The following is a 57,234-nucleotide window of genomic DNA, read 5'->3' as shown; positions in this document are numbered from 1 at the left end:
CCTCCGCCAGCACCTCGTCCGCGTCCATGATCCGGTAGGCGTAGCCCTGCTCCGCCAGGAAGCGCTGGCGGTGGGCGGCGAAGTCCTGGTCGAGGGTGTCGCGGGCCACGACCGAGTAGAAGTGCGCCTGGTGGCCGTCGGCCTTCGGCCGCAGCACCCGGCCCAGGCGCTGGGCCTCCTCCTGCCGCGACCCGAACGTGCCCGACACCTGGATGGCCACCGTCGCCTCCGGCAGGTCGATCGAGAAGTTCGCGACCTTGGACACCACCAGGACGCTGATCTCGCCCTGCCGGAAGGAGTCGAAGAGCTTCTCCCGCTGGGCGTTGGACGTCTCGCCCTTGATGACCGGCGCCCCCAGGTGCTCGCCCAGCTCGTCGAGCTGGTCGATGTACTGGCCGATGACGAGGATCTGCTGCCCGGCGAACCGCCGCACGATCGCCTCCGTCACCTTCCGCTTGGTGTCGGTCGTCGCGCAGAAGCGGTACTTCTCCTCCGTCTCGGCGGTGGCGTACGCGAGCCGCTCCGAGTCGGTGAGGTTGACCCGGACCTCCACGCAGTCGGCGGGCGCGATGTAGCCCTGCGCCTCGATCTCCTTCCACGGCGCGTCGAACCGCTTCGGCCCGATGAGGGAGAACACGTCCGACTCGCGGCCGTCCTCGCGGACGAGGGTGGCGGTCAGGCCGAGGCGGCGCCGGGCCTGGAGGTCGGCGGTGAACTTGAACACCGGCGCCGGCAGCAGATGCACCTCGTCGTAGACGATCAGCCCCCAGTCCCGGGAGTCGAACAGCTCCAGGTGCGGGTAGACGCCCTTCCGCCGGGTCGTCAGCACCTGGTACGTGGCGATGGTGACCGGCCGGATCTCCTTGCGGGTACCGCTGTACTCGCCGATCTCGTCCTCGGTCAGCGACGTCCGCTTCACCAGCTCGTGCTTCCACTGCCGGGCCGAGACGGTGTTGGTGACCAGGATCAGCGTCGTCGACCTGGCCTGCGCCATCGCGCCCGCCCCGACCAGCGTCTTGCCCGCGCCGCACGGCAGCACGACGACACCGCTGCCGCCGTGCCAGAAGTTCTCCACCGCCTGCTTCTGGTACGGGCGCAGCGCCCAGCCGTCCTCGGCCAGGTCGATCGGGTGCGCCTCGCCGTCGACGTACCCGGCGAGGTCCTCGGCGGGCCAGCCCAGCTTCAGCAGCGTCTGCTTGATCTGCCCGCGCTCGGAGGGGTGCACGGCCACCGTGTCGGCGTCGATGCGGGTGCCGACCAGCGGCGCGATCCGCTTCGACTTCAGGACCTCCTCGAGGACCGGCCGGTCGGTGGTCGTCAGGACCAGCCCGTGCGCCGGGTGCTTGGAGAGGGTGAGGCGGCCGTAGCGGTCCATGGTCTCGGCGATGTCGACCAGCAGCGCGTGCGGCACCGGGTAGCGGCTGTACTCGACGAGGGCGTCCACGACCTGCTCGGCGTCGTGGCCCGCGGCACGCGCGTTCCACAGGCCCAGCGGGGTCACCCGGTAGGTGTGGATGTGCTCCGGCGCCCGCTCCAGTTCGGCGAACGGCGCGATGGCCCGACGGCATGCGCCGGCCTGCTCGTGGTCGACTTCGAGGAGCAGGGTCTTGTCGGACTGGACGATCAGCGGACCATTCACGGGCGGCACCCTTTCGCGTGCGTACGGCCGGACGACGGCTCGGCCAATCCTCAAGTGTGCCTGATCGCGGGGCCCGGCCACCGCGGAGCGGGCCGGACCCCGCAAGGAACGGGGCCCGGCCCGCCGAAGGCCGCCGAAGGGCGGCGGATGCCGCAGGGGTCAGAGGGTGAGGCCCCCGCCGAGGTCGATGCCGACCGCGGCGGCCTCGGCGGCGAACGCCGCGACCAGTGCCGCGGTGGAGGTCAGGACGGTGACGGCACGGCGAACGGCAGTACGCATCGGGTTCTTCCTTTCGGTTCGTCTGCAGGGCACCCGGTGGCTGCCCGACCGCCGGCGCCCCGATGCGGAAGATGAGAAAACCTCCCCCGCAGGTGCGAATCACCCGGCGTGGCGCGCATGAACCACCGCGTACACCCGAACGTGCGCCTCGGGCCGCGCGCCGGGTTCAGCCCGCGTCGTCGGCCAGTTCGGCCACGCCCGTGACCCGGTGCAGCGGATAGGTCCGCACCTCGTCCGCCGTGTGGTCGTACGCCGTGACGAAGCCGCCCTCGACCCGGATCGGCGCGATCACGCGCTGGCTGGCGGCGCCCTCCGCGTTCACGTAGCCGATCCACAGCGCCTCCCCGGTCAGCACCGCCGCCTGCATCGTGGCCAGTGTCTCCGCGGCGCCCGTGCGGGGCAGTTCGCCGCCCCGGGCACCGTCCTCGCCACCGTCCCCGGCACCGCCACCGCCGTCTCCGGGGCCCGGCTTGCGCGGGGTGGTGGAGGCCAGGTCACCGGCCCGGACGGCACGGATCGCCGCCGTCAGCAGCGTGTCGTCGGGGGCCGGCGGCCCGTCCGGCACCGGGACCGGCGCCGTCCGAGGCGGGGTGCGGTGGGAGTCCGCGCGGGCGATCAGCACGTCGCCCGCGGCGGACTCGGCGGCCGGCGCGAACCCCAGCGCGCGCAGCCCTCCAGCAGCGCCGCCGGATCGGCCTGCGCGGCCAGCACGGTGGGCGCCAGACGGCGCAGGCCCAGCCCCGCGGCCCGCTTGTCGGCGAGGATCTCGTCCAGCGTCGCGTCGTCGTCGCACCGCACGTACGCCGAGGCCGCACCCACCCGCAGCCGCCCGTGCCGCCGGGCCACGTCGTCGATCAGGTACGTCAGCGGCTGCGGCACCGGCGTACGGGAGTGCCGGGCCAGGAACGCGTGCAGGTCGGCGGCGCTGCGCCCGGCGTCCAGCGCCCGACGCACCGAACCCGGCGTGAACCGGTAGACGGTCGCCCCGCCCTTGGACTCCACGTCCGCGAGCACCCCCAGCACGTCGGCCAGACCGCGCTCCAGCGGACCCGGCGCCACCGCCGTCAGGTCGGCCTGGAGCAGCACGTGGTCCAGCGGCTCGGGGAAGAGCGGTTCCAGCAGCCGGGCGGCGGTCGCCGTGGCCGCGGCCCGCTCGGCCGAGGCCGGGGGAGCGGCCACCGGGGGCGTGTGATGGTGGACGGGCAGCTTGTCGCCCGGGCCCTCGGGCTCCGCCCGGGCCGCCGGGCGGGGTGCCTCCGGAGCCCCGATCAGGGCCCGCCCCGGCGCCGCCAGCGCGCCGCGCCCGGTGACACCCAGCAGTTCGGCCTCGGACAGCGTCCACCGGGCGACCCGGCTGCGCAGATCGTCGTCGCGCGCGGGCCCCATGTCCCGCTGCTCCCGCTGCGGGCCGCGCAGGGGCCGCTCCCAGCGCAGCCGGGCCAGCACCGACTCCTCGACGGGCGAGGCGCCCTCGGGCAGCCCCGCCAGCAGCGCCAGCACCCGGTGCCGCACCTCCGGCGCCGCCGAACGGTCCAGGTTCGGGCCCAGCGCCGACAGCGTACGGTCCTTCGCGTCCCGCCCCCCGACCACGCCCGGCGTCCGGGTGGCCGTCAGCCACGCCCCCGCGAGGTGCGTCCAGCGCTCGGCGGGGGGCAGCTCGCGCCACTCGTCGTACGCCGGGGTCGCCGCGTACCGTTCGTCGGCCTCCCCGTCCGAGGCGATCAGCCCCGCCCCGTAGGCCAGTTCCACCCAGAACGCGGCGACCGGCTCCGGCACGTCCAGGGCGACGGCGGTCCGCTTCAGGTCGCGCACGCTCAGCCCGCCCGCCCGCAGCACCGCAGGGCCGCCCTCGTCCCACTCCTTCAGCAGCTCGTCGACGACTCCCAGCGCCGCCAGCGCCTGCCCGGCCGCGGTGGCGTCCACCATCTGTGGACGGTGGGTGGCGGCGGCCTCCACCGGCGGCGGCACCGGCTCGGGCAGGCGGTGCGCCCGGCCGGCGCGCAGATGCAGGGCCACCTCGCGGGGCAGCACGACCGTGCCGGGCGCGGTCGGCAGCAGCAGGCCGCGGTCGAGGAGCGCCCGCAGGTGCGCCGCCGGATCGTGGGTGACCTGCCCGTACGGCGGCCCCCACACCAGCCGGTCCAGCACCTGGCGGGACTCCTCGGGCAGCCCGGACAGCAGCGCGGCCATCCGCCGCCGGTCGGCGAACAGATCGCCCAGCGCGGACACGGCGGAGACCGAGTCGTGCGTCGAGGACAGGCCGACGGCGGCGAGGATCTCCTGGATCCGGCCCGGCGACATCCCCGCCGTCGCCTCCCGAACGGTCGGCCCCAGCCCCGTCGGGGACGGGTGCTGCGGGGACGGCGCGAGCAGCTCACGGGCGGTGCGCACCAGCCGCAGCCGGTCGTCGGCACCCCACACCAGGGCCTGTTCGCGCAGGAGTGCCGCGGCCCGGGGCAGCGCGGCCGAGACGACCGGGTCCTCCTCGTCGCCGCCCATCAGGGCGCGCAACTCCCCGTACGACGCCGGGTCCGGCGCCACGGCCAGCGCCTCCGCGGTCTGCAGCGCGAACCGGTCCAGCCGCTCCAGCGCCCGCACGACCGAGGCACGGGTGCCGGCGCGGGTCGCGAGCTGGGTGAGGTCGGTCGGCACGGGGGTGATGAGATCGGGGCGGCTGCGCAGGAGGGCGGCCAGCGAGACGTCGTCCCTGGCACGGAGCGCCTCCGCCAGGGACCGGGGGGCCGCGGACTTCTCCTCGGTGCTCATCCGGCCCACGTTAGCGGGTGGTTACGACGGCGGGGTGTGCGTGCGACGGCGCGGTGCCGTCTCCCGCACGCGGGAGGATTCGGTACCTTCGTGCGACGGGGTACCACAACACACCGCCCCGGAGGGGTTCGTGGGGATCGAGAGCGACCAGGTCGTCTTCGAGTATCTGAGCCGCGTCGGCGACGTGGCCCAGCAGCGGCAACTGCCGTCGGCCACCCGCATGCGGCTGGTCTCGGAGCTGCGCGACGAGATCGACCGGCACCGGGCGAAGACCACCGTGGACAGCCCCGCCGCCGTCCGCCGCATCCTGGACCGGCTCGGCGACCCGGACGAGATCGTCACCCAGGCCGGCGGCACGAGCGGGGCGGGGCAGCGGACGCCGCCGCCCACCGCCGTGCCCGAGCAGCGGGACGCCGGGCCCCGCGACGCCGACCGGCGCAAGGGCCGGCGGCGCCCCACGCCCGAACCCCCGGTCGGGCCTCCGGCCGCCGCACCCCCGCACCTGGCGAGCGCGTCGGAACTGGGGGACGGCGGCGGCGACGGCCGGCCGGACTGGTGGCGGGTCGACGACGGCCCGTTCGCCGGCGCGGGCCTCGGCGACAGCGTGCCCGGGTTCGTCGGCGGCGTCGAGATCCCCGAGCTGCTCAAGCCGCCGCCGAGGGCGGAGGACGAGGCCGGGAAGAAGGACGCGACCGGGCCGGCCGCCCCCGTGGAGGAGGCCCCGGAGCCGACAGTCGTCGCCGTCGGCAGGCGGGAGGGCCGCCGCCTGCCCCGCCTGTGGCCCGAGGGCGGCTGGAACAACCCCCTCCTCCTGCTCGCCGCGGCCCTCCTGATCGCCGGCGCCGTGCTCGGCAACCTCGTCCCCCTCGGCCTGGGCTGGCTGATCGCCTACCTCTCCCGCCGCCTGACCCCGGCCCAGTCCAAGTGGGCGGTACTCGGCCTGCCCGGCACGGTCGCCGTCGCGGGCGCGGTCTGGCTGTGGGGCCGCGCCGACGGCCGCTGGGGCGACCCGGTCACCGAGGGCCACATGAGCGACGCCGTCGCCGACACCTGGCCCTGGGTCCTGCGCACCGCCGCCGTCGCCACGGCCCTCTACCTCCTGTGGCGAGCCCGCCGCCTACGAGGCTGACCTCCCGGGCGCATGCGGCCCGCCCGCGTGCTGCGCCTGCCCCGCGTGCTGTACCCGGCCCGCGTGCTGCGCTTGCCCGGTGTGCTGCGCCCGGCCCGCGTGCTGCGCTTGCCCCGCGTGCTGCGCCCGGCCTGTGCGCTGCGCCCGGCCCGCCTGCCGCACCCGACCCGTCTGCCGCACCCGGCCCGCGCGCGGCGGCATCACCGCACGCGGCACCACCGGAGCGCGGCGGGACGACCGGCGGACACCCGACGGGTCGCCTGCCGAAGGCGTGAGCGCGCGGCGGCGCACGCCCGCGCGCGGGGGCTCGGGTCGTGGCCGGTTCGTCGTGCGGGTTGGGCCCGGGGGCGGCAGGTGCTGGCGGGGGGCCGAGGGTGCGGTGGTGCGTGGCCGTGTGCGGGGGTTCGGGGCGTGGCCGGTTCGTCGTGCGGGTTGGGCCTGGGGGGCGGCAGGTGCTGGCGGGGGGCCGAGGGTGCGGTGGTGCGTGGCCGTGTGCGGGGGTTCGGGGTGCGGCCGGTTCGTCGTGCGGGTTGGGCCGGGGGCGGCAGGCGCTCACCGAGGACTCGCGGGTCCTCACAGGGGATCGGTCCGCAGGCCCTCACCGGGGCCCTGCGGGCACGCGCCGCGGGCCCGGCACAATGGGGGGCATGCCCTCCTCGACCCGCCCCGCGCCCACCGTCGGATTCGATCTCGACATGACGCTGATCGACTCGCGGCCCGGCATCCGCGCCTGCTACCTCGAACTGAGCGCGCGGACGGGGACGCACGTCGACGCCGACCTGGCCGTCACCCGGCTCGGGCCGCCGCTGGCCGACGAGCTGGCCCACTGGTTCCCGGCCGAGGAGATCCCCGCCGTCGCCGACCTGTACCGGGAGATCTACCCCGCCCACGCGATCGAGCCCACGCGCGCCCTGACCGGCGCCCGCGAGGCCGTCGCCGCCGTGCGCGAGAGCGGCGGCCGGGCCATCGTCGTGACCGCCAAGTACGAACCCAACGCCAAGCTGCACCTGGCGCACCTCGGCATCGAGCCGGACGCCGTGATCGGCGACCTGTGGGCCGAGCAGAAGGCGGTGGCGCTGCGCGAGCACGGCGCGGACGTCTACGTCGGCGACCACGTCGGCGACGTCCGCGGGGCCCACGCCGCCGGCGCCCGCTCGGTGGCCGTCACCAGCGGGCCCTGCGACGCGGACGAGCTGCGCGCGGCGGGCGCGGACGTGATCCTCGCCGACCTCACCCGCTTCCCGGAGTGGCTCGCGGCCTACCGGGACGGCGAGGGCGACGCCGAGGGACTCGCCACGGCCCGCGCCTGACGCCGCCCCGCCGCGATCGACCGGAGCACCCCCGCCCCGGCGATCAGGAAGCCCACACCCATCAGCATGCTCAGGCCGAACATGTAGGTGGGGAAGGGCGTCGTCCCCAGCAGCATCGGGGCCACCGTGACCAGAGTGGCCACGGTTCCGACGAAGAAGACGATCGCACCGGCGCGGATCAGCCGGTCGCCGGGAGCGGTGGAATTCGTTCGGGTTTTGTCACGCACCCGACCAGGGTAGTTCCCAGCCCGAGGGAACGACCCGGGGACGCCTTGTCACCGGCCCAAAGACCATTAGCCTTGGTACCGGCGGGTCCGGACGACCCGCCCAAGTGCTATCCAGAGCCGTTTCCGAGCATGTTTCCGAGCAGTTTTCCGACGAGTACGAGGACGAGGACAGACGTGCCTACCGGCAAGGTCAAGTGGTTCAACAGTGAGAAGGGCTTCGGCTTCCTCTCCCGCGACGACGGCGGCGACGTCTTCGTGCACTCCTCGGTCCTGCCTGCCGGAGTCGAGGCGCTGAAGCCCGGCCAGCGCGTCGAGTTCGGTGTCGTCGCCGGTCAGCGCGGTGACCAGGCCCTGTCGCTCGCCCTCCTCGACCCGGCCCCGTCGGTCGCGGCCGCGCAGCGCAAGAAGCCGGACGAGCTGGCCTCCATCGTGCAGGACCTGACGACCCTCCTGGAGAACATCACCCCGATGCTGGAGCGCGGCCGCTACCCCGAGAAGACGGCCGGCAAGAAGATCGCCGGACTGCTCCGCGCGGTCGCCGACCAACTCGACGTCTGACCCGCCGCCCCCGCTACGGGAACGTCAGCGCGTCCGGGCCGAGGGCCGGTACGAGTCCCTCGGCCGCCGCGCGGGTCAGCAGGCCCCGGACCGCCGCGTAGCCGTCCTCGCCGAGGTCGGCGGTGAACTCGTTGACGTACAGCCCGATGTGCTGGTCGGCGACGGCCGGGTCCATCTCCTGGGCGTGCTCCATGACGTACGGCCGGGACACCTCCGGGTCGTCCCAGGCCGCGCGGACCGAGGCGCGGACCGACTCCGCCAGGCGGTTCAGCGTCTCCTCGCCCAGGGACCGCCTGGCGATGATCGCGCCGAGCGGGATCGGCAGGCCGGTGGTGCGCTCCCAGTGCTCACCCATGTCGGCGAGCTTGTGCAGCCCGTAGTTCTGGTACGTGAAGCGCGCCTCGTGGATGACGAGGCCCGCGTCGACCTTCCCGTCCCGCACGGCCGGCATGATCTCGTGGAACGGCATGACGACGATCTCGCCGACGCCGCCGGGCACGGTGTCCGCCGCCCACAGGCGGAAGAGCAGGTACGCCGTGGACGTCTCGCTCGGCACCGCCACCGTGCGCCCCCGCAGGTCCGCGCCCGCCTCCCGGGTCAGCACCAGCGGCCCGCAGCCCCGGCCCAGCGCACCCCCGCAGGGCAGCAGGGCGTAGTCGCCGAGGACGTAGGGCAGGACGGCGTACGACACCTTCAGCACGTCCCCCTCGCCGCGCTCGGCCATGCCGTTGGTAATGTCGATGTCCGCGAACGTCACGTCGAGCGCGGGGGCGCCCGGGACCCGGCCGTGGGCGAGGGCGTCGAAGACGAAGGTGTCGTTCGGGCAGGGGGAGTAGGCGATCCGCAGGGGCCCGGCGGTCGCGTCGGTCGTGTCAGTGGTGTCCGTCATGGGGGTTCCAACTCCTGAGGGCGGGGGCGAGCTTCCCGAAGGCGTCCGTCAGCGCCGCGAGGGCCTCGCCGATGCGCCAGGCGGCCCGGTCGCGCGGGCCGACCGGATTGGAGACCGCGCGCAGCTCCAGCACCGGCACGCCGTGCGCGGCGGCGGCCTCGGCGACGCCGAAGCCCTCCATCGCCTCGGCCAGGGCACGCGGGTGGCGCTCGCGCAGCAGCGCGGCGCGCGCGGCGGTGCCGGTGACGGTGGAGCCGGTGAGGACCGTGCCGGGGCGGGCGCCGGTCGCGTCGGCCACGGCGGCGACGAGGCCGGCGGGCGGATGGTGGGTGACGGTGCCGAAGCCGAGTTCGGTGACGGGCAGGAACCCGTCGGCGGTCTCGGCGCCCAGGTCGGCCGCGGTGACCGCGTCGGCGACGACGAGCGAGCCGACGGGCGCGTCCGGTACGAAGCCGCCGCCGATACCGGTCGAGACGACCAGGTCGTAGGGCGCACCGTCGAGGGCCGCCGCGGTCAGGGCGGCGGCCGCGGAGGCGGCGGCGAGGGCGGGGCCGACCCCGGCGGCGAGCAGGTCCCAGCCGTCCGGCAGGCGGTGCAGGACGACCCCGGGACGGGGCACCTGCGCGCCCGGCGCGGGGAACGCCCGAGCCACCGCGTCCCGTTCGACGGGGACCGCGGTGGCCACGAGGATGCGCGCGGGGGACGTGGCGGTCAGTCCTTCTTCAGCTCGAAGACCCACACACCGGTGATGTTCTGGCTGCCGTCCTTGCCGTCACGGGCGGCGACGGCGACGTTCGTCGAGTTGCCCTCCGCGCCGTACTGCGCGTTGAAGAACACGCTGCCCGGCACGGTGCGGTAGGTCTTGTCGCTGTCCTCGACCAGCTGCTGACCGTTCATCAGGATCGTCCAGTGCTTGTCGGCGACGTCCGGGTCGACGCCGAAGCGGACGGTCTCGTCCTGGTCGACCTTGATGGACTTCGCGTCCTTGTCCTGCAGGCACTTGGTGATCTCGTCGGCGGAGAGGGTCTTGCCCTCACCGCCGCAGGTCGCCTCGGAGGTGACGGAGTCACTGCCGACCGTGATCGTCGAGATCGGGGTCGGCTCGTCACAGGCGGACAGCAGGAGCAGTCCGGCGGACACGGCGCCTACGGCGGCGACGGCGCGGCGGCGTCGCACAACGCGGTGTCCGATAGCGGCGGTGCCGCGGGGCAACGTGGTCATGGCGGAAGGCTATACGGCGCCCCCGCCCCGCCCCCCACCTGGGTACGGCGTGGCGTGGTCACGCCACCCTCGGCCGCGCGGGTCCTCCGTGCCGTGCCGAGTCGACCAACCCCCGTACGGTCGTCAGCCACCCGGCGGCGATGATCGCGGCGGCCACCGACAGGCCCAGCGTGCCGTTGAGCGGCAGGACGATGCCGACCGCGCCGCCGAACACCCAGGAGACCTGGAGCAGCGTCTCCGAGCGCGCGAACGCCGACGTGCGCACCAGTTCCGGCACGTCCCGCTGGATCAGCGCGTCCAGGGACAGCTTGGCCAGCGCCTGCGCGAACCCGGCGACCGCCGCCAGGCACGCCACCAGGAACGCGCTGAAGAACACGGCGGACACCACGGCGACGCCCAGCACGATCGCGACGACCGTCACGATGATGATCTCCGGCGCCCGGGAGCGCAGCCACGCGCCGACCGCCGTGCCCAGCGCGTTGCCCGCACCGGCCGCGACGCCCACTATGCCCAGCGACACGGCCGCGCTCTGGCCGGTCATCGGGTGCACGCGCAGCAGGAAGGCCAGGAAGAAGATCAGGAAGCCGGTCAGGCAGCGGATGCCGGCGTTGGCGGCCAGCGCGTGCGTCACCGCCGGGCCCACCGTGCGCAGCCCCGGGCGCTTGCCCCGCCCCCGCAGGGGCCCCGGCAGGTGCTCCTCGTCCGCCGCGAGCAGGGCCCGGTCCTCGCCGCGCGCCGAGTCCACCTTGCGCGGCAGCGTGAACGACAGGACCGTCCCCGCGACGAAGATCAGGAAGGCGCCGTACAGCGGCCACCGCGGCCCGACCTGCTGGAGTCCCGCACCGATCGGCGCGGCGACGCCGGTGGCCAGCAGCCCGCCCAGCGTGACCCGCGAGTTCGCCTTCACCAGGGACACCCGGGGCGGCAGCAGCCGCGGCACCACCGCGCTTCTGACCACGCCGTACGCCTTCGAGGCGACCAGCACGCCCAACGCGGCCGGGTACAGCTCGATGCCGCCGGTGACGACCGCCCCCGACAGCACCAGCGCGAGCAGGGCCCGCGCCGCCATCGCGCACGCCATCGCGGCGCGGCGGCCGTGCGGCAGCCGGTCCAGGAGCGGGCCGATCACCGGCGCGAGGAGCGTGAACGGCGCCATGGTGATGGCGAGGTACAGCGCGACCCGGCCGCGGGCCTCGTCGGTGGGGACGGAGAAGAAGACGGTGGAGGCCAGGGCGACGGTGATCATCACGTCGCCCGCGCCGTTCACCGCGTGCAGTTCGATCAGCTTGCCGAGGCCCGACTCGCCCGCGCCGTGCGCGTGTGTCGCCCGGCGGATGCCGCGCGCGGTACCGGTCACCGGCAGGCGCAGTGCCCGGCCGAGCGCACGCAACCGGGGGCCGGGGCCGCGCCGCCGGCTCCCGCTCTTGAACTCCGTCCGTGCGGCTGCCACCCCGTCATAGTGCCCCGAGAGTGGCGGCTGTAGCGTCGATACGGCACGTATGGCGGTGATCGAGTCGGGTGACACCGCCCGGGAACACCGGACCGTACCCCGCCGAAACTCCCGTCGGTGTAGGCCCAGCGCACCTGAGCAGGTAGCGTGCCTAGCGCGCCGTGGCGAACGTTCTCGGCCGCGCGCCGTACGGCCATCCCGCAGAATGGATGACGTAGGTGCGCCCGAGCGCGATCGGGCGCGGACGTCGACGCGGTCCACAGGTCCGCTCCGTCCGCCCCTCGCACACAGCGGCGCACTCGAGAGACGGCGTATGGAGAGAAGCGATACCTGTGAGCGCAGCGACAACGCGAAGCCGCACCCCTGACCGCCTGTGCGCCGAGGCCCTCGACCTCGCCCGCGCCGCAGCCGAGGAGGCCGCCGCACCCGGCGTCGTCGGCGAGCACGAGGGCATGGTGTCGGAGGGCGACCGGGTCGTCACGCACTACTTCGCCTGCAAGGAGATGGGCTACCGGGGCTGGCGCTGGGCCGTCACGGTGGCCCGCGCCTCCCGGGCCAAGCTCGTCACGGTGGACGAGGCGGTGCTGCTGCCCGGCCCCGACGCGCTGCTGGCCCCCGAGTGGGTGCCGTGGAGCGAGCGGCTGCGCCCCGGCGACATGGGCCCCGGCGATCTGCTGCCCACCGACGCGGAGGATCTGCGGCTCGAGCCCGGCTGGACCGGTGAGGACGAGCCGCCGCCCAACTCCGCCGTCTCCCACGAGATGGCCGACCTGGTCGAGGCCGAGGACGCCGAGGTCACGGCCGGGCCGCCCGCCGAGCTGTCCACCGTCCCGGCCCGCGGCACGATCTCGGCGGTCGCCGAGGAGCTGGGGCTGCGCCGCACGCGGGTGCTGTCCCGGTACGGGCTGCACGTCGCCGCGGACCGCTGGGAGGACGGCTACGGCCCGAAGACCGCGATGGCCCAGGCGGCCCCGGCCTCCTGCGTCAGCTGCGGCTTCCTCGCCCGGATCGGCGGCTCGCTCGGGCAGGCCTTCGGGGTGTGCGCCAACGAGTTCTCCCCGGCCGACGGGCACGTGGTGTCGCTGGCCTACGGGTGCGGGGGGCACTCCGAGGCGGCGGTGATGCCGAAGCCGCCGCGGGTGGCTCCGCCGGTGATCGACGAGACGCGGGTGGATCCGTTTCCGTTGCGGCCGGCCGCGGATTCCGGGTCGGTGGCGGTGAGTGAGGACCAGGCGTCGGCGGAGCTGGGGCATTCGTAGGGCCGGTGCGATCTTCGGCGCGGGTGCGTGTGGCTGGGGTCGGTCCCTGGGGGCTGCGCCCCCAGACCCCCGTCGGCCTTGACGGCCTCGCCCTCAAACGCCGGACGGGCTGATTGATGCCGGCCTCGTCCTCAAGCGCCGGTCGGGGCGTCGGGGAGGGGCGGCGGGTGCCGGTCGGCGTTCCTGGGGGCGGTACCTTCGTGGTCCGTCGATGAGGAGAGTCACCGTGAGCATGTTCGTACGGCCTGCCGCCGAGGGTGCCGATCCGTTCGGTACGGCACGGCTGCGGCGCGGGGTGCTGGACGCGTGGGCGACGAGCCCGGCCCGGTTCCGTGAGGACGCCAACGCGGAGGAGGACCTCGTCCTCGGCGGCTACCGCGACCGGCTGGTCGTCGAGCTGGCGCAGAACGCCGCCGACGCCGCCGCACGGGCCGGCGTGCCCGGCCGGCTCCGGCTGACCCTGCGCGACGGCGTCCTCGTCGCCGCCAACACCGGCGCCCCGCTGGACGCGACCGGCGTCGAGTCGCTGTCCACGCTGCGCGCCTCCGCCAAGCGGGACGCGGGGGACGGCTCGGTCGGCCGGTTCGGCGTGGGCTTCGCCGCCGTCCTGGCCGTCACCGACGAGCCCGCCGTGGTCGGACGGCACGGCGGGGTGCGCTGGTCCCTGGCCGAGGCCCGCGACCTGGCCGCCGACACCGCCCGGCACAGCCCCGGCCTCGGGGACGAGATCCGGCGCCGCGACGGGCACGTACCGCTGCTGCGGCTGCCGTTGCCCGCCGAGGGCAGCGCCCCCGCGCCGTACGACACGGCCGTCATCCTGCCGCTGCGCGACACGGCCGCCGCCGACCTCGCCGAGCGGCTCCTGCACGCCGTGGACGACGCCCTGCTCCTCGCCCTGCCGGGCCTGGCGGAGGTGGTGATCGAGGCCGGGGACGAGGCGCGCACCCTCTCCCGTCGCGTCGAGGACTCGCTGACCGTCGTGGAGGACTCCCGGGAAGGCGTCACCCGGTGGCGCACCGCCGCCGCGCACGGCCCGCTCACCCCCGGCCTCCTGGCCGACCGGCCGGTCGAGGAGCGGCTGCGCCCGCACTGGTCCGTGACCTGGGCGGTGCCCGTCGACGCCGACGGCGCCCCCGAACGCCCCCGCACCAGCCCCGTGGTCCACGCGCCCACCCCCAGCGACGAACCGCTCGGCGTGCCCGCGCTGCTCATCGCTTCCTTCCCGCTGGACGCCACCCGCCGGCACACCGCGCCGGGGCCGCTCACCGACTTCCTGACGGAACGGGCCGCCGACGCCTACGCCGGGCTCCTCGCCGACTGGCGGCCCGTCTCCACCGGCCTCATCGACCTGGTGCCCGGCGCGCTGGGCCGGGGCGAACTGGACGGCGCGCTGCGGCAGGCGATCCTCGACCGGCTGCCGCGCACCTCCTTCCTGCCGCCCGCCCTCCCCTCCGGGGGCCGGGACGCGGAGGACGACCTTCCGGAGTCGCTGCGGCCGCGCGACGCCGAGGTGGTGGAGGGCGCGGGCGCCGACACGGTGCGGGTGCTGGCCGAGGTGCTGCCGACGCTGCTGCCCGCCGGCCTGGAGCGCCGTGCCGAGCTGCGCACGCTGGGCGTGGCCCGGGTGCCGCTGACGGACGCGATCGACCGGCTGGCGGGGCTGGAGAAGGCCCCCGGCTGGTGGCGGCGCCTGTACGACAGCCTCGCCGGGGTCGACCCCGACCGGCTGTCCGGGCTGCCGGTGCCGCTCGCCGACCGCCGTACGACCATCGGCCCCCGGCAGGTGCTGCTGCCCTCCCCGGAGGCCGCCTCGCTCGACCCGGAGGTCCTCACCCGGCTCGGCCTGAAGGTCGCCCACCCGGACGCCGCGCACCCGCTCCTCGAGAAGCTCGGTGCCCTCCCGGCCACCCCGCGCGCCGTGCTCACCACCCCGCAGGTCAGGGCCGCCGTCGCCGCCTCCCTGGACGACGAGGGCGCCGCGAACTGGGAGGAGGACGCCCTCGATGCCGAGGAACTGGCCGACACCGTCCTCGGCCTGGTCCGCGACGCCGGACTCGAGCCCGGGGACGAACCCTGGCTGGGCGCCCTCGCCCTGCCGGACGAGGACGGCGAACTCTCCCCGGCGGGTGAACTGGTCCTCCCGGGCAGCCCGTTCGCCCAGGTCATGCGCGAGGACGAACTCGCCGCCGTGGACGCGGAACTCGCCGAGAGGTGGGGCGCCGAACCGCTGGCCGCCTGCGGTGTCCTCGTCACCTTCGCCCTCGTCCGCGCCACCGACGTCGTCCTGGACCCCGACGAACTGGAGCCCCGCGAGGGCGACTTCGCCGAGCCCGACGACGCGGGACTCCTCGATGCCGTGGACGTGTGGAGCGAGGACGTCCTGGACCGCTTCCCGGACAGTCCCGTTCCGCCGGTCGCCACCGAGATCGTCGCCGTGCGCGACCTCGACCTCGTCGACGACGACCGCTGGCCCGAGGCCCTCGCCCTGCTGTCCCGGCCGCCGCTGCGCGACGCGCTCGTCCAGCCCGTGCGCGTCCTGCTGCCCGACGGCACCCACGAGGTCGTACGGCCCTACACCGCGTGGTGGCTGCGGGATCACCCGGTGCTCGGCGGGCGCCGCCCGGCCGGTCTGCGCGCGGCGGGCGGCGACCCGTTGCTGCGGGGCCTGTACGACGAGGCCGACGCGACCGGCTTCGAAGACGAGCAGGTACTGCGGGCGCTGGGCGTGCGTACGTCGGTCGCCGCGCTCCTCGACGAGCCCGGCGGCGCGGCCGAGCTCCTGGACCGCCTCGCCGACCCGGACCGCCCGGTCACGGCCGCGCAACTGCACGCCCTGTACGGGGCGCTGGCCGAACTGGACCCGGAGCAGGTGACCCTGCCGGACGAGGTACGCGCCGTGGTCGACGGCCGGGTGGCGGTGGTGGACGCCGCCGACGCCGTGGTGGTCGACTCGCCCGACCTGCTGCCCTTCACCTCCGGTGTGCCGCTGCTGCCGGTCCGCCCGGCCCGGGCCGCCGAGCTGGCCGAGCTGTTCCAGGTGCGGCGGCTGAGCGAGTCCGTCACCGGCCGCGTCGACTCCGAGGGCGCCGAGCACGACGTACCGGAGCCGGTGCGGGGGCTGCTCGGGGCGCGGACCCCGGCGTCGTACGTGGAGCACGAGGAACTGGTCGTCGACGGCGTGGAGATCGACTGGCGTCTCGCCGACGACGGGGCGCTGCACGCCGCCACGCTGGAAGGGGTGGCCGCGGGCCTCGCCTGGGCGGCGGGGCAGTGGCCGCGGCGGTTCGAGGTGGCGGCGCTGCTGGAGGACGAGTCGCGGACGCGGGAGCTGGCGAGGGACCGCTGGTTCGACTGACAGTTCCTGGTAAGCGACGGGAGTACAGCGCGCCCCTTTTCAGAGGCGCGGGGAACTGCGCGACCAGCCACGACGGCGCCGCAGCCAACAAAGAACCGTCACACGGGAAGGCGCCGATCCACCCACCTCCAGGTGAACTCCAGAACGCCGGCCCCGACAACCGCAATGCCGACGGCAGTCCACGGCATGGTCACGCCCACCAGCTTCAGCGCGAAGAAGTCCTGCAGCCACGGCACCGCCAGCACGATCACGAAGCCCAGCCCCATCGCCGCGACCAGCAGCACCCGCCACCAGGTGTAGGGCCGGGCGATGATCGCCAGCACCCACATCGAGATCAGGAACAGTGTCAGCGTCGCCGCGCTGGTCTCCGCGCTCAGCGCGTCCGGACCGGAGTAGTGCTGCCGGGCGACCAGGTAGGTCGCGAAGGTCGCCGCGCCGGCCACCACCCCGCCCGGGATCGCGTACCGCATCACGCGCCGTACGAAGTGGGGCCTGGCCCGTTCCTTGTTCGGGGCGAGGGCCAGGAAGAAGGCGGGGACGCCGATGGTGAGCGTGGACAGCAGGGTGAGGTGGCGGGGCAGGAACGGGTACTCGACCTGTGAGCAGACCACCAGGATCGCCAGCAGCACCGAGTAGACGGTCTTCACCAGGAAGAGGGTCGCCACGCGCGTGATGTTGCCGATGACCCGGCGGCCCTCGGCCACCACCGAGGGCAGCGTGGCGAAGCTGTTGTTGAGCAGCACGATCTGCGCGACCGCCCGGGTCGCCTCCGAGCCGGAGCCCATCGCCACGCCGATGTCGGCGTCCTTGAGCGCGAGGACGTCGTTGACGCCGTCGCCGGTCATGGCGACCGTGTGCCCGCTCGACTGCAGGGCGCCCACCATGTCCCGCTTCTGCTGCGGGGTGACCCGCCCGAACACCGTGCCCCGGTCCAGGGCGTCCGCCATCTCCTCCCGCTCGGCGGGCAGCCCGCGCGCGTCGACGGTGGCGCCGGACAGTCCGAGCTTCGCGGCCACCGCGCCGACCGACACCGCGTTGTCGCCGGAGATGACCTTGGCGCGTACGTCCTGGTCGGCGAAGTAGCGCAGGGTGTCGGCGGCGTCCGGGCGCAGCCGCTGCTCCAGGACGACCAGGGCGGTGGGCGTGACGCCCTCGGCGACCCGGGGGTCGTCCAGGGCTTGGCCGGCGCGGGCCAGCAGCAGCACCCGCAGGCCCTGCTCGTTGAGCCGCACGGTCTCGGCGAGCGCCGGGTCGTCCTCGGCGAGCAGCACGTCCGGGGCGCCCAGCAGCCAGGTGCGCGAGGCGCCGTCGCCCTCGTCGAACGCGGCGCCGCTGTACTTGCGGGCGGAGGAGAAGGGCAGCGAGCCCGTGCACCGCCACGCCCCGGCGGGTCCGTCGGCCGGGTAGGTGTCGATGATCGCCTGGAGGGAGGCGTTGGGGCGCGGGTCGGACCCGCCGAGGGCGCCGAGCACGGTACGGACGTACGCCTCGTCGGCGCCGTCGAGGACGCGCAGGCCGGTGACGTCCATGCCGCCCTCGGTGAGGGTGCCGGTCTTGTCCAGGCAGACGGTGTCGACGCGGGCCAGGCCCTCGATGGCGGGCAGTTCCTGGACCAGGCACTGCTTGCGGCCGAGCCGGACGACGCCGATCGCGAACGCCACGGAGGTGAGCAGGACCAGGCCCTCGGGGACCATGGGCACGATGCCGCCGACGGTGCGCGCGACCGAGTCGTCCAGCGCGTTGTCCTTGGCGAGCAGCTGGCTGAGGATCAGGCCGATCGCGGTCGGGACCATCATCCACGTGACGTACTTGAGGATCGTGGAGATGCCGGAGCGCAGCTCGGACTGGACCAGCGTGAAGCGGGAGGCCTCCTCGGCGAGCTGCGCGGCGTACGCCTCGCGCCCCACCTTGGTGGCCCGGAAGGCGCCGCCGCCCGCGACCACGAAACTGCCGGACATGACCTGGTCGCCGGGCTGTTTGACGACCGGGTCGGCCTCGCCGGTCAGCAGCGACTCGTCGATCTCCAGGCCGTCGGCCTCGACGCACACCCCGTCGACGGCGGCCTTGTCGCCCGGGCCGATCTCGATGACGTCGTCCAGCACGATCTCGGACGTACCGATCTCGGCGGCCTTCCCGTCCCGGCGGACCGTCGGGCGGGCCTCGCCGATCACGGCCAGCGAGTCGAGGGTCTTCTTCGCCCGCCACTCCTGGATGATCCCGATGCCGGTGTTGGCGAGGATCACGAATCCGAACAGGCTGTCCTGGATCGGCGCGACGAACAGCATGATCACCCAGAGCACGCCGATGATCGCGTTGAACCGGGTGAAGACGTTGGCGCGGACGATGTCGGCCAGCGAGCGGCTGCTGCGCACCGGCACGTCGTTGACCTGACCGCGCGCGATCCGTTCGGCGACCCCGGCCGAGGTCAGTCCGGCCGCGGGCGAGGAGGCGTCAACGGGGTGCGCGGGGTCGAGTCTGCCCGCGTCGAGATGCGTCATGCAGTCGACGGTACGTGCGGTTTTACGGCTTCACCCACCGAGTGCGGCGAAGATCCGACCTGGGTACGAGAGGTACCGGCGGCGCGTGCTGCCCTGGTACTACTCCGGGCCCGCGCCCTGGGCGGCGGCGTCCCGCTTGATGGCCGCGTCGCGTCCCCGGACGTACCAGATGCCGATCAGTCCGAGGCCGGCGCCGGCCAGGCAGGTCCACACCCACCAGGTGTGGCCGTGGTCGTCGAACCAGCCGTAGAAGGGCAGCTGCACCAGGAAGAGGACGAACCAGAGGATGGTGCCGCCGACGATGGTCGGAACCACGGGGCCCTCCAGGGGCTCCGGCGCCTCGTGCGTGGGTGTCCACTTCGTCATGCGTACAGCTTACGAGGAGCCCGCGCACGGGTGGACGGCGCGGCCCCGCCGGGGTCTACGCGCGGAGATAGCGATCAGCGGGCTCATACGTTCATACTGAACCCGTTTGTCTCTGACTGCTTTCATTCGTAGAAAACTCCAACAGGAACACCGACAAGGCCGTGGGGGAACCTGTTGGTGATGAGGTCCACGCATGCCCACCTCGGCCTCCGCCAAGGTCCCACCGTCCCCCGAGTCGCCGGAGGACCGGCGGCCCCCGCAGAACGGTCTCGACCGCTACTTCAAGATCTCCGAGCGCGGCAGCACCTTGCCCCGTGAGGTCCGCGGCGGCTTCGCCACCTTCTTCGCGATGGCCTACATCATCGTGCTGAACCCGATCATCCTGGGCAGCGCGAAGGACATGTACGGCCACCAGCTCGACAACGGTCAGCTGGTCACCGCGACCGCCCTGACGGCGGCGTTCACCACCCTGCTGATGGGCGTCATCGGCAACGTCCCGATCGCGCTCGCCGCCGGACTCGGCGTGAACTCCGTCGTCGCCCTCCAGCTGGCCCCCCGGATGTCCTGGCCGGACGCCATGGGCATGGTGGTGCTGGCCGGTTTCATCGTCATGCTGCTGGTCGCCACCGGTCTGCGGGAGCGCGTGATGAACGCGGTGCCCTACGGCCTGCGCAAGGCCATCTCCATCGGTATCGGCCTGTTCGTCATGATCGTCGGCCTGGTCGACTCCGGGTTCGTCACCCGGATGCCGGACGCCGCGCAGACCACCGTCCCGCTCCAGCTGGGCACGGGCGGCCACCTGCACGGCTGGCCGGTGCTGATCTTCGTCCTCGGTGTGCTGCTGACCCTCGCGCTGATCGTCCGCAAGACCCCGGGCGCCATCCTGATCTCCATCGTCGTGATGACGGGCGTCGCGATGATCGTCAACGCGGTCACCGACATCCCGTCCTGGGGCCTGACCACCCCCGAGTGGCCCGGCAACCCGGTCGCCACGCCCGACTTCGGGCTGATCGGCGAGGTCAGCCTGTTCGGCGGGTTCGACAAGGTCGGTGTGCTGACCGGTGTGCTGTTCGTCTTCACCGTGCTGCTGTCGTGCTTCTTCGACGCGATGGGCACGATCATGGGGGTCGGCGACGAGGCGAAGCTGACCGACGGCGAGGGCCAGATGCCGGGCATCAACAAGGTCCTCTTCGTCGACGGCATCGCGGTCGCCGCGGGCGGTGCCAGCTCCGCCTCGGCCACGACCTGCTTCGTGGAGTCCACGGCCGGCGTCGGCGAGGGCGCCCGCACCGGCTTCGCCAACGTCGTCACCGGCGCGCTGTTCGCGGTGGCGCTGTTCCTCACGCCGGTCGCCACGATGGTCCCGTCCCAGGCGGCCACCCCGGCGCTGATCGCGGTCGGCTTCCTCATCCTGGCCGGTTCGATCAGGGAGATCGACTGGTCCGACTTCACGATCGCCATCCCGGCCTTCGTGACGATGCTGATGATGCCGTTCACCTACTCGATCACCAACGGCATCGGCATGGGCTTCATCACCTTCTCGGTGCTGCGCCTGGCGGCCGGGCGGGGCCGGGAGGTCCCCGCGGCGATGCACGCGGTGTCGGTGGTCTTCGCCTTCTACTACCTGATGCCGGCGCTGGGACTCACGTGATCCCCGGGGGTCCGCACTGAGCCTCCCGGCTCACGGCACCCCGTAGAACCGTTCCGTCTCCTCCACGGCGGACTGGAACCGCTCGTCGAAGTCATCGCGAATGAGCGTCCGGACGACATAGTCCTGGACGCTCATTCCTCTTTTGGCCGCATGGTCCCGGAGCCGGTCGAGCAGCTCCCCGTCCATCCGCAGGCTGAGCACGCTGGTCCCCATGGACACGAGGGTCGCCCCGGCCCGCCGGGTGGTGCGCCGATTTCCGGAAACGACTCACTCGTACGGGTGAACTGTGGGTTTCAGTGGCGGGCGTCACGGGCAAGCGGGCGGTGGAGCGGTGGTATTTCGCGAGACTAATGAGTTACGCTAAGGAACATGCCGGACCTCAAGCATGGCGACGACGCCGCCGCCGTGAACTCCCTGCGCTCCGCCGTGATGCGGTTGTCCCGTCGGCTCAAGCACCAGCGGGTCGACGAGTCGCTGAGCCCCACCGAGATGTCGGTGCTCGGCACCCTCTCCAACTGCGGCAGCGCGACCCCGGGCGAGCTGGCCCGCAAGGAACACGTCCAGCCGCCGTCGATGACCCGCATCGTGGCGCTGCTGGAGGCCAAGGGCCTGGTCCGGCTGAAGCCGCATCCCGAGGACCGGCGCCAGAAGGTCGTGACGCAGACCGAGCAGGCCGTGGTGATGCTCGAGGAGAGCCGCCGCAAACGGAACGCGTTCCTGGCCACGCTGGTCGAGGGACTCGACGAGGACGAGTGGGCGAAACTGCGCGCCGCCGCCCCCGTGCTGGAGAAGCTCGCACACCGGTAAGCAGTTTTCGCGAGGAGGCGAACCCTTTTGAGTACGGGATCCGGAGCAGCTTCCGCCCCCGCACCTGACGGCCACGACGATCCGACCGCCCGCACTCCCGAAGCCCCCCGCAAGACGTCGATGTTCGCCTCCCTGAAGGTCAGGAACTACCGCCTGTTCTTCCTGGGCCAGGTCGTCTCCAACGTCGGCACCTGGATGCAGCGCATCGCCCAGGACTGGCTGGTGCTCAGCCTCACCGGTTCCTCGGCCGCCGTCGGCATCACCACCGCCCTGCAGTTCCTGCCGATGCTGCTCTTCGGCCTCTACGGCGGCGTCCTCGTCGACCGCCTGCCCAAGCGGCCCACGCTGCTGGTCACCCAGTCCGCGATGGCCCTGACCGCCCTCGCTCTCGCCGTCCTCACCCTGAGCGGCCAGGTGCAGGTCTGGCACGTCTACGTCGCCGCCTTCGCGATGGGCCTGGCCACGGTCATGGACAACCCGGCCCGCCAGACCTTCGTCTCCGAGCTGGTCGGCCGCGACCAGTTGCAGAACGCGGTCAGCATGAACTCGGCCAACTTCCAGTCCGCCCGCCTGGTCGGCCCCGCCGTCGCCGGTCTGATGATCACGGGGGTGGGCACCGGCTGGGCGTTCCTCGCCAACGGCCTGTCCTTCGTCGCTCCGCTCAGCTGCCTGCTGCTGATGCGCGCCCGCGAACTGCACGCCGGCCGGCCCACCCCGCGCGGCAAGGGCCAGCTCCGGGAGGGGCTGCGCTACGTCGCCGGCCGCCCCGAGCTGATCTGGACGATCACGCTGGTCGGTTTCATCGGCACCTTCGGCTTCAACTTCCCGGTCTTCCTGTCCGCCTTCGCCGACGACGTCTTCGACGCGGGCGCCGGGGCGTACAGCCTCTTCAACACCCTCATGGCCGTCGGCTCGCTGGCCGGCGCCCTGCTCGCCGCCCGGCGCGGCACGGCCCGGCTGCGCGTCCTGATCGCGGCGGCGCTCGGCTTCGGCGCCCTGGAGATCGTGGCGTCGACGGCCCCCGGGCTGTGGCTCTTCGCGCTGCTGATGGTCCCGATCGGCGTCTTCAGCATGACGGTCAACGTCACCGCCAACACCAGCATCCAGATGTCCACCGACCCGGCCATGCGGGGCCGGGTGATGGCCCTGTACATGATGGTCTTCCTCGGCGGCTCCCCGATCGGCGCCCCGATCGTCGGCTGGGTCACCGACACCTACGGCGCCCGGGTGGGCTTCGCCGCGGGCGGCGCGGTGGCGGCGACCGCCGCCCTCGTCATCGGCCTGGTCCTGGCCCGCGTCGGCAACCTGCGCCTGTCCGTCGGCTGGCACCGCGGCCACCCCCAGGTCCGCTTCGTGCCGAGGGAGCGCCGGGAGGCGCTGGCGCCGGCGGCGTAGGGAGTCCGACGCAGGAAGTTCAGGGACGGGACGGGGGGGCTCTGCGAGGCTGGCGGCATGAGACTGTTCGCCGCCGTGCTGCCGCCCGAGGACGTCACCGCCGCCCTCGCCGAGGAGGTGGCCGCCCTGCGCCGGCTGCCCGGTGCGGACGGGCTGCGCTGGACCGGGCGCCCCGGCTGGCACCTCACGCTCGCCTTCTACGGCGAGGTCGACGGCGCCCTCGTCCCCGACCTGTCGGCCCGCCTGGAACGGGCGGCGCACCGCACCGCGCCCTTCGAGCTGGCGCTGCGCGGCGGCGGCCGGTTCGGGGGCGGGCGGGCGTTGTGGGCGGGCGCGGAGGGCGGCCTCGCGACCCTGCGGCTGCTGGCCGGCCGCGCCGAGTCGGCGGGGCGCAGGGCGGGCGTCCCCATGGCGGAGCACCGGCGCTACCGACCCCACCTGACGCTGGCCCGCGGCAGGCAGCCGCTCGACGTACGGCCGTACCTCGCGGTGCTGGACGGCTTCACCGGGCCGACCTGGACCGTGACGGACCTGGCGCTGGTCCGCAGCCGCCTGCCGGACTCGGGGGTGCCCGGCGAGCAGCCCCGTTACGAGGCGGTCGCCCGCATGCCGCTCGGCGCCTCCGGTTAGGCTCGGGGGCGTGGACCCGAAGACCCGTAACCGGATCATGGCCGGTGTGCTCGTGCTGATGCTCGTGGTGGTGGCGGTGGCGGCGGCCCTCGGCTGACCGGCCGCGCGGCGGCCGCCGCCCCGCGGCCGCCGCCACCGCGCATCACCTCACCCCGCTACCAGGCGAAGGCCTCCGGAGAGGGGCCGGGGCCCGGGAAGATCTCGTCGAGCCCGGTCAGCAGCTCCTCGGACAGCTCCAGCTCCACGGCCCGCAGCGCCGACGCGAGCTGTTCGGCGGTGCGCGGACCCACGATGGGGCCGGTCACGCCGGGCCGGGTCAGCAGCCAGGCCAGCGCGGCCTCGCCCGGCTCCAGGCCGTGCTTGTCGAGCAGGTCCTCGTACGCCTGGATCTGCGCCCGCTTCGCCGGGTCGGCCAGGGTGTCGGCCGCGCGTCCCGAGGCCCGGCGTCCGCCCTGGACCTCCTTCCTGATGACCCCGCCGAGCAGCCCGCCGTGCAGCGGCGACCACGGGATGACGCCGAGGCCGTACTCCCGCGCGGCCGGGATCACCTCCATCTCGGCGCGGCGCTCGGCCAGGTTGTACAGGCACTGCTCGCTGACCAGCCCGATGGTCCCGCCGCGCCGGGCGGCGGTCTCGTTGGCCTGCGCGATCTTGTACCCGGGGAAGTTCGAGGAACCGGCGTAGAGCACCTTGCCCTGCTGGACCAGGGTGTCGATGGCCTGCCAGATCTCGTCGAACCCGGTGGCGCGGTCGATGTGGTGGAACTGGTACAGGTCGATGTGGTCCGTCCGCAGCCGCTTGAGGCTGGCGTCGACCGCGCGCCGGATGTTCACGGCGGACAGCTTGTCGTGGTTGGGCCACGCCTCGCCGTCGGCGCCCATGTTGCCGTACACCTTGGTGGCGAGGATGGTCTTGTCGCGCCGGTCGCCGCCCTGGGCGAACCAGTTGCCGATGATCTCCTCGGTGCGGCCCTTGTTCTCGCCCCAGCCGTACACGTTGGCGGTGTCGAAGAGGTTGATGCCGGCGTCCAGCGCCGCGTCCATGATCGCGTGGCTGTCGGCCTCGTCGGTCTGCGGACCGAAGTTCATGGTCCCGAGGACGAGTCGGCCGACCTTGAGTCCTGTGCGTCCCAGCTGCGTGTACTTCATGGTCCCCAAGCCAACGACTTGGAGTGCGCTCCAGGCAAGCGGGCGTGCTCAGTCGCGGGGGAAGTCGGCTGTTCCGAGAGTGAGGCCCAGGTGTGTGCTTGTCATGTCTACGACTCCGCCGTACTCGATGGAGGTGTCGGTCACGTAGCTGCCGTCCTTGGGCTTGGTGAACAAGCGGCACCTGCGTGCATAGGGGTCAGCGATGAGATAGACCGGTACCTCCGCGAGCGCATAGGCGGCCTTCTTGGCTTCGTAGTCGTTCCGCGCCGTGCCTCTGGAAATGACTTCGGCGACGAACTCGACATCCTCGTAGCGCCACTTGCCGTTGTCGTCCTTCTTCGCCCCGGTTTTGATCTTGGCGACGTCCGGACAGAACCCGTTCTCATGGCCGGGGAAGTCGATGCGGACGTCCGAGAAGATTCTCGCCTGCCGCCGTCCGAAGTGATCTTCCAGAGCCCAAAGGATCTCGAGGATGGTTTCCCAGTGGATGTCCCGCTGCGGTGCCATGTAGACAACCCCCCCGACGATCTCGACCTTGTAACCCTCGGGGACGGGCATCCTCTCGAGTCGCTCGAACATCTCGTCGAGTCGACGCGTGTTGTCGCTCTCGGCCATCGCGATCCTGTCGTCAAGGACGGTCATCGTGGCGCTCCTCCCCGGCTGACCCAACGACGAGTACAGCCGCGCGGTACAACGATACGCACGGTGACCTGGTCACGGGAGGGCCGAGCGCGCGGCGTACGGCCCGCCCAGCCCCCACCCCTCGTGCAGCGCCCGCGCGAACGCCTCCGCGATCCGGTGCTCGCCGCTCTCGTTGGGATGCGTGCCGTCGTAGGTGTCCGTGTGGAAGTCGTACGCCGGCGGGGGCGGGACGAGCAGCAGTGGGGAGCGCGGGTCGTCGAGGTCGGTGACGGTCTTCGCGAGGAGTTCGTTGAAGTGGGCGACCTGCTCGGCGAAGGTCTCGTCGGCGTCCGCCCGGATGTTGTGCAGCACCGGCATCACGGCCACGCGCACGCGGGGGTCCGCCGAGCGCGCGTCGGCCACGAAGACGCGGACGTTGGCGTCGGTCTGCTCGGCGTTGGTGTAGAAGCCGAGGTCGATCAGGCCCAGGGAGACCAGGAGCACGTCCGCGCGGCAGGACCGCACCGTCTCGCCGATCAGCGGGGTCATGTGGTGCCAGCCCTCGCCCCAGCCGGCCAGGTGGGCGCGGGGGAAGCCGGGTTCGGCGTAGGCGTACGAGGTGGGGGCGTCCGTCACCCGGTCGTGCAGGGTCTCGCGCGGGCCGACGAAGGTGAAGGGGCGGCCGTGGGAGTCGCGCAGGTGCTGCCACAGCCGGTAGCGCCACGTGTGTTCGCCGGCGCTCCCGATCGTCATGGAGTCACCGACGAACATGAACCTGAGCATCCGCTCATCATGGACGATCGGCCTGGACGCCGCGATGTGAGCCCGACCACGCAGGGTGACCGAGGGGGTGACCGGCGACGTGAACGCCCGCGCGGGATGGCAGGCTTGGCGCATGCGCCGACCCTTCGCCCTCCTCGCCTCGGCCCTTCTCGTGGGCGCCTTCGCCGTGCCCGCCGCAGCGGCGGACGGCGGCGACGGGCCCGCCGGGAGCGACGGGTTCACGATCAAGGACCCGCGGATCACCGAGTCCAGCGGCCTCGCCGCCTCCCGCCTGCACCCCGGCGTCTACTGGACGCACAACGACCAGGACACCGGGCCGTACCTCTACGCCGTGGACGGCTCGACCGGCGAGACCGTCGCCCGGGTGGCGCTCTCCGGCGTCGGCACCCCGCGCGACGTCGAGGCGATCGCCATCGGCCCGGACAACCGCATCTTCGTCGCCGACATCGGGGACAACCTCGGCGGCACCTGGCCCCACGTGTGGATCTACGAACTGCCCGAGCCGAAGGCACTGAAGGATCAGACGGTGGAGGCCACCCAGTACGTCGTGAAGTACGCGGACGGCGCCCGCGACGCGGAGTCGATGGTGGTCCACCCGAAGACCGGGCGGGTCTACATCATCGACAAGAACGAGGACGGCGGGCATCTGTACGAGGGCCCCGCGAAGCTGTCGCCCTCCGGCACCAACGTCTTCAGGCGCACCGTCCCCGTCGACCTGTGGGCCACGGACGCCGCCTTCTCCCCGGACGGCGAGCAGCTCGCCGTGCGCGGGTACCTCGGGGGCATCTGGTACGACTGGAACGGCGGGAAGATCCAGCGCAAGGGGCGGATCAGCGTGCCCCTGGGGCAGGGCGAGTCCGCCACCTACACGATCGACGGCAAGAAGCTGCTGCTCGGCATGGAGGGGGCCAACAGCCCGGTGAAGGCCGAGGATGTGCCCGGAAAGGGCGGTGGTTCCGGCGGCGGATCCGACTCCTCGGGCGGGGACTCCGGCGGGTCCGACGGGCCGGGCGGCAACACGCTCAAGGTCGGAGCGGTCGGTCTGCTCGTCGCGCTCGCCGCGCTGTTCGGCCTACGCCGGGTCTTCCGGCGCCGCTGAGCCGTCCGCGGCGGCCGGTTCGTCCACCGCCGCCCGGCGCGCGGTCACCAGCACGTCAAGACCGTCCAGGATGCGCTGGAGCCCGAACTCGAAGTGGTCGAAGCCGGTGCCGAAGGCGTCCTCGGAGAGCGAGGACAGCACGGGATAGCGCCCGCTGGTCATGGCCTTCACCAGCACCGGCTCCTGGGCCGCCCAGAACTGCGCGTCCGTCAGCCCCGACCTGCGCTCGGCCTCCCGCTCGTACACCTGCGTGCGGGCGGCCCCGACGACGTACCCGTCGATCATGACGATCGCCGAGACCAGCTCGGGATCGGTCAGACCCATCGGCTTGATGCGGGCGAGCACCTTCTCCATGCCGTCCAGGGCGGACGGGCCGAGGACCGGCCGGGACTGGTTGACCTCCAGCAGCCAGGTGTGGCGGCGGTAGAGGGCGAGCGTGGCGTGGCCGAGGGCCTGGAGCGCCGAACGCCAGTCGCCGGGGACGCCGAGGTCGGCGGGGTCCTCGGACGGGCGCTGCACACGGTCCAGCATCAGGTCGATCAGCTCGCCCTTGCCGGGGACGTAGCGGTACAGGGACATCGTGCCGGTGCCCAGCTCGGTGGCGATCCGGCGCATGGAGACCGCGCCCAGACCGTCCCGGTCGGCGACCTCGACGGCGACCTCGACGATCCGCTCCAGCGTCAGGCCCGGCCTCGGGCCCCGGCTGGGGCGTCGGCCGGTGTCCCACAACAGGTCGAGGGTGCGACCGATGTCGCCGCTGCCACTGGTCTCCGTACCGCTTGCCATGGGGTCAGTTTAAGTCCGCGCCCAAAAACTGAGTACGGTGTACGCGCAATCGGGTACGGTGTACTCAGTTTGGTGTCAGGACGTCGGGACATCGGGAAGGGGGACTGGACCCATGAGTGAGAAACACGCGGTGCGGGCCGAGGGCCTGGAGAAGCGGTACGGCGACAAGCGCGCCCTGGACGGCTTCGACCTGGCCGTCCGGGAGGGCACCGTGCACGGCCTGCTCGGGCCGAACGGCGCGGGGAAGACCACCGCCGTGCGCATCCTGTCCACGCTGGTCCGGCTGGACGGGGGACGCGCCGAGGTGGCCGGTCTGGACGTCGCCCGGCGGGCCCGGGACGTACGGGCCCGGATCGGCCTGACCGGCCAGTACGCGGCGGTGGACGAGGTGCTCACCGGCCGGCAGAACCTGGAGATGTTCGGGCGCCTGTTCCACCTGGGCGGCAGGCGGGCCCGCGCGCGGGTCGTCGAGCTGCTGGAGCGGTTCGACCTGACCGACGCCGCCGACCTGGGCGTGGGCAAGTACAGCGGCGGCATGAGGCGGCGCCTCGACCTGGCCGCGTCGATGATCCTCGCGCCGTCCGTCCTGTTCCTGGACGAGCCGACGACGGGCCTGGACCCGCGCAGCCGCGGCGAGGTCTGGGAGTCGGTCCGCGCGCTGGTGGCGGACGGCACGACGGTCCTGCTGACCACGCAGTACCTGGAGGAGGCCGACCGGCTCGCCTCCCGCATCACCGTCATCGACCAGGGCCGGACCATCGCCGACGACACCCCGGACGGGCTGAAGAACCTGGTCGGCGGCGACCGGATCGAGGTCGTGGTCGCGGACCGGGCCGAGCTGCCGAGCGTGGTGAAGACGGTCGCCCGGGTCTGCGAGGGCGAACCCGAGACCGACGAGGAGGGGCTGCGGGTGCACGCCCCGGTCACCGACCGGGTGCCGGCCCTGACCGAGGTGGCGCGCACCCTCCAGGACGAGGGCGTCGCCGTGGAGGACATCGGCCTGCGCCGACCGAGCCTCGACGACGTGTTCCTGCGCCTGACCGGCCACCGCACGAGCGCGCGGGCCGCGGATCCCTCGGAGCCCTCGGAGCCCACGGAGCCCGCTGAGAAGGAGGAGGTGGTGGCGGCGTGAGCGTCCTCGACGTCGACAGCGCGGCCGGTCCGGTGACGGCCCCGCGCGAGCACGGGCGGCTGTACTGGCTGTTCGCCGACTGCGGCAACATCGTCCGCCGCGGCCTGACCCACTACCAGCGCCAGCCCGTCAACATCGCCTGGCAACTGGGCTTCCCGATCCTTTCCGTCCTCCTCTACGGCTACGTCTTCGGCAGCGCGATGACGGTGCCGGGCGGTGGGGACTACAAGGACTTCCTGATGCCGGGCATGTTCGTGATGACCATGGCGTTCGGCTTCATCAACACCGCGACCGTGGTCGTCTACGACTCCACCAAGGGCGTCATCGACCGGTTCCGCTCCATGCCGATGGCCTCCTCCGCGGTGGTGGCGGGGCGCGGCGTCACCGACCTCGTCGTCGCCTGCGCCGAGTTGACGATCCTGATGCTGACGGCGCTGGCCATGGGCTGGCGTCCGGAGGGCGGTTGGGCGTTCCTGGCCGCGTTCGGGCTGCTGCTGTGGCTGCGGTTCGCGCTGATCTGGCTCGGGGTGTGGCTGGGCCTGCTGGTCCCCAACCCGGAGGCGGCGGGCGGCCTGTTCGCGGTGGCGTTCCCGCTGACGATGATCTCCAGTATCTTCGTCGCCCCGCAGCTCATGCCCGACTGGCTGGGCTGGGTGGCCGCCTGGAACCCCATCTCCTCCACGGCGGCGGCGGCCCGCGACCTGTTCGGCACACCGGTCGGCGGCGGCGACTCGTGGGTCGAGCAGCACGCGCTGCTGATGGCGGCCGTGTGGCCGGCGGTCCTGACGGCGATCTTCCTGCCGCTGGCGGTACGGAGGTTCCAGCGGCTGAGCCGATAGGGCCGGACGGGGCGCCGGGCCGGGGGCGTCGGGCCGGGGGGGGCGTCGGGCCGGGGTGGAGACCGCGGGAGCGGTGGATCTCCACCCCCGGCTCCACCCATGGGTCCAGGTGTCGCGGCCCTGGTCGGAGGAGCCTTGAGGGCATGACAGCAACTGAGTGGATCACCGACATCGCCCTGGTTCTCATCGTCTTCCGGCAGCTGCGGGAAGGCCGGCTCGACCACAGGACCTTCCTGATCCCGCTGGGGATCGTGGCCGTCGTGGCGTACTCGTACCTGGACTCCGTCCCGACCGGGGGCAACGACCTGGTGCTGGTCGCGACCCTGATGGCCGTGGGTGCCGCGCTCGGCATCGCGGGTGGCGTCTACACCCGGATCCGGCCCCTGGACGGGCACCTCGTGATCAAGGCGGGCGCGGTGTCGGCGATCCTGTGGGTGCTGGGCATGGGCGCCCGCATGGGCTTCCAGGTCTGGGTCGAGCACGGCGGCGGCGCCGACGACGTCGCCCGGTTCAGCATCGACCACCACATCACGAGCGACCAGGCCTGGGTGGCGGCGTTCGTCCTGATGGCGGTCACCGAGGTGGTCACGCGGGTGGGCACGATCTACCTGCGCAGCCGCAGCGGCGCCCGGGCCGTGGCCACCGCCGCCGCTCCCGCCGTCCCCGCCGCGCCCGTCCTCGACCGTACGGTCTGACCGTGCGCTATGTTCTGCCGGTGGCCGCCACCGAGAACCCTCCGCCCCCGCGCCCGGGGGCGGACCCGCGTCCGGTCCCCGGTCAGGACCCGCGGGTGCAGTGGGGCCTGTCGCTGGCGGTCGTCGCCGTGGGGGCCCTGACGATCCGGCCCATGGGATTCGGCGGCCAGGGCCTGGCGGTCGCCGCCCTCTTCGTGGTCAACTCCGCGGCACTGCTGGCCAGGGGAGTGCCCGAGAGCCGCGTCCCCCCGCGGCCGGCGCTCGCCTGGCTCGCGTCCGGCATCGTCGCGGCGGCCGCCCTGCTGGGGGTCAGCGACAGCGGGACGAGTTACCTGTTCGCCTACTTCCTCGCCGGACACATCGGCTACCGGCTCGACACCGGGCGGGCCCTCGCCCTCGCGGGGACGTGCTCCCTGCTCTGCGCCGGTGTCCTGTACTTCCACCTCGGCCCGGGGGACCCGGAGTTGCCCTGGCTGCTCGGCCTCACCACGGGCGTCCCGGTCGTGGTCGGCATCCTCAACCGCACCCAGCGCCAGGCCGTACGGTCGGCGCTCTCGGCCGCCGAGTCGGCGGAACGCGCCGCCCGCGCGGAGGCGAGGACCGCCGTCCTCACCGAGCGCGGCCGAATCGCCCGGGACGTGCACGACGTCCTCGCGCACTCCCTCGCCGGCATCAACATGCAGTTGGAACTGGCCGACGCGCTGCTCGACACCGGTGACCTGGAGAAGGTCAGGGAGGCCAACAACAAGGCTCACGGCCTGGTCAAGGAGAGCCTGAAGCAGGCCCAGTGGACCGTGCACGCGCTGCGGGAGGACGCCCTGCCGCTGCTGGAGAGTCTGACCGCGATGACCGAATCGACCGGCCACCACGACGCCCTGTCGGTCCGGGGCACCGTCCGGGAGGCACCGGCCCAGGTGACGCAGGCTCTGCTGAGGATCGCCCAGGAGGCCCTGACCAACGCGGCCAGGCACGCTCCCGGCGGTCGGGTCGAGGTGGAACTGACGTTCACCGACGCGTCGATCACACTGAGGATCCGCAACCGGCCCGCCACCCGTGCGGTGACCCCGGGCGTCGGCAGCGGCATGGGGTTGATCGGCATGCGCGAGCGCGTCGCCCTGCTGGGCGGGAGCGTCAGCGCCGGGCCGGTCACCGAAGGACAGGACCAGGGCGGCTGGCAGGTGGAAGCGGTGATACCGGGATGAGTGAACAGACGGGCGGTCAGGCGCGGTTGAGGGTGATCGTCGCCGACGACCAGGCCGCCGTACGGGAGCCGCTCGCGGCGGTGCTCGGCCTGGCCGAGGACATCGACGTCGTCGCGGCGGCCGCGGACGGCGCCGAGGTCCTGGCGGCGGTGGCCGCGGGCCCCGTCGACGTGGTCCTGATGGACCTGCGCATGCCGGTGCTGGACGGCATCGAGACGACCCGTCGCCTGACCGAGGAGCATCCGGAGGTGGCGGTGGTCGTCCTGACCACCTTCGCCGACGACGACTCGATCCTGGGCGCGCTCGGCGCGGGGGCCCGCGGGTACCTCACCAAGAACGCGGGACGCCAGGACATCACCCGGGCGATCCGGGCCGCGGGCGCGGGCCAGTCCGTACTCGACCGCGAGGTCCAGAACCGTCTGCTGGCCACGGCCAGGGCGAAGGCGGCACCCGCCCCGGGCGAGGCGTCTCGACAACCCCTGCCGGACGACCTCACCCCCCGCGAACGCGAGGTCCTCACCCTGATCGGCCAGGGCCTGTCCAACCGGGGCATCGCCGAGCAGCTCTTCATCAGCGAGGCCACGGTCAAGACCCACATCAACAACCTCTTCGCCAAGGCCCACATCCGCGACCGCGCCGACGCGGTCCGGCGCGCCATCGCGGCGGGGCTGGCCTGAGGAGTGTGGGCGCGTGACCGCTGCGGTCAGGCCGGGCGCTGTGCGACCGCTTTGAAGAACGTGTAGCAGAACACTCCGTCGGGTTCGGCCGTGCGCCGTAGGGCGGCGATGCCCGCGTCGAAGGTGTCCGGGTCGATCAGCCCCGCCGCGACGGTGGGCTCCCGGACACCGGAGACCATCGCGGTGAAGGTGCGTCTGGTGAAGCTCTCGGCGAGGTCCGGCCGGCTGCCGTCGACGTAGACGGTGCGAGGGGTGACCGCGATGTCCGACCACTCCGCCTCGTGCAGCAGAGGGAAGAGCCGCCGCCCGATGAGGGCGTCGCCGCCGGCGTGGCGTTGCAGCGTCACCTGGCACGCGACGGCCGCGCGCGCGGCCTCGTCGTCCGGATGAAAATAGGTCGAGCCGTGGTCGCCCTCGATCACCGTGACCGTGCCGCCGGGCCGCACGAGGCGACGCAGCCGTCGCAGGGCGTCGACCGGCGAGGGCAGGTGCTCGAGCAGGAAGCACACGAAGACGTGGTCGAAGGACGCCTCGGCGAAGCCGCCCTCCCGTTCGGGGAGGGCGAACACGTCCTTCTCGGCGAACTCGACATTCGCCAGACCCGCGGCGGCGACCCGGCGCGAGGCCGACTTCAGCGAGTCGGGGGCGATGTCGGCCGACACGAAGTGCGCGTGCGGGCTCCGCGAAGCCAGGGTGACCGTCTGAGCACCCACGCCGCACCCCATCTCCAGGACCCGTTCGCCGGGCCGGAAGCGGGTGTCTGCGTGCAACAGCTCGGCGAGGGCGTCCGCCTGGTCCGCGAGCCGTGTGCTCTCCTCGGAACGGTAGCCGTGCACGTACTGCTCGAACATCGTCATGGTCTCGATCACCTTCATCAACTGGTCCGGCTCCGCACTTTCGAGCGCGGCCTGGAGCCGGTCGCGGAGTTGGCTTCGCCGTCGGAGGTCCTCCTCGACGTCGTCGAGGTGGGCGCGCAGTGTCGCTGCCGGGTCCGGGTCCTCCTGGGCCAGCAACGCGGCGATCTGCCGGAGCCCCAGGCCGGTCCGGCGCAGGGCCATCGCCCGGTACAGACGCGTGACGTGCGCGGGGCCGTAGCGACGGTGGCCGCTCGGCGTACGTTCGGGAGACACCACCCCCAACGCGTCCCAGTGCCGCAACACCCGCACCGACACCCCGGACGCCAGCGCCAGCTCGCCGACCGTCCACCACGCCGCCCCGTCGTCGTCCACGGCGGCAACGCTAGGTCCTCACACGGTGTCAGCTTCAAGTGCGGGCTGCGGAGGGCGGTGCGTCCTTGAGGTGGGGCAGCGCAAGAACGTCACCGTGCAGGTGCTGCCGTTCAGTGCGGGTGTCCTGGCCGGGTACTCCTCCGCCTTCTACTCCTTCAGCTTTGACGAAGAGCCCGCGGTCGAAGCCGTGGCCATGGACAACCCGCGAGGGACGTCGGTCCTGGAGGGCGCCGAGGACCTCGCCGCTTACGCCAATGCCTACGACCTACTACGCTCGTCGGCACTGGCACCGGACGCGAGTGCGCAGCTCATCCGGGGCATACTGCGGAGCCTGAAGGAAGACGGATCGTGACTGAAGTCGTAAGCCCTTTCCGCAAGTCCTCCTACTCGGGGCAGGAGAACAATTGCGTCGAGGTTGCCCACACAGCCCCCGGTGACGGTCGCGCCGTCCGCGACAGCAAGCAGCAGGACGGCCCCCTGCTCACCGTCTCCCGCGACGGCTGGCAGGCCTTCCTCGGTCAGTTCGCGTAGGCATCGCACGCACGAAGGGCGCCCGGCGGGGGATCCGCCGGGCGCCCTTCGTCTTGCGTGCCGACCAGACTTGTCATAGTCCTCTGGCATGTTCACCCATACGGCTGAGTCCGGCCCGAATCCCCGCGCTTAATGTGCCCATGCGATTACGTTCCGTCGCATGGTCAGTTCACCGCATGAAGCGTTGCACCGGATCTTCCGCGTGGATCCGGGGCTGTTCGCCCGGCTGTTGCCGCGGGCGGGCATCGGGTTTCCGGAGCACACCGCGATCGAGCCCCTGGACACCGATCTCACCGAGATCAGGCCGCTCGAGCGCCGCGTGGACAGTGTGTTCCGGGTACGTGTGCCCGGTGAGGAAGGCGGCTTCGTGCTCGCCGTCGAGTCGCAGGGCAAGCCGGACCCGGACAAGCACAACAGCTGGACGTACTACTTGGCCCACATGTACGCCAAGTACCGGTTGCCGCCCTTCCTTCTGGTGGTGTGCAAGGACAAGGCGACCGCTTCCTGGGCGTCGGAACCGATCCGTGTCGGGCGTGGCTTCCACACCAGCATGGTCGTCTTCCCGCTGGTCCTGGGGCCTGGAATCCTCCCCGTGATCACGGAGCCGGACGAGGCGGCCCGAGACCTCGGAGTCGCCGTCTTCTCCGCACTCGCCTACGCCTCGGACCCGGGGCTGACTGCGATACTGGACGCGCTGGCGTCAGGAGTGGCGGACGACGCAGGGAAGTCCGGAGCCGGTGATGTGGACCGGGTGGACTGGGCGGAGATCGTCGAAATCGGTCTGGGCGAGGGCCCGGGGCGTGACTACTGGAGGCATCTGATGGCCACTTACACCCCGAACTTCCCGGGCAGCAACTCGATCGTCGAGGAGTCCTGGCTCGAAGGCCGCGCCAAGGGCAAGGCGGAGGCTGTTCTGGACATCCTCAAGGCGCGAGGTATTGAGATCTCCGGCTCTGTCCGGGAGCGGGTCACCGCCTGCACCGATCTCGACGCGCTGGGGAGCTGGCTCGGCCGCTCCCTCAGCGTGGCACGCGCCGAGGAGCTGTTCGTCGAGGAGTAGGAGCGTACGGATGCGCGGAGGGCGCCCGGCGGATCATCCGCCGGGCGCCCTCCGTCGTTGTACGACGAGACGCGGTTACAGCTTCTCGATCACATAGTCCACGCACTGCGTCAGCGCCTCGACGTCCGCCGGGTCGATCGCCGGGAACATCGCGACGCGCAGCTGGTTGCGGCCGAGCTTGCGGTACGGCTCGGTGTCGACGATGCCGTTGGCGCGGAGCACCTTGGCGACGGCGGCGGCGTCGATGTCGTCGGCGAAGTCGATGGTGCCGATGACCTGGGAGCGCTTGGCCGGGTCGGAGACGAACGGCGTGGCGTACTTGGACTCGTCGGCCCACGTGTACAGGCGGGTCGAGGAGTCCTTGGTGCGGCCGGTGGTGAAGTCCAGGCCGCCCTGGCCGTTCATCCAGTCCAGCTGCTCGCCGAGGAGGAAGAGGGTGGCCAGCGCCGGGGTGTTGTACGTCTGGTTCTTGCGGGAGTTGTCGATCGCCGTCGGCAGCGAGAAGAACTCCGGGACGTGGCGGCCGGACGCGTGCACGCGCTCGGCGCGCTCGATCGCGGCGGGGGAGAAGACGCCGATCCACAGGCCGCCGTCGGAGGCGAAGGACTTCTGCGGGGCGAAGTAGTAGACGTCGGTCTCTGACACGTCCACCGGGAGGCCGCCCGCGCCGGACGTCGCGTCGACCAGGACGAGCGCGCCCTCGTCGGCACCGGCCACGCGCCTGATGGGCATGGCGACGCCGGTCGACGTCTCGTTGTGCGTGAGGCCGTACACGTCGACGCCGGCCTCGGCACGCGCCTCGGGGTGGGTGCCCGGGTCGGAGGAGACGACGGTCGGCTCGGCCAGCCAGGGGGCGAGCTTCGCGGCCTTGGCGAACTTGGAGGAGAACTCGCCGAAGCTCAGGTGCTGCGACTTGTTCTCGATCAGGCCGTGGGTCGCGACGTCCCAGAACGCGGTGGAGCCGCCGTTGCCGAGGATCACCTCGTAGCCGTCGGGGAGCCGGAACAGCTCGCGGATGCCCTCACGGACCTTGCCGACCAGGTTCTTGACGGGCGCCTGGCGGTGGGAGGTGCCGAGCAGGGACGTACCGGTGGCGGCCAGGGCGTCCAGCGCCTCCACCCGCACCTTGGAGGGACCCGCGCCGAAACGACCGTCCGCGGGCTTCATGTCAGCAGGAATCTGGATCTCAGCCACGAGCCGGAGGGTATCGCCTCGGCCAAACCGGGCGAAGACATGTCCGTCCGATGAGACGAGATCTCCGCCGTGCGGGCCTGTACGGAGCTACGAGAGCCCATGCTGGGAACATGACCGATCTGGAGGCAGCACTGCGCAGGGCCGTCCGCGGCGAGGTCGGGTTCGACGTCACCTCCCGGGCGCTGACCACGATGGACGCGTCGAACTACCGGAGGGTCCCGCTCGGGGTCGTGGCGCCGAGAGACGCCGACGACGTGGCGGCCGTGCTGGAGGTGTGCCGGGAGCGCGGGGTGCCGGTCGTGGCGCGCGGCGGCGGCACGTCGATCGCCGGGCAGGCGACGGGTACGGGCGTGGTGCTGGACTTCACCCGGCACATGAACCGGCTGGTCGCCCTCGACCCCGAGGCCCGTACGGCCGTCGTCCAGCCGGGGCTGGTCCTGGACCGGCTGCAGCGGTCGGCCGCGCCGCACGGGCTGCGCTTCGGCCCGGACCCGTCCACCCACAGCCGCTGCACGCTCGGCGGCATGATCGGCAACAACTCCTGCGGCTCCCACTCGGTGGCCTGGGGCACGACGGCCGACAGCGTGCGCGAGCTGACGGTGCTGACCGCGCGCGGGCGGCGGCTGCGGCTCGGGCAGGAGTGGGCCGGGGCGCCGGACGGTCTGCGCGAGCTGGTGGACGGCGACCTCGCCCGCCTGCGCACGGGCTTTCCCGACCTCCCCCGCCGCATCTCCGGCTACGCGCTGGACGCCCTGCTCCCGGAGAACGGCGCCGACGTGGCCCGCTCCTTCTGCGGCTCGGAGGGCACGCTGGGCGTACTGACCGAGGCGGTCGTGGGGTTGGTCGAGTCTCCGCGCGCGCGGGCGCTGGCGGTGCTGGGGTACGCCGACGAGGCGGGCGCGGCGGAGGCGGCGGCGGGGCTGCTGCCGCTCGGCCCGCTGACGGTGGAGGGCATGGCGGTGGACCTGGTGCCGTCCACGGAGGGGCTGCCGCGGGGCGGAGCCTGGCTGTTCGTGGAGACCGGCGGCGACACGGAGACGGAGGCACGCGCGCGTGCGGAGGCCGTGGTCCGGGCGGCGGACGTCGTGGACGCCCTCGTCGTCACCGACCCGGCCGGGCAGCGGACGCTGTGGCGGATCCGGGAGGACGCGAGCGGTACGGCGACGCGGATGCCGGACGGCTCCGAGGCGTGGCCGGGGTGGGAGGACTGCGCGGTGCCGCCGGCCCGCCTGGGCGCCTACCTGCGCGACTTCCGGCGCCTGCTCACCGCCCACGAGCTGCGCGGCACACCGTACGGCCACTTCGGCGACGGCTGCATCCACGTACGCATCGACTTCGACCTGCTGACGGAGGCCGGGGTGGCGGGCTTCCGGCGCTTCTCGGAGGAGCTGGCGGACGTGGTCGTGGCGCACGGGGGTTCGCTGTCCGGGGAGCACGGGGACGGGCAGGCGCGGGCGGAGCTGCTGCCGAGGATGTACGGCGCGGAGACGGTGGCGCTCTTCGAGCGCGCGAAGGCCGTCTGGGACCCCGACGACCTCCTCAACCCGGGCATGCTGGTCCGCCCGGCCCCGCTCGACGCGAACCTGCGCTTCTCCGTCCTGCCGCGCGAGCCGGTGGACGTGGAGTTCGGGTATCCGTCCGACGGCGGGGACTTCTCGGCGGCGGTGCGCCGCTGCGTGGGCGTCGCCAAGTGCCGTACGACGTCGGCGGCGGGCTCGTCCGTCATGTGCCCGTCCTTCCGGGCGACGGGGGAGGAGGAGCACTCCACGCGGGGCCGCGCCCGGCTGCTGCACGAGATGCTCGCCGGGGAGGTGGTGACGGACGGCTGGCGGTCGACGGAGGTCCGGGACGCCCTCGACCTGTGCCTGTCCTGCAAGGGCTGCCGCTCCGACTGCCCGGTCGGGGTCGACATGGCCACGTACAAGGCGGAGTTCCTGCACCACCACTACGAGGGGCGCCGCCGCCCGGCCGCCCACTACGCGATGGGATGGCTGCCGGTGTGGCTGCGGTGGGCCGCGCGGGCGCGGGTGGCCCCGCTCGTCAACACCCTCGCGTCCGTACGGCCGTTGGCCGCGGTGGCGAAGCGGCTGGGCGGGATCGCGGGGGAGCGGGACGTGCCGCGGCTGGCGGGGGAGACGTTCAGCAGGTGGTGGCGGGGGCGGCGCCGGGTGGCGTCCGGTGACGGCGACCTGGTGGTGCTCTGGCCCGACACGTTCACCGAGCACCTCTCCCCCTCCGTCGGCCAGGCGGCCGTACGGGTGCTGGAGGCGGCGGGGCTGCGGGTGGTGCTGCCGCCGACGCTGCGGGGCCGCGGCGCGGTCGGGGACGGTGCGTCGAGGTCGGCGCTGTCCCTGCTGGCGGCCCGCCGGGGACAGGTGTGCTGCGGTCTGACATACGTCTCGACGGGCCAACTGGACCGCGCCCGCGCGGTGATGCGCCGCACGCTGGACCTGATGGACCCGGTGCTGGAGACGTCCGCGCCGGTCGTCGTGCTGGAGCCGAGCTGCGCCGCCGCCCTGCGCACGGACCTGCCCGAGCTGCTCCACGACGACCCGCGCGCGGCCCGGCTCGCGGCGCGTGTGCTGACGTTCGCGGAGGTGCTGGAGCGCCACGCCCCCGACTGGGCCCCGCCGGCCGTGGACCGTCCGGCGGTCGGCCAGACCCACTGCCACCAGCACGCGGTCCTGGGCGACGCGGCCGACCGCCGCCTGCGCGCGTCGGTGGGCCTGACCGGCGAGTTGAGCGGCGGCTGCTGCGGCCTCGCGGGCAACTTCGGCTTCGAGGACGGTCACTACGAGGTGTCGGCCGCGTGCGCCGAGGACCAGCTTCTCCCCGCGGTGCGCGAGGCCCCGGACGGCGCGGTGGTCCTGGCGGACGGCTTCTCGTGCCGGACGCAGCTGGAGCAGGTGGCGGGGGTGCGGGGGCGGCATCTGGCGGAGGTGCTGGCGGAACGGCTGGACTGAGGCCCCCGGCGGGGTCGTCTACGGCCGGAGGAAACCGACCTCGGGGTGAGCCGGCGTAGGGCCCTGGAGCAGCGGTTGCGGGACGCCCCGCAGGTGGAGGTCGAAGAACGCGCGAACAAAATCACGGGTGATGTACCAACCCCGCTCACCTGAGAGCGGAACCGCCGGGTCCGCCAGTCCCAGCTGCTCCGCCAGCCAGGGGATGTCGGTGAAGGAGAAGTGCCCGGCCCCGGCCACGGTCAGCCAGCGTTTCCAGCCGTGCAGGCGGTCCCAGGTGGCGGGCCAGTCGCTGGCGGTGCCGGGACCGTGGACGTCCTCGGTGCCGACCATCATGAACGGGCGCCGGCCGAGCCCGGACCCGGCGTCGCGCACGAAGAACCCTCCGTCGAGGTTGACCCCTGCCCGTACGCGGCGGTCGGCGGCCATCGTCGCCATGGCGGCCGCCCCGCCGATCGAGTGTCCCGCTACGCCGATGCGGTGCGGGTCGATCACGTGGGCGAGCGCGCCCGCTCTCCGGTGGCCGGTCAGCTCGTCGATCACGAAGGACAGGTCCGCGGCCCGGCCCTCCACGACCACGGCCTCCTCGACATCGGCGCCGACCCGCTCGCAGGCCACGCAGGGCGGGACCCGGCCGCCGGGGAACTCCGTGCCGACGGACTCGTAGGCGTGGTCCACGGCGGCCACGACGTAACCCCGGCCGGCCAGTTCCTCGGCGAGCGCGGTGAGCGTGGTGCGCGGCATCGAGAACCCGGGGGACAGGAGCACCAGCGGGAAGCGGCCCGGTGCGGGTGGCGCGGACAGCCGCGCGTGCGTCCGCGTCCCCGCCACCGTCGCGGCCGGTACGACCCCGGCGAGCCCCTTGGCCTCCAGCAGCCGCTGCGCCTCGCTCACGGTCATGTACGGCGCAGGTGTCCCGCCGGACGGGCGTGCCGGGTAGAACACGGACACCATCAGCTCCCTGCCGCGCGCCGAGGGCACCCAGGGGTCGGCGCGGTGCCGGTCGACGAGGTGCAGGGTGCGACGGCCCACGGGGCGGGGGCCGGTGGGGGAGGGCAGCTCCAGTACGGCGGCGGGCGCCGACGACGCGGGGGCCGCTCCCAGAAGGGGGACGGACGCGGCTCCCGCGATCAGTGCGGTCAGGACGGTTCTGCGTGAGGTGCGTGATCTGCCGGTCATGCGGACGACGTTAGGGGCCGCGCCCCGCTCAACGCGTCGGAGCACAGGCGTACTTGGGTGTACGACCAAGGTCTGACGACCGGCCCCGGGATGCCACCGTGGGATCAGTTCGGGTCCCGGAGCCTGCGTCCTCTGCTCTCGGCCACCCGCAGCGCGTCCGCGAGAGCCTCGGTGAGGCGCTCGGCGAGGTAGCGGAGTTCGCCGCGCGGGGTACGGGGGAGGAGGACGCGGGCGTGGGCGAGGAGCTCCGCGCCCATGCCGAGCTGGGTGGACTCGGTGGTGTCGGCCAGCCGGGAGACCGGGCCGCCGCCGTCGTCATCGGTGATCAGATAGCAGGGCTTGCCCTCGGGACCCGACCAGGGGAGCAGACGGGGCTCGCGCGGTGCCGTCATGCCGCCGCCTGTAGTTCGTACAGCGCGCGCGTGAGGAGGTACGGGCGGACGGCCGCGGTCTCGGTGCCGTCGAGGACGGTGGGCAGGCCGTAGGGACTGCGGTGGGAGGGGAGGGGGAGCGCGCTGATGGCGGCCGGACAGGGCGGTGCAGGGTGCGCGGGCGGTCGTGGTCGGGTGCGGCGGTGGGTGCCTCGGGGGTTGAGCAGCAGGCTCACCCATGTGACTAGGCGGCCGATAAGGTACGGCATGTCATCAGCTCCTTAGGGGTCTCAGCCGGTGGCCACACCCCCGGACGGCTCCACCCGTCGCGGGGGTTTCGGTTGGACTGGCCATCGTGGTCTACCGCAGTCTACTGCGGTCGCGCGGTCTACCGCACCGTTTTAGCGTCCATCGCATGACTCCCGAGCTTGATCGCACCCGGCCCGTCTGGCGACAGGTCGCCGCTGTCATCGAGGCGCGCATCGCGGACGGCACCTATCCCGTCGATGCCCGGGTTCCGTCGGTGGTCGAGTTGTCGGCCGAGTTCGCGATTGCGGCGTCGACCGCGCAGAAGGCCCTCGCCCATCTGAAAGGGGAGGGGCTGATCCGTGCTGAAGTCGGCCTCGGCTCATTCGTCGCCCGGCGGTCGGCCGGTGAGGACAAGGCGTAGCGAACGGGGACCTCGCGCGTCGCCGTCGTGCAGTCGCCCCCGGCCGATCACAGGCCCCAGGTGACGGAAGGTGGCGACCCTGCCTCCGGTGCTTGATCGGAACCGCATGATGCGGCCATCGCGTGATCGTTCGTATGGACGGTTCGGATGATCAGGCGGAAGCTCCACGGCGACGGTTCGGCAAGCGGCCCTGGGTGATCGGGGGCGCCGCGGGTGTCGTGGCGTTGGCGGTCGCCGTGGGGATGGTGGTCGCCGACGACGGGCCGTCCGGCGTCGCGGCGCCGTACGGCTGCGGGGCCGGCGGCGCGCACGGCACCGCCGCCACCGCGTCCGCGTCGGACCGGCCCGCGCCGGAAGGCGCCGCCGACTTCGACGGGGACGGGAACCCCGACCTGGTCCTCGGGGGGCCTTCGGACGTGGAGGGCGCTGTCGGCGGCGGGAGTATCGAGGTCGTGTACGGGGCGGGGGCGGGGGCCGCCCGTTGTCAGTACCTGACGCAGGACGACGCCGGGATCCCCGGGAAGAGCGGCTACGAGGCCTTCTTCGGAGCGACGACCGTGGCGCGCGACTTCGACGGGGACGGGTACAGCGACCTCGCCGCCTCCGTCATCGACCCGGGGCCGAGCGTCATCATCATGTGGGGTTCCGAGGGCGGGCTCTCGAGTGCCGCGCGGGTGCCGGGGACGGACGTCAGCCACGTCGCCTGGGACAACGACGGGTCCCTGGACGAGCGCCTCGTCGCCGGGGACTTCGACGGGGACGGGCATGGCGACCTGGTCTTCGGGCTCGGCTCCGACAAGGGGCTGCTCAAGGGGCCCTTCGCGCGGGACGGCAGTCCCGCCGGGACGGACCGTGTCCCCGCCCCGCGCAGGCCTTCCCCCGACGTCGAACTCGCGCGCTACGTCGGCCTCGTCGCCGGGGACCTCGACGGCGACGGGATCGACGACCTGGTGAGCTTCCACGAGGCGGACACGGAATCCGAAGTGAACCGTCCGGTGAGCTACCTGCGCGGTGGCCGGACCGGCTTCACGCAACCGGAGGGCACGCGGCTGCCCGACGCGGACACGGGTGCGATCGGCGACGTGGACGGGGACGGCATCGACGACCTGGTCCTCAACCCCTTCGGCGGCGACCCGAGCCGCAGTGCGGTGACGGTGGCGTACGGGTCGCAGGACGGCCCGGGGAAGCGGACGACGACCGTCGACCAGGACACCCCCGGCGTGCCCGGCGAGGAACTGCGGGACGAGGACGTCGTCTTCGAGGAGCTGGACACGGGGGACGTCAACGGTGACGGATACGCGGACGTGGTGGCCGGGGCTCCCCGGTGGGACCTGGACGGGAACGGGGAGCCGGGGCCCGAGTACGTGCTGTTCCTGGCGGGAGGACCGGAAGGGCTCAGCGGTGACGGCGCCCGGCTGTTGGACGGGCACGACCTCGGCGCCGCCCAGGGCGGGGACGCCGACTTCGGCGCCGACGTGGGTCTCACCGACCTGGACGGCGACGGGCTGGCCGACCTGGTGGTGACCGCGCCGGGCGACAGCACAGTCGACAGCGTCACATGGCTGTTGTCCGGCACCACCGACGGCCCCTCCACCGCGGGCGTCACCCGGCTGTCCACGGACACCTTGCGAGAGACCGCCCACTGAAGATTCCGATCCCTGTCCCACGCGATCTAGGACATGTCCTGGCCTAGATCGCTCCTACTGTGGTCCTCGACCGACGGAGCAGGAACACCGGAAGGCGAAGACCATGACCCTTGACGAGTCGACCACCAGCGAGCCGACCACCAGCGACCTGACCGAGGCGCCTGCCGTCACCGGTGAGCGCGCCGACCTGCTGGAGATGCTGGCCAAGCACCGGCACTTCCTGCGCTTCACCACCCGTGACCTCACCGACGAGCAGGCCGGTCTCCGGACCACCGCCAGCGAGCTGTGTCTGGGCGGCCTGATCAAGCACGTGACCTCGGTCGAGCGGAACTGGGCCGCCTTCATCGTGGAGGGCCCCTCGGTGATGGGGGACTTCACGGCCATGACCGAGGCCGACTGGGCCCAGCGGGCCGACGAGTTCCGGATGCTGCCCGGTGACACGCTGGACGGTGTGCTGGCCGGCTACGCCGAGGCCGCCCGACTGACCGACGAACTGGTCGCCTCCCTGCCCGACCTGGGGGCCACCCAGCCGCTGCCGAAGGCGCCCTGGTTCGAGGCCGACGCCGAGTGGTCGGCCCGCCGGGTGCTGATCCACGTCATCGCCGAGACCGCCCAGCACGCCGGCCACGCCGACATCATCCGCGAGTCCCTGGACGGCGCCAAGAGCATGGGCTGACGGGCGGCGTCCGGGCGGGCGGACGGGGCGAGCGGAACCCCGGCGCGGCGATCACCCGTGGATCCCGCCGGGTTGGCGAGGGTGATGTTCGGGCCGGCGACGCAGCCGTCGGGGACCGGCGTTCTCGACACCGCCGGTCAGGGCATCGTCTCGCCCCGCACCAGCGGGCGGCACACCGGCTGGACCTCGTCGGGAAGGTCGTCGGGGCGGCACCAGCGGGCCTCGAGGATCTCGGTCGGGTCGAGGCGCAGCTCGCCGCCCAGCAGACGGGCCTCGTACGCCACCTCGAGGCGGGTGCGCAGACCGCTGTTGAGCATGACCAGCCTGCCCACCTCCACGTCGAGGCCGGTCTCCTCCCTGACCTCCCGGACCACGGTCTGCCGGAAGTCCTCGCCCTTGTGCGCGAAGCCGCTCGGCAGACCCCACTGGCGGCCCGGCGCCCACATCCGGTGCTTCAGCATCAGGACGCGCCCCTCGTCGTCGCGCACGACGCCGGTCACGCCGACCACGAACTTGGCGTTCAGAAACCACATGACGCGGCTCTGGAAGGGACGCAGGAGCCGCCAGAGACGGGCAAGGAGTCGTCGCACGGGACCTCGGAGACGTGGTGGTGGGGCGGACTTGGGCATGCGCCATGAGGACGCTACCCGCCACGCCGCGGGGATGTCCGGCCGCCCGCCCGCGGTCCGGATGACGGACGGAGTTGACCCCGGCGGGGCCGGGGACCCATCGTCAGGCACATAGAGGTTGTACGGTCCTGTCCGGCGAGCATTATTCTGGACCGGCCCGCGCAGCGAGATGTGCCATTTGATGCGTGATGCGTGATGTGCGGGATGCGGTGCCGACCGGCCCCGTGCTCACGACGAGTTCCAGGAAGGCCCCCGTGACCACCCCCAGTGCCGCCACCCCGTCCACCCCGGTCACCGCGCCCGTGGCGGGCCGGGGCTCCTCGTCCGACCCGGCGGACGCACCGCACGGAGGAGGCCGGCTGGGACCGGTCGGTCTGGTCATCGCCGGCGGGCTGTCCGTGCAGTTCGGTGCCGCCCTGGCGGTGAGCCTGATGCCGCGGGCCGGGGCGCTCGGTGTGGTGACCCTGCGGCTGGCCGTGGCCGCCGTCGTCATGCTCCTGGTCTGCCGGCCCAGGCTGCGCGGCCACTCCCGGGCGGACTGGGGCACGGTCGTCGTCTTCGGCATCGCCATGGCGGGCATGAACGGCCTCTTCTACCAGGCCGTCGACCGCATCCCGCTCGGCCCCGCCGTCACCCTGGAGGTGCTCGGCCCGCTCGCCCTGTCCGTCTTCGCCTCCCGCCGCGCCGTCAACCTGGTCTGGGCGGCGCTCGCCCTGGCCGGTGTCTTCCTGCTGGGCGGCGGCGGCTTCGACGACCTCGACCCGGCCGGTGCCGCGTTCGCCCTGGCGGCGGGCGCCATGTGGGCGGCCTACATCGTCTTCAGCGCCCGCACCGGGCGCCGCTTCCCGCAGGCCGACGGGCTGGCCCTCGCGATGGCGGTCGGGGCGCTGCTGTTCCTTCCGCTGGGCATCGCCGAGTCGGGGGCGAAGCTGATCGACCCGGTGACGCTCGGTCTGGGCGCCGGGGTCGCCGTGCTCTCCTCCGTGCTGCCCTACACCCTGGAACTCCTCGCCCTGCGCCGCCTGCCCGCCCCGACCTTCGCCATCCTCATGAGCCTGGAGCCCGCCATCGCCGCGGCAGCCGGTTTCCTCATCCTCGACCAGGCCCTGTCCGCCACCCAGTCCGCCGCCATCGCCCTGGTCATCGCGGCGAGCATGGGGGCGGTACGGACCCAGGTGGGGCGGCGTAAGCGGCCGGCGGCCGTTGCCTGACCGAGGCCATGAGCGGGCGCCGAGGGGGCTGGAGCCGGGCGCGGGACGTCGCCTCCCGTCATCCGTCGACGGTCCGCTCGTCGGCCCGGGGCGTGATCGGAAGGCTTGTCGGCGTCGGCAGGTCCGGGCGCCCGGTCCCCTCCGCTGAGCCGCGCGGCCCCGCCGGGGACGCCACCTCGTCGGCCCTGGCGGCCCTGGCGGGGAGCGGAGGGGCCTCGCGCCCGTAAAAATCCAGCAAGCATGCTTGATTGTTTCTGGTGCCCCTGCCATGCTCCTCCCACACCGCCCCGCACACCGCCCCGCACATCGCCGTGCCCGAGGGGAGCGCCCCGTGTCCGACCCGATGCCCGTGATCGACGACCTGCGCGAGGAGGGTGAGGAACTCGACGCGCTGGTCGCCCGGCTGGAAGCCGAGGAGTGGCGGCTCGCCACCCCGGCGCCCCGCTGGACGATCGCCCACCAGATCGCGCACCTGAACTGGACCGACCGGGCCGCCCTGCTCGCCGTCACCGACGAGGACGGCTTCCGGGGTCTGGTCGAGCAGGCCCTCGCCGCGCCCGACCGGTACGTCGACGACGGCGCCGAGGAGGGTGCCCGGCAGGCGCCCGCCGCGCTCCTGGCCGTCTGGCGGGAGGGACGCGGCGCCCTCGACAAGGCGCTGCGCGAGGCGGCCCCGGGCAGCCGCTTCCCCTGGTACGGCCCGCCCATGGCGGTCGCCTCCATGGCCACCGCCCGCCTCATGGAGACCTGGGCCCACGGCCTCGACGTCGCCGACGCGCTCGGCGTCTCCCGCCCGCCCACCGACCGCCTGCGGCACGTCGCCCGCATCGGCGTCCGCGCCCGGGACTTCGCCCACGCCGTCCACGGACTGACCCCGCCCACCGAGCAGTTCCGCGTCGAACTCACCGGCCCCGGCGGCGACCTGTGGACGTACGGCCCCGAGGACGCCCCGCAGCGCGTCACCGGCCCGGCGCTCGACTTCTGCCTCCTCGCCACCCAGCGGGCCCACCGCGCCGGCCTCGCCCTCACCGCCGAGGGCCCGGACGCCGACCGCTGGCTGGACATCGCGCAGGCCTTCGCCGGGCCGCCGGGAGCCGGACGCCCGCCGAAGGGGACCGCCAAGTGAGCGTGCTGCGCGTCGGCAACGCCTCCGGTTTCTACGGCGACCGCTTCTCCGCCATGCGCGAGATGCTCACCGGTGGCCCCCTGGACGTCCTCACCGGCGACTACCTCGCCGAGCTGACCATGCTCATCCTGGGCCGCGACCGGCTGAAGGACCCCGGCGCCGGGTACGCCCGCACCTTCCTGCGGCAGTTGGAGGAGTGCCTCGGGCTCGCCCGGGAGCGGGGGGTCAGGATCGTCGCCAACGCGGGCGGACTCAACCCCGCCGGACTCGCCGACGCCGTACGCGCCCTGGCCGACCGGCTCGGCATCCCCGTCCGCGTCGCGCACGTCGAGGGCGACGACCTCGCCGCCGGCCACCCGGGGGCACTGGCCGCGCACGCCTACCTCGGCGGCTTCGGCATCGCCGCGTGCCTGCGGGCCGGCGCGGACGTCGTCGTCACCGGGCGCGTCACCGACGCCGCGCTGGTCACCGGGCCCGCCGCCGCGCACTTCGGCTGGGGGCCGACGGAGTACGACCGGCTCGCCGGCGCGGTCGTCGCCGGACACCTGCTGGAGTGCGGCGCGCAGGCGACCGGCGGCAACTACGCGTTCTTCCAGGACGGCGACGTACGGCGGCCCGGCTTCCCGCTCGCCGAACTGCACGCCGACGGCACCTGCGTCGTCACCAAGCACGACGGCACCGGCGGCTTCGTCGACGTCGGCACGGTCACCGCCCAGCTGCTCTACGAGACGGGCGGCGCCCGGTACGCCGGACCCGACGTCACCGCCCGGCTCGACACCGTACGGCTCACCCAGGACGGACCCGACCGGGTGCGGGTCGACGGCGTGCGGGGGGAGGCACCGCCGCCCACCCTCAAGGTCGGCCTCAACCGCCTCGGCGGATTCCGGGGCGAGGTCGCCTTCGTCCTCACCGGCCTCGACATCGAGGCCAAGGCCGCGCTGGTCCGCGCCCAGATGGAACCCGCGCTCGGCAAGACCGCCGACGTCCGCTGGGACCTGGCCCGCACCGACCGGGCCGACGCCGCGACCGAGGAGACGGCGAGCGCGCTGCTCAGGCTCGTCGTCCGGGACGCCGACCAGCAGGTCGTCGGGCGGGCACTGAGCGGAGCCGCCATCGAGCTGGCCCTCGCCGGCTACCCGGGATTCCATGTGCTCGCGCCACCGGGAAAGGGCGCACCCTATGGGGTCTTCGACGCTGTGTACGTTCCCCATGGGGCCGTCGACCATGTGGCCGTCCTCCATGACGGGCGCCGGATGAGTGTGGCGCCGGCCCAGGACACCGCGGTACTGGCACCCGTACCGGAGCCGTCCCCGCCGCGGCCCCTGCCGCCCGGCCCCGTCCGCCGCGCCCCGCTCGGTCTCGTCGCCGGCGCCCGCAGCGGCGACAAGGGCGGCGACGCCAACGTCGGCGTGTGGGCCCGGACCGACGACGCCTGGCGCTGGCTCGCCCACGAGCTGACCGCCGACCGGTTCCGCGAGCTGATCCCCGAGGCCCGCGACCTGCCCGTCACCCGGCACCAGCTCCCCAACCTGCGGGCCCTCAACTTCGTCGTCGGCGGCATCCTCGGCGAGGGCGTCGCCGCGCAGGCCCGTTTCGACCCGCAGGCCAAGGCCCTCGGCGAATGGCTGCGCTCCCGACACCTGGACATCCCGGAGGGCCTGCTGTGACCGTCGCCCCGCCGCACCTCCCGGAGGACCTCCCATGACCGTCCTGCCCTCCGCCCTCGACCCCGCCACGCCCGAGCACCGGGCCAACCGCGAGGCCATGCTCGCCCGACTCGCCGACCTGGACGCCGAACACGCCAAGGCCCTCGCGGGTGGCGGCGAGAAGTACGTCGCCCGGCATCGCAAGCGCGGCAAGCTGCTGGCCCGCGAGCGCATCGAGCTGCTCCTGGACCCCGACACGCCCTTCCTGGAGCTGTCCCCGCTCGCCGCCTGGGGCAGTGAGTACGCGGTGGGCGGCTCCCTCGTCACCGGCATCGGTGTCGTCGAGGGCGTCGAGTGCCTGATCACCGCCAACGACCCGACCGTGCGCGGCGGCGCCAGCAATCCCTGGTCGCTGAAGAAGGCCCTGCGCGCCAACGACATCGCGCTCGCCAACCGGCTGCCCTGCATCAGCCTCGTCGAGTCCGGCGGCGCCGACCTGCCCTCCCAGAAGGAGATCTTCATCCCGGGCGGGGCGATCTTCCGCGACCTCACCCGGCTGTCGGCGGCCGGAATCCCCACGATCGCCGTCGTCTTCGGCAACTCCACGGCCGGGGGCGCCTACATCCCCGGCATGTCCGACCACACCATCATGGTCAAGGAGCGCGCCAAGGTGTTCCTCGGCGGGCCGCCGCTGGTCAAGATGGCCACCGGCGAGGAGAGCGACGACGAGTCGCTGGGCGGCGCCGAGATGCACGCCCGCACCTCCGGCCTCGCCGACCACTTCGCCGCCGACGAACCGGACGCACTGCGCCAGGCCCGCCGCGTCGTCGCCCGCCTCAACCACCGCAAGGCGTACGCCGACCCGCCCCTCGCCGAGCCGCCCAAGTACGACCCCGAGGAACTCCTCGGCATCGTCCCCGCCGACCTCAGGGCACCCTTCGACCCGCGCGAGGTCATCGCCCGGATCGTCGACGCCTCCGACTTCGACGAGTTCAAGCCCCTGTACGGGACGAGCCTGGCCACCGGCTGGGCCGCCCTGCACGGCTATCCGGTGGGCATCCTCGCCAACGCCCAGGGGGTCCTGTTCAGCGAGGAGTCGCAGAAGGCCGCCCAGTTCATCCAGCTCGCCAACCAGCGCGACATCCCGCTCCTCTTCCTGCACAACACCACCGGCTACATGGTCGGCAAGGAGTACGAGCAGGGCGGCATCATCAAGCACGGCGCCATGATGATCAACGCGGTCTCCAACTCTCGCGTCCCCCACCTGTCCGTCCTCCTGGGCGCCTCCTACGGCGCCGGCCACTACGGCATGTGCGGCCGCGCCTACGACCCCCGCTTCCTCTTCGCCTGGCCCAGCGCCAAGTCCGCCGTCATGGGCCCCCAGCAGCTCGCCGGCGTGCTCTCCATCGTCGCCCGCCAGTCCGCCGCCGCGAAGGGACAGCCGTACGACGACGAGGGCGACGCCGCCCTGCGCGCCATGGTGGAGCAGCAGATCGAGTCCGAGTCGCTGCCCATGTTCCTGTCCGGGCGGCTCTACGACGACGGCGTCATCGACCCCCGCGACACCCGTACCGTCCTCGGCCTGTGCCTGTCCGCCGTGCACACCGCCCCCTACGCGGGCGCGCGCGGCGGCTTCGGCGTCTTCCGCATGTGAGGGTGAGAGACCAGTGATCACTTCCGTCCTCGTCGCCAACCGCGGCGAGATCGCCTGCCGCGTCTTCCGCACCTGCCGCGAGGCGGGCATCCGCACCGTCGCCGTGCACTCGGACGCCGACGCGAACGCCCTCCACGCGCGCGTGGCCGACGCGGCCGTACGCCTGCCGGGCGCGGCCCCCGCCGACACCTACCTGCGCGGCGACCTCATCGTGAAGGCCGCCGTCGCCGCCGGGGCCGACGCCGTCCACCCCGGCTACGGGTTCCTCTCCGAGAACGCCGACTTCGCGCGCGCCGTACGGGACGCCGGACTGGTGTGGATCGGACCGCCGCCCGAGGCCATCGAGGCGATGGCGTCCAAGACCCGCGCCAAGGAACTGATGGGCGTCGCACCCGTCACCGACGCCACGGACGTCACCGAGGCGGACCTGCCGGTGCTGGTGAAGGCGGCGGCGGGCGGCGGCGGACGCGGCATGCGCGTCGTACGCCGCCTCGCCGACCTCGACGCCGCACTGACCGCCGCCCGCGCGGAGGCCACCAGCGCCTTCGGCGACGGCGAGGTCTTCGTCGAGCCCTACCTGGAGAACGGCCGCCACGTCGAGGTGCAGATCCTCGCCGACACCCACGGCACCGTCTGGGCCCTCGGCACCCGCGACTGCTCCCTCCAGCGCCGCCACCAGAAGGTGATCGAGGAGGCCCCGGCACCCGGCCTCACCCCCGGACTCACCGCCGAACTCCACGACCTCGCCGTACGCGCCGCCCGCGCCGTCCACTACGTCGGCGCCGGCACCGTCGAGTTCCTCGTCGCCGACGGCAGGGCGCACTTCCTGGAGATGAACACCCGCCTCCAGGTCGAACACCCCGTCACGGAGGCGGTGTTCGGCATCGACCTCGTCGCCCTCCAGCTCCGGATCGCCGAAGGACACGCCCTCGAATCCGACCCCCCGCGCGCGCGGGGCCACGCCGTCGAGGCCCGCCTGTACGCCGAGGACCCGGCGCACGGCTGGGCCCCGCAGACCGGCCGCCTGCACCGCCTCACCGTCCCCGACGGCATCCGCCTGGACACCGGCTGCACCGACGGCGACGACATCGGCGTCCACTACGACCCGATGCTCGCCAAGGCGGTCGCCCACGCACCCACGCGCGCGGAGGCCGTCCGCCGCCTCGCCGGCGCCCTCGAACGGGCCGCGATCCACGGCCCGGTCACCAACCGCGACCTGCTCGTCCGCTCCCTGCGCCACGAGGAGTTCACCTCCGGACGCATGGACACGGGCTTCTACGACCGCCACCTGGCCGAGCTGACCGAGCCCGCCCCCGACCCCCTCGCGCCCCTGGCCGCCGCCCTCGCCGACGCGACCGTGAACGGGGGCCGCTTCGGCGGCTGGCGCAACCTCGCCTCGCAGCCGCAGGTCAAGCGCTACGCCGTGGCGGGGGAGGAGCACGAGGTCCGCTACCACCACACCCGTACGGGCCTCACCGCCGAGGGCGTACACGTCGTGCAGGCCGGCCGCGACCGGGTCGTCCTCGAAGCGGACGGCGTACGGCGCCGCTTCGACATCGCCCGCTACGGCGACCGGATCCACGTCAACGCCACCGCGCTGACCGCCCTGCCCCGCTTCCCCGACCCCACCGCCCAGCACGCCCCCGGCTCCCTCCTCGCCCCCATGCCGGGCACGGTCGTCCGCGTCGCGGAGGGCCTGACCGAGGGCACCACCGTCCAGGCGGGCCAGCCCCTCCTGTGGCTGGAGGCCATGAAGATGGAGCACAGGATCACGGCCCCGGTGACGGGAAGGCTGACGGCGCTCCCGGCGGCTCCCGGACGGCAAGTGGAGGTCGGCGCCCTCTTGGCCGTGGTCGAGGGAGACGCCGAGTAGGGGCGCGGGGCTGCATCGAATATGCGGCTCCGCCGCGTGAGCGCGAGCAACCACACACAACCCGCACCCGAAGGAGCACAGTGACCACCCTCATCGAATCCGAAGAGCACAAGTCCCTCCGCGCAGCGGTAACCGCCTTCGCCCGGACCCACCCCCACACCGCCGACCCCGAAGACGGCAAACGCCTCTGGCAGGAAGCCGCCAAGCTCGGCTACATAGGCGTCAACCTGCCGGAGGCATACGGCGGTGGAGGCGCCGGTATCGCCGAACTCGCCCTCGTCCTCGAGGAGCTGGGCGCCGCGGGCAACCCCCTCCTCATGATGATCGTCTCCCCGGCGATCTGCGGCACCGTGATCTCCCGCTTCGGCACCGAGGAGCAGAAACGCGAGTGGCTCCCGCCGCTCGCCGACGGCACCCGCCTCATGGCCTTCGGCATCACCGAACCCGACGCCGGCTCCAACAGCCACCGCATCACCACCACCGCCCGCCGCGACGCGGCCACCGGGGACTGGATCCTCACCGGCCGCAAGGTCTTCGTCTCCGGCGTCGACATCGCCGACGCCACCCTGATCGTCGGCCGTACCGAGGACGCCCGCACCGGCAGGCTCAAGCCCTGCCTGTTCATCGTCCCGCGCGACGCCCCGGGCTTCGAGCGCCGCCCCATCGACATGGAACTCAACGCCGTGGAGCGGCAGTTCGAGCTGACCCTCGACGACGTACGGCTGCCCGCCGACGCCCTGGTCGGCGACGAGGACGCGGGCCTCCTGCAACTCTTCGCGGGCCTCAACCCCGAGCGCGTCATGACGGCCGCGTTCGGCATCGGCATGGGCCGCCACGCCCTCTCCCGGGCCCTCGACTACGCCCGTGAGCGCACCGTCTGGAAGACCCCCATCGGCGCCCACCAGGCCATCGCCCACCCCCTCGCCCAGGCGCACATCGACCTCGAACTCGCCCGCCTGATGATGCAGAAGGCGGCGCACCTGTACGACGCGGGCGACGACGCCGGCGCGGGCGAGGCCGCCAACATGGCCAAGTACGCGGCCGGAGAGGCCTGTGTGAGGGCCGTCGACCAGGCCGTGCACACCCTCGGCGGCAACGGCCTCACCCGCGAGTACGGGCTGGCCCGGCTGATCACGGCCTCGCGCGTGGCCCGTATCGCCCCCGTGAGCCGGGAGATGATCCTCAACTACGTCTCCCACCAGACCCTGGGCCTGCCCAAGTCGTACTAGGCCAGTACCAGGCCGGTACCAGACCGTGTCCGAGCGGCGTTGGAGGAACCGTGTTCCGCAGCGAGTACGCAGACGTCCCGCCCGTCGACCTGCCCATCCACGACGCGGTGCTCGGCGGTGCCGCCGCCTTCGGCGGCACCCCGGCGCTGATCGACGGCACCGACGGCACCACCCTGACCTACGAGCAGGTGGACCGGTTCCACCGGCGCGTCGCCGCCGCCCTCGCCGCCACCGGCGTACGAAAGGGCGACGTCCTGGCCCTGCACAGCCCCAACACCGTCGCCTTCCCGCTCGCCTTCTACGCCGCCACCCGCGCGGGCGCCTCCGTCACCACCGTGCACCCGCTCGCCACCGCCGAGGAGTTCGCCAAGCAGCTGAAGGACAGCGCGGCCCGCTGGATCGTCACCGTCTCACCGCTCCTCGGCACCGCCCGCCGGGCCGCCGAACTCGCGGGCGGAGTACGGGAGATACTCGTCTGCGACGGCGCGCCCGGCCACCGCTCGCTCGTCGACATGCTGGCCTCGACCGCGCCCGAACCCTCCGTCGCCATCGACCCGGCCGAGGACGTCGCCGCCCTGCCGTACTCCTCGGGCACCACCGGCACCCCCAAGGGCGTCATGCTCACCCACCGGCAGATCGCCACCAACCTCGCCCAGCTCGAACCGTCGATGCCGGCCGCGCCGGGCGACCGCGTCCTCGCCGTGCTGCCGTTCTTCCACATCTACGGCCTCACCGCCCTGATGAACGCACCGCTGCGGCTCGGCGCCACCGTCGTCGTCCTGCCCCGCTTCGACCTGGAGCAGTTCCTCGCCGCCATCCAGAACCACCGCATCACCGGCCTGTACGTCGCCCCGCCGATCGTCCTGGCCCTCGCCAAGCACCCGCTGGTCGCCGACTACGACCTCTCCTCGCTGAAGTACGTCGTCAGCGCCGCCGCCCCGCTGGACGCGCGGCTCGCCACCGCCTGCTCCCGGCGGCTCGGCCTGCCGCCCGTCGGCCAGGCGTACGGCATGACGGAACTGTCCCCGGGCACCCACGTCGTCCCCCTGGACGCCATGGCCGAGGCGCCGCCCGGCACCGTCGGCAAGCTGATCGCCGGGACCGAGATGCGCGTCGTCTCCCTCACCGACCCCGGCGAGGACCTCCCCGCCGGGGAGTCCGGCGAGATCCTCATCCGCGGACCGCAGGTCATGAAGGGCTACCTGGGCCGCCCCGACGCCACCGCCGCCATGATCGACGAGGAGGGCTGGCTGCACACCGGGGACGTCGGACACGTCGACACCGACGGCTGGCTGTTCGTCGTCGACCGCGTCAAGGAACTCATCAAGTACAAGGGCTTCCAGGTGGCCCCCGCCGAACTGGAGGCCCTCCTGCTCACCCACCCCGGCATCGCCGACGCGGCCGTCGTCGGCGCCTACAACGACGACGGCAACGAAGTACCGCACGCCTTCGTCGTCCGGCGTCCGGCCGCACCCGGCCTCGCGGAGGGCGAGATCATGATGTACGTCGCCGAACGCGTCGCCCCCTACAAACGCGTCCGCCGGGTCACGTTCGTCGACACCGTCCCCCGCGCCACCTCCGGCAAGATCCTGCGCCGACAGCTGAGGGAGCGGTGATGACCCCCGTCGCCCGGATCGACCGCACGCGCGCGCGAGGCGTCGAGACCCTCGCCCTCGACTCCCCGCACAACCGCAACGCCCTGTCCGCCGCCCTCGTCGGCGACCTCGCCGACGCCCTCGCCGAGGCCGACCGGGACCCCGGCGTCCGCGCCGTCGTCCTCACCCACACCGGCACCACCTTCAGCGCCGGAGCCGACCTGCGCGACCCGCCCGACCCGGACGCCCTGGCCGGCCTGTTCCGGCGGATCGCCGAGGTGCCGAAACCGGTGATCGCCCGCGTAGCCGGGCACGCCCGCGCGGGCGGCCTCGGCCTCCTCGCCGCCTGCGACATCGCGGCCGCGTCCACGGAGTCGACCTTCGCCTTCACCGAGGTCCGCATCGGCGTCGCGCCCGCCGTCATCTCCCTGGCCCTGCTGCCCCGCACCGACCCCCGCGCCCTCGCCCGCTACTACCTCACCGGCGAGCGCTTCGACGCCGCCGAGGCCGCCCGCATCGGCCTGGTCACGGTGGCGGGCGACGACGTGGACGCCGTACTCGAACCCGTCCTCGACGGTGTGCGCCGCGCCTCACCGCAGGGTCTGGCCGAGACGAAACGGCTGCTCACGGCTAGGGTGCTGGAGGCCTTCGACCGGGACGCGGCCGACCTGACCGCGCTCTCGGCCCGGCTGTTCGCCTCCCCGCAGGCCCGCGAGGGGATGACGGCCTTCCTCGAACGACGGGATCCGGAATGGGTGGTCTGAGCGGCTCCGCGCACACGGCGGAGCGCGCGGAACGCGTACCCAAGCAGGACCGGAGCCGGGCCACCCGGCAACGGCTCCTGGAAGCCGCCCTGGCCTGCCTCGCCGAACGCGGCTGGGCCGGCTCCACGGTCACCGTCGTCGCCGAACACGCCGGCGTCTCCCGCGGCGCCGCCCAGCACCACTTCCCGACCCGCGAGGACCTCTTCACGGCGGCCGTGGAGTACGTCGCCGAGGAACGCTCCACCGCGCTGCGGGCCCTGTTCCCCGACGGCGCGGCGCCCGGCGACCGCCACGCCGTCGTCGCCGCCCTCGTCGACCTCTACACCGGCCCGCTCTTCCGCGCCGCCCTGCACCTGTGGGTCGCCGCCTCCCACGAGGAGCAACTGCGCGGCCGGGTCACCGAGCTGGAGGCCCGCGTCGGCCGGGAGACCCACCGCATCGCCGTCGACCTCCTCGGCGCCGACGAGTCCCGCCCCGGCGCCCGGGAAACCGTCCAGGGCCTCCTCGACATGGCCCGCGGCCTGGGCCTCGCCAACCTCCTCACCGACGACGCGGCACGGCGGGACCGGGTGGTGGAGCAGTGGGCGCGGCTGCTGGAGCAGGCGCTGGAGGGGGAGGCGGACTGACACCGGGGGGACCGGTTCCAGTGACCGTCGACCCGGGGGCGGCGGGTGGGTCCCGCCGGGGTCCCGGCGCCCGGACGCGTCACGGACCGAGCCGCTCCACCCGCCAGGCCCCGCCCGCCTGCGCCACGTACCGCAGGCGGTCGTGCAGCCGGTTCTCCCGGCCCTGCCAGAACTCCACCGCCTCCGGCACCACCCGGAACCCGCCCCAGTGCGGCGGCACCGGCACCTGCTCGTCCTGCGGATAGCGGGCGTCCAGCTCGGCGTACGCGGCGTCCAGGGCACGCCGGTCGGCCACCACCCGGGACTGCGCGCTGGCCCAGGCGCCCAGCTGGGAGCCGTGCGGCCGGGTCCGGAAGTACGCGGCGGTCTCGTCCCGCCCGGTGCGCCGGGCCACGCCCGACACCACGACCTGCCGGGCCATCGGATGCCAGGGGAACAGCAGCGAGACGTACGGGTTCGCGTCCAGCTCGCGCGCCTTGCGGGAGTCGTAGTTGGTGTAGAAGACGAACCCCTGCTCGTCGAAGTGCTTCAGCAGCACCGTGCGGGAGCTGGGCCGTCCCTCCGGGTCCGCCGTGGAGACGACCACGGCGTTCGGCTCGAACAGCCCGCCGTCCGTGGCGGCCTGCTTGAACCAGCGCGCGAACTGCTCGACGGGCGTCGCGGCCAGCTCCGTCTCGGACAGCCCCTCGGCCCGGTACTGCCGGCGCATCGAGGCGAGGTCCAAGGGCGCGGCGGCGGGCGCGGCGGAGGCGGAGGAGGCGGCGGACACGGCGGGGACGGCGGAATCGGCTTCGCGGTCGGTCACGCCGCCCATCCTGCCGTATCCGCCCCGCCGCCCGGCGCGGCCCCGGGAAGGGACCGGTGTCCTTCGTCACGCAGTGGCACTGAGTGCCGCAACCACTCCCCAACCGTGGCACCCGGGGATATCGTGCTTGCTCCCGCTCCGGTTGGGTG

Annotated in this window: 51 protein-coding genes and 1 pseudogene (1 of these 52 cut by a window edge); 31 read left to right on the top strand and 21 right to left on the bottom strand. The window is 73.3% G+C overall.

Going from position 1 to position 57,234, the window contains the following annotated elements; translation table 11 throughout:
• Together BJ961_RS33715 and BJ961_RS33710 are read right to left on the bottom strand one after the other, a co-directional pair.
• A protein-coding gene (locus tag BJ961_RS33715) for a DNA repair helicase XPB (protein WP_271416556.1) crosses the window boundary here: on the bottom strand, positions 1–1,639 show its 5' portion. It extends 8 nt beyond the left edge of the window; the window shows 1,639 of its 1,647 coding nt (coding positions 1–1,639); it begins with the start codon at positions 1,637–1,639; the stop codon falls past the left edge of the window.
• 445 nt (positions 1,640–2,084) lie between these two features.
• Positions 2,085–4,684, bottom strand: a pseudogene (locus tag BJ961_RS33710) (helicase-associated domain-containing protein).
• 130 nt (positions 4,685–4,814) lie between these two features.
• Between BJ961_RS33710 and BJ961_RS33705 the strand changes: the two are divergent.
• A complete protein-coding gene (locus tag BJ961_RS33705; protein ID WP_271416555.1) occupies positions 4,815–5,813 on the top strand; it encodes a hypothetical protein in 999 nt (332 codons plus the stop codon).
• Between the two features lie 647 nt (positions 5,814–6,460).
• Positions 6,461–7,123 (top strand): HAD family hydrolase, encoded by a 663-nt coding sequence (locus tag BJ961_RS33700; protein ID WP_271416554.1) that lies wholly within the window; start codon positions 6,461–6,463, stop codon positions 7,121–7,123.
• On the opposite strand, the gene BJ961_RS33695 is transcribed toward BJ961_RS33700, so the two are convergent.
• Complete coding sequence (locus BJ961_RS33695; RefSeq protein ID WP_271416553.1) at positions 7,072–7,350, bottom strand: hypothetical protein; 279 nt, start codon at positions 7,348–7,350, stop codon at positions 7,072–7,074. The two genes, BJ961_RS33700 and BJ961_RS33695, sit on opposite strands and share 52 nt — an antisense overlap.
• A 174-nt stretch (positions 7,351–7,524) precedes the next feature.
• On the opposite strand from BJ961_RS33695, the gene BJ961_RS33690 reads away from it, so the two are divergent.
• Complete coding sequence (locus BJ961_RS33690) at positions 7,525–7,908, top strand: cold-shock protein (protein WP_271416552.1); 384 nt, start codon at positions 7,525–7,527, stop codon at positions 7,906–7,908.
• A 13-nt stretch (positions 7,909–7,921) separates the two neighbouring features.
• Here BJ961_RS33690 and BJ961_RS33685 read toward each other — a convergent pair whose 3' ends face one another.
• The 4 genes from BJ961_RS33685 to BJ961_RS33670 are packed head-to-tail and all read right to left on the bottom strand — an operon-like array spanning position 7,922 to position 11,468.
• Positions 7,922–8,797 carry a 1,4-dihydroxy-6-naphthoate synthase gene (locus BJ961_RS33685; RefSeq protein WP_271416551.1) on the bottom strand — a complete coding sequence of 292 codons (876 nt, stop codon included), beginning with the start codon at positions 8,795–8,797 and terminating at the stop codon, positions 7,922–7,924.
• The gene (locus tag BJ961_RS33680) at positions 8,781–9,482 is read right to left on the bottom strand and encodes a futalosine hydrolase (RefSeq protein ID WP_271417252.1); all 702 of its coding nucleotides are present in this window, start codon (positions 9,480–9,482) and stop codon (positions 8,781–8,783) included. The genes BJ961_RS33685 and BJ961_RS33680 overlap by 17 nt, the downstream gene beginning before the upstream one ends.
• A 26-nt stretch (positions 9,483–9,508) precedes the next feature.
• The gene (locus tag BJ961_RS33675) at positions 9,509–10,018 is read right to left on the bottom strand and encodes a DUF2771 domain-containing protein (RefSeq protein WP_271416550.1); all 510 of its coding nucleotides are present in this window, start codon (positions 10,016–10,018) and stop codon (positions 9,509–9,511) included.
• Between the two features lie 58 nt (positions 10,019–10,076).
• Entirely contained in the window at positions 10,077–11,468 is a 1,392-nt protein-coding gene (locus tag BJ961_RS33670; protein WP_271416549.1) for an MFS transporter, read from the bottom strand.
• Positions 11,469–11,800: 332 nt separating this feature from the next.
• Between BJ961_RS33670 and BJ961_RS33665 the strand changes: the two genes are divergently transcribed.
• Together BJ961_RS33665 and BJ961_RS33660 are read left to right on the top strand one after the other, a co-directional pair.
• Positions 11,801–12,727 (top strand): DUF3027 domain-containing protein, encoded by a 927-nt coding sequence (locus BJ961_RS33665; RefSeq protein ID WP_271416548.1) that lies wholly within the window; start codon positions 11,801–11,803, stop codon positions 12,725–12,727.
• 226 nt (positions 12,728–12,953) lie between these two features.
• The gene (locus BJ961_RS33660; RefSeq protein WP_271416547.1) at positions 12,954–16,082 is read left to right on the top strand and encodes a sacsin N-terminal ATP-binding-like domain-containing protein; all 3,129 of its coding nucleotides are present in this window, start codon (positions 12,954–12,956) and stop codon (positions 16,080–16,082) included.
• A 98-nt stretch (positions 16,083–16,180) separates the two neighbouring features.
• Here the strand turns inward: BJ961_RS33660 and BJ961_RS33655 are convergent, their stop codons facing one another.
• Together BJ961_RS33655 and BJ961_RS33650 are read right to left on the bottom strand one after the other, a co-directional pair.
• Positions 16,181–18,580, bottom strand: coding sequence for a cation-translocating P-type ATPase (locus BJ961_RS33655; protein ID WP_271416546.1), 2,400 nt, complete (start codon positions 18,578–18,580; stop codon positions 16,181–16,183).
• A 99-nt stretch (positions 18,581–18,679) separates the two neighbouring features.
• Complete coding sequence (locus BJ961_RS33650) at positions 18,680–18,946, bottom strand: DUF2530 domain-containing protein (RefSeq protein WP_271416545.1); 267 nt, start codon at positions 18,944–18,946, stop codon at positions 18,680–18,682.
• 193 nt (positions 18,947–19,139) lie between these two features.
• Between BJ961_RS33650 and BJ961_RS33645 the strand changes: the two genes are divergently transcribed.
• Complete coding sequence (locus BJ961_RS33645; protein WP_271416544.1) at positions 19,140–20,597, top strand: NCS2 family permease; 1,458 nt, start codon at positions 19,140–19,142, stop codon at positions 20,595–20,597.
• A 30-nt stretch (positions 20,598–20,627) separates the two neighbouring features.
• Here the strand turns inward: BJ961_RS33645 and BJ961_RS33640 are convergent, their stop codons facing one another.
• A complete protein-coding gene (locus tag BJ961_RS33640; RefSeq protein ID WP_271416543.1) occupies positions 20,628–20,816 on the bottom strand; it encodes a ribbon-helix-helix protein, CopG family in 189 nt (62 codons plus the stop codon).
• A 150-nt stretch (positions 20,817–20,966) separates the two neighbouring features.
• Here BJ961_RS33640 and BJ961_RS33635 point away from each other — a divergent pair, with 150 nt between their 5' ends.
• The 3 genes from BJ961_RS33635 to thpR are packed head-to-tail and all read left to right on the top strand — an operon-like array spanning position 20,967 to position 23,429.
• On the top strand, positions 20,967–21,404 hold the full coding sequence (locus tag BJ961_RS33635; RefSeq protein ID WP_271416542.1) for a MarR family winged helix-turn-helix transcriptional regulator: 438 nt from the start codon (positions 20,967–20,969) through the stop codon (positions 21,402–21,404).
• Positions 21,405–21,431: 27 nt separating this feature from the next.
• The gene (locus tag BJ961_RS33630) at positions 21,432–22,799 is read left to right on the top strand and encodes an MFS transporter (RefSeq protein WP_271416541.1); all 1,368 of its coding nucleotides are present in this window, start codon (positions 21,432–21,434) and stop codon (positions 22,797–22,799) included.
• A 57-nt stretch (positions 22,800–22,856) separates the two neighbouring features.
• Positions 22,857–23,429, top strand: a complete 573-nt coding sequence (thpR, locus tag BJ961_RS33625) for an RNA 2',3'-cyclic phosphodiesterase (RefSeq protein WP_271416540.1) — start codon at positions 22,857–22,859, stop codon at positions 23,427–23,429.
• Positions 23,430–23,584: 155 nt separating this feature from the next.
• Here thpR and BJ961_RS33620 read toward each other — a convergent pair whose 3' ends face one another.
• From BJ961_RS33620 to BJ961_RS33610, 3 genes are all read right to left on the bottom strand, one after another.
• Entirely contained in the window at positions 23,585–24,577 is a 993-nt protein-coding gene (locus BJ961_RS33620; RefSeq protein ID WP_271416539.1) for an aldo/keto reductase, read from the bottom strand.
• Positions 24,578–24,625: 48 nt separating this feature from the next.
• Positions 24,626–25,219, bottom strand: coding sequence for a Uma2 family endonuclease (locus BJ961_RS33615; RefSeq protein WP_271416538.1), 594 nt, complete (start codon positions 25,217–25,219; stop codon positions 24,626–24,628).
• A gap of 72 nt (positions 25,220–25,291) precedes the next feature.
• Positions 25,292–25,981, bottom strand: coding sequence for a GDSL-type esterase/lipase family protein (locus BJ961_RS33610; RefSeq protein WP_271416537.1), 690 nt, complete (start codon positions 25,979–25,981; stop codon positions 25,292–25,294).
• 112 nt (positions 25,982–26,093) lie between these two features.
• Between BJ961_RS33610 and BJ961_RS33605 the strand changes: the two genes are divergently transcribed.
• The gene (locus tag BJ961_RS33605) at positions 26,094–27,080 is read left to right on the top strand and encodes a WD40 repeat domain-containing protein (RefSeq protein ID WP_271416536.1); all 987 of its coding nucleotides are present in this window, start codon (positions 26,094–26,096) and stop codon (positions 27,078–27,080) included.
• Here the strand turns inward: BJ961_RS33605 and BJ961_RS33600 are convergent.
• Entirely contained in the window at positions 27,054–27,866 is an 813-nt protein-coding gene (locus BJ961_RS33600) for a TetR/AcrR family transcriptional regulator (RefSeq protein ID WP_271416535.1), read from the bottom strand. The genes BJ961_RS33605 and BJ961_RS33600 overlap by 27 nt on opposite strands.
• A gap of 112 nt (positions 27,867–27,978) precedes the next feature.
• Between BJ961_RS33600 and BJ961_RS33595 the strand changes: the two genes are divergently transcribed.
• The 5 genes from BJ961_RS33595 (at position 27,979) to BJ961_RS33575 (ending at position 32,411) form a co-directional block, all read left to right on the top strand.
• Positions 27,979–28,998: an ATP-binding cassette domain-containing protein gene (locus BJ961_RS33595; RefSeq protein ID WP_271416534.1), complete on the top strand. Its 1,020-nt coding sequence runs from the start codon at positions 27,979–27,981 to the stop codon at positions 28,996–28,998.
• The gene (locus BJ961_RS33590; protein WP_271416533.1) at positions 28,995–29,837 is read left to right on the top strand and encodes an ABC transporter permease; all 843 of its coding nucleotides are present in this window, start codon (positions 28,995–28,997) and stop codon (positions 29,835–29,837) included. Before BJ961_RS33595 ends, BJ961_RS33590 begins: the two co-directional genes overlap by 4 nt.
• Positions 29,838–29,980: 143 nt before the next feature.
• Positions 29,981–30,532 (top strand): hypothetical protein, encoded by a 552-nt coding sequence (locus tag BJ961_RS33585; protein ID WP_271416532.1) that lies wholly within the window; start codon positions 29,981–29,983, stop codon positions 30,530–30,532.
• A 2-nt stretch (positions 30,533–30,534) separates the two neighbouring features.
• The gene (locus tag BJ961_RS33580) at positions 30,535–31,734 is read left to right on the top strand and encodes a sensor histidine kinase (RefSeq protein WP_271416531.1); all 1,200 of its coding nucleotides are present in this window, start codon (positions 30,535–30,537) and stop codon (positions 31,732–31,734) included.
• The gene (locus BJ961_RS33575) at positions 31,731–32,411 is read left to right on the top strand and encodes a response regulator transcription factor (RefSeq protein WP_271416530.1); all 681 of its coding nucleotides are present in this window, start codon (positions 31,731–31,733) and stop codon (positions 32,409–32,411) included. The genes BJ961_RS33580 and BJ961_RS33575 overlap by 4 nt, the downstream gene beginning before the upstream one ends.
• Before the next feature lie 26 nt (positions 32,412–32,437).
• On the opposite strand, the gene BJ961_RS33570 is transcribed toward BJ961_RS33575, so the two are convergent.
• Positions 32,438–33,640 (bottom strand): methyltransferase domain-containing protein, encoded by a 1,203-nt coding sequence (locus BJ961_RS33570; RefSeq protein WP_271416529.1) that lies wholly within the window; start codon positions 33,638–33,640, stop codon positions 32,438–32,440.
• Between the two features lie 70 nt (positions 33,641–33,710).
• Here BJ961_RS33570 and BJ961_RS33565 point away from each other — a divergent pair, with 70 nt between their 5' ends.
• The 3 genes from BJ961_RS33565 (at position 33,711) to BJ961_RS33555 (ending at position 35,231) form a co-directional block, all read left to right on the top strand.
• On the top strand, positions 33,711–33,992 hold the full coding sequence (locus BJ961_RS33565; RefSeq protein WP_328658037.1) for a Scr1 family TA system antitoxin-like transcriptional regulator: 282 nt from the start codon (positions 33,711–33,713) through the stop codon (positions 33,990–33,992).
• Positions 33,989–34,171 carry a DUF397 domain-containing protein gene (locus BJ961_RS33560; protein WP_271416528.1) on the top strand — a complete coding sequence of 61 codons (183 nt, stop codon included), beginning with the start codon at positions 33,989–33,991 and terminating at the stop codon, positions 34,169–34,171. The genes BJ961_RS33565 and BJ961_RS33560 overlap by 4 nt, the downstream gene beginning before the upstream one ends.
• A gap of 160 nt (positions 34,172–34,331) precedes the next feature.
• Complete coding sequence (locus tag BJ961_RS33555; RefSeq protein WP_271416527.1) at positions 34,332–35,231, top strand: RpnC/YadD family protein; 900 nt, start codon at positions 34,332–34,334, stop codon at positions 35,229–35,231.
• Positions 35,232–35,306: 75 nt separating this feature from the next.
• Here the strand turns inward: BJ961_RS33555 and serC are convergent, their stop codons facing one another.
• Complete coding sequence (gene serC, locus BJ961_RS33550) at positions 35,307–36,425, bottom strand: phosphoserine transaminase (protein WP_271416526.1); 1,119 nt, start codon at positions 36,423–36,425, stop codon at positions 35,307–35,309.
• 110 nt (positions 36,426–36,535) lie between these two features.
• On the opposite strand from serC, the gene BJ961_RS33545 reads away from it, so the two are divergent.
• Positions 36,536–39,388, top strand: coding sequence for an FAD-binding and (Fe-S)-binding domain-containing protein (locus BJ961_RS33545; RefSeq protein ID WP_271416525.1), 2,853 nt, complete (start codon positions 36,536–36,538; stop codon positions 39,386–39,388).
• A gap of 18 nt (positions 39,389–39,406) precedes the next feature.
• Here BJ961_RS33545 and BJ961_RS33540 read toward each other — a convergent pair whose 3' ends face one another.
• From BJ961_RS33540 to BJ961_RS33530, 3 genes are all read right to left on the bottom strand, one after another.
• Positions 39,407–40,564, bottom strand: a complete 1,158-nt coding sequence (locus BJ961_RS33540) for an alpha/beta hydrolase family protein (protein ID WP_271416524.1) — start codon at positions 40,562–40,564, stop codon at positions 39,407–39,409.
• 104 nt (positions 40,565–40,668) lie between these two features.
• On the bottom strand, positions 40,669–40,956 hold the full coding sequence (locus BJ961_RS33535) for a hypothetical protein (RefSeq protein ID WP_271416523.1): 288 nt from the start codon (positions 40,954–40,956) through the stop codon (positions 40,669–40,671).
• Entirely contained in the window at positions 40,953–41,204 is a 252-nt protein-coding gene (locus tag BJ961_RS33530; RefSeq protein ID WP_271416522.1) for a hypothetical protein, read from the bottom strand. The genes BJ961_RS33535 and BJ961_RS33530 overlap by 4 nt, the downstream gene beginning before the upstream one ends.
• A gap of 146 nt (positions 41,205–41,350) precedes the next feature.
• Here BJ961_RS33530 and BJ961_RS33525 point away from each other — a divergent pair, with 146 nt between their 5' ends.
• From BJ961_RS33525 to BJ961_RS33515, 3 genes are all read left to right on the top strand, one after another.
• On the top strand, positions 41,351–41,605 hold the full coding sequence (locus BJ961_RS33525) for a GntR family transcriptional regulator (protein ID WP_271416521.1): 255 nt from the start codon (positions 41,351–41,353) through the stop codon (positions 41,603–41,605).
• Between the two features lie 218 nt (positions 41,606–41,823).
• Positions 41,824–43,251: an FG-GAP repeat protein gene (locus BJ961_RS33520; RefSeq protein WP_271416520.1), complete on the top strand. Its 1,428-nt coding sequence runs from the start codon at positions 41,824–41,826 to the stop codon at positions 43,249–43,251.
• A gap of 103 nt (positions 43,252–43,354) precedes the next feature.
• A complete protein-coding gene (locus BJ961_RS33515) occupies positions 43,355–43,927 on the top strand; it encodes a DinB family protein (RefSeq protein ID WP_271416519.1) in 573 nt (190 codons plus the stop codon).
• A 137-nt stretch (positions 43,928–44,064) separates the two neighbouring features.
• Here the strand turns inward: BJ961_RS33515 and BJ961_RS33510 are convergent, their stop codons facing one another.
• The gene (locus BJ961_RS33510; RefSeq protein WP_271416518.1) at positions 44,065–44,517 is read right to left on the bottom strand and encodes an NUDIX hydrolase; all 453 of its coding nucleotides are present in this window, start codon (positions 44,515–44,517) and stop codon (positions 44,065–44,067) included.
• A 293-nt stretch (positions 44,518–44,810) separates the two neighbouring features.
• On the opposite strand from BJ961_RS33510, the gene BJ961_RS33505 reads away from it, so the two are divergent.
• The 9 genes from BJ961_RS33505 (at position 44,811) to BJ961_RS33465 (ending at position 56,280) form a co-directional block, all read left to right on the top strand.
• A complete protein-coding gene (locus tag BJ961_RS33505) occupies positions 44,811–45,767 on the top strand; it encodes an EamA family transporter (protein ID WP_271416517.1) in 957 nt (318 codons plus the stop codon).
• A gap of 331 nt (positions 45,768–46,098) precedes the next feature.
• Complete coding sequence (locus BJ961_RS33500) at positions 46,099–46,893, top strand: TIGR03084 family metal-binding protein (RefSeq protein ID WP_271416516.1); 795 nt, start codon at positions 46,099–46,101, stop codon at positions 46,891–46,893.
• Entirely contained in the window at positions 46,890–48,560 is a 1,671-nt protein-coding gene (locus BJ961_RS33495) for an acyclic terpene utilization AtuA family protein (RefSeq protein ID WP_271416515.1), read from the top strand. Before BJ961_RS33500 ends, BJ961_RS33495 begins: the two co-directional genes overlap by 4 nt.
• A gap of 34 nt (positions 48,561–48,594) precedes the next feature.
• Positions 48,595–50,193 (top strand): acyl-CoA carboxylase subunit beta, encoded by a 1,599-nt coding sequence (locus BJ961_RS33490; protein WP_271416514.1) that lies wholly within the window; start codon positions 48,595–48,597, stop codon positions 50,191–50,193.
• A gap of 13 nt (positions 50,194–50,206) precedes the next feature.
• On the top strand, positions 50,207–52,066 hold the full coding sequence (locus BJ961_RS33485) for an acetyl/propionyl/methylcrotonyl-CoA carboxylase subunit alpha (protein ID WP_271416513.1): 1,860 nt from the start codon (positions 50,207–50,209) through the stop codon (positions 52,064–52,066).
• An 80-nt stretch (positions 52,067–52,146) separates the two neighbouring features.
• On the top strand, positions 52,147–53,295 hold the full coding sequence (locus BJ961_RS33480) for an acyl-CoA dehydrogenase family protein (RefSeq protein WP_271416512.1): 1,149 nt from the start codon (positions 52,147–52,149) through the stop codon (positions 53,293–53,295).
• Positions 53,296–53,345: 50 nt separating this feature from the next.
• The gene (locus BJ961_RS33475) at positions 53,346–54,911 is read left to right on the top strand and encodes a 4-coumarate--CoA ligase family protein (protein WP_271416511.1); all 1,566 of its coding nucleotides are present in this window, start codon (positions 53,346–53,348) and stop codon (positions 54,909–54,911) included.
• Positions 54,911–55,654 (top strand): enoyl-CoA hydratase family protein, encoded by a 744-nt coding sequence (locus BJ961_RS33470; protein ID WP_271416510.1) that lies wholly within the window; start codon positions 54,911–54,913, stop codon positions 55,652–55,654. Before BJ961_RS33475 ends, BJ961_RS33470 begins: the two co-directional genes overlap by 1 nt.
• The gene (locus BJ961_RS33465; protein WP_271416509.1) at positions 55,642–56,280 is read left to right on the top strand and encodes a TetR/AcrR family transcriptional regulator; all 639 of its coding nucleotides are present in this window, start codon (positions 55,642–55,644) and stop codon (positions 56,278–56,280) included. Before BJ961_RS33470 ends, BJ961_RS33465 begins: the two co-directional genes overlap by 13 nt.
• Positions 56,281–56,359: 79 nt before the next feature.
• Here the strand turns inward: BJ961_RS33465 and pdxH are convergent, their stop codons facing one another.
• A complete protein-coding gene (gene pdxH / locus BJ961_RS33460; protein WP_271416508.1) occupies positions 56,360–57,094 on the bottom strand; it encodes a pyridoxamine 5'-phosphate oxidase in 735 nt (244 codons plus the stop codon).
• Positions 57,095–57,234 lie beyond the last annotated feature (140 nt).

It is taken from the genome of Streptomyces lienomycini, assembly GCF_027947595.1.
GTDB lineage: Bacteria > Actinomycetota > Actinomycetes > Streptomycetales > Streptomycetaceae > Streptomyces > Streptomyces lienomycini.
Note: the sequence above shows the minus strand (reverse complement) of the source record. Positions and strands in the feature narration are given on the sequence as shown.

Coding starts and splice junctions, on each gene's coding strand:
- BJ961_RS33700 (WP_271416554.1), top strand. CDS start 6,461: ATGCCCTCCTCGACCCGCCCCGCGCCCACCGTCGGATTCGATCTCGAC.
- BJ961_RS33685 (WP_271416551.1), bottom strand. CDS start 8,797: ATGACGGACACCACTGACACGACCGACGCGACCGCCGGGCCCCTGCGG.
- BJ961_RS33675 (WP_271416550.1), bottom strand. CDS start 10,018: ATGACCACGTTGCCCCGCGGCACCGCCGCTATCGGACACCGCGTTGTG.
- BJ961_RS33655 (WP_271416546.1), bottom strand. CDS start 18,580: ATGACGCATCTCGACGCGGGCAGACTCGACCCCGCGCACCCCGTTGAC.
- BJ961_RS33650 (WP_271416545.1), bottom strand. CDS start 18,946: ATGACGAAGTGGACACCCACGCACGAGGCGCCGGAGCCCCTGGAGGGC.
- BJ961_RS33645 (WP_271416544.1), top strand. CDS start 19,140: ATGCCCACCTCGGCCTCCGCCAAGGTCCCACCGTCCCCCGAGTCGCCG.
- BJ961_RS33635 (WP_271416542.1), top strand. CDS start 20,967: ATGCCGGACCTCAAGCATGGCGACGACGCCGCCGCCGTGAACTCCCTG.
- thpR (WP_271416540.1), top strand. CDS start 22,857: ATGAGACTGTTCGCCGCCGTGCTGCCGCCCGAGGACGTCACCGCCGCC.
- BJ961_RS33620 (WP_271416539.1), bottom strand. CDS start 24,577: ATGAAGTACACGCAGCTGGGACGCACAGGACTCAAGGTCGGCCGACTC.
- BJ961_RS33615 (WP_271416538.1), bottom strand. CDS start 25,219: ATGACCGTCCTTGACGACAGGATCGCGATGGCCGAGAGCGACAACACG.
- BJ961_RS33610 (WP_271416537.1), bottom strand. CDS start 25,981: ATGCTCAGGTTCATGTTCGTCGGTGACTCCATGACGATCGGGAGCGCC.
- BJ961_RS33605 (WP_271416536.1), top strand. CDS start 26,094: ATGCGCCGACCCTTCGCCCTCCTCGCCTCGGCCCTTCTCGTGGGCGCC.
- BJ961_RS33600 (WP_271416535.1), bottom strand. CDS start 27,866: ATGGCAAGCGGTACGGAGACCAGTGGCAGCGGCGACATCGGTCGCACC.
- BJ961_RS33595 (WP_271416534.1), top strand. CDS start 27,979: ATGAGTGAGAAACACGCGGTGCGGGCCGAGGGCCTGGAGAAGCGGTAC.
- BJ961_RS33585 (WP_271416532.1), top strand. CDS start 29,981: ATGACAGCAACTGAGTGGATCACCGACATCGCCCTGGTTCTCATCGTC.
- BJ961_RS33575 (WP_271416530.1), top strand. CDS start 31,731: ATGAGTGAACAGACGGGCGGTCAGGCGCGGTTGAGGGTGATCGTCGCC.
- BJ961_RS33555 (WP_271416527.1), top strand. CDS start 34,332: ATGGTCAGTTCACCGCATGAAGCGTTGCACCGGATCTTCCGCGTGGAT.
- BJ961_RS33545 (WP_271416525.1), top strand. CDS start 36,536: ATGACCGATCTGGAGGCAGCACTGCGCAGGGCCGTCCGCGGCGAGGTC.
- BJ961_RS33540 (WP_271416524.1), bottom strand. CDS start 40,564: ATGACCGGCAGATCACGCACCTCACGCAGAACCGTCCTGACCGCACTG.
- BJ961_RS33535 (WP_271416523.1), bottom strand. CDS start 40,956: ATGACGGCACCGCGCGAGCCCCGTCTGCTCCCCTGGTCGGGTCCCGAG.
- BJ961_RS33530 (WP_271416522.1), bottom strand. CDS start 41,204: ATGCCGTACCTTATCGGCCGCCTAGTCACATGGGTGAGCCTGCTGCTC.
- BJ961_RS33525 (WP_271416521.1), top strand. CDS start 41,351: ATGACTCCCGAGCTTGATCGCACCCGGCCCGTCTGGCGACAGGTCGCC.
- BJ961_RS33515 (WP_271416519.1), top strand. CDS start 43,355: ATGACCCTTGACGAGTCGACCACCAGCGAGCCGACCACCAGCGACCTG.
- BJ961_RS33490 (WP_271416514.1), top strand. CDS start 48,595: ATGACCGTCCTGCCCTCCGCCCTCGACCCCGCCACGCCCGAGCACCGG.
- BJ961_RS33470 (WP_271416510.1), top strand. CDS start 54,911: ATGACCCCCGTCGCCCGGATCGACCGCACGCGCGCGCGAGGCGTCGAG.
- BJ961_RS33465 (WP_271416509.1), top strand. CDS start 55,642: ATGGGTGGTCTGAGCGGCTCCGCGCACACGGCGGAGCGCGCGGAACGC.
- pdxH (WP_271416508.1), bottom strand. CDS start 57,094: ATGGGCGGCGTGACCGACCGCGAAGCCGATTCCGCCGTCCCCGCCGTG.